At 50.0% G+C, this 57,427-nt stretch carries 52 protein-coding genes; 42 read left to right on the plus strand and 10 right to left on the minus strand.

Going from position 1 to position 57,427, the window contains the following annotated elements; translation table 11 throughout:
* The 21 genes from ACOQOZ_RS00275 to ACOQOZ_RS00375 form a co-directional block, all read left to right on the plus strand.
* Positions 1 to 1,037, plus strand: a 1,037-nt coding sequence (locus ACOQOZ_RS00275) for a hypothetical protein (protein ID WP_420588228.1), incomplete at its 5' end; no start/stop codon positions are given.
* Positions 988 to 3,078, plus strand: a complete 2,091-nt coding sequence (locus ACOQOZ_RS00280) for a portal protein (RefSeq protein WP_420588229.1) — start codon at positions 988 to 990, stop codon at positions 3,076 to 3,078. The genes ACOQOZ_RS00275 and ACOQOZ_RS00280, both read left to right, overlap by 50 nt.
* Entirely contained in the window at positions 3,053 to 3,274 is a 222-nt protein-coding gene (locus ACOQOZ_RS00285) for a hypothetical protein (protein WP_420588230.1), read from the plus strand. The genes ACOQOZ_RS00280 and ACOQOZ_RS00285 overlap by 26 nt, the downstream gene beginning before the upstream one ends.
* 109 nt (positions 3,275 to 3,383) lie before the next feature.
* The gene (locus ACOQOZ_RS00290; protein ID WP_420588231.1) at positions 3,384 to 4,190 is read left to right on the plus strand and encodes a hypothetical protein; all 807 of its coding nucleotides are present in this window, start codon (positions 3,384 to 3,386) and stop codon (positions 4,188 to 4,190) included.
* Positions 4,191 to 4,214: 24 nt separating this feature from the next.
* Entirely contained in the window at positions 4,215 to 5,225 is a 1,011-nt protein-coding gene (locus ACOQOZ_RS00295; RefSeq protein ID WP_420588232.1) for a N4-gp56 family major capsid protein, read from the plus strand.
* A 74-nt stretch (positions 5,226 to 5,299) separates the two neighbouring features.
* Entirely contained in the window at positions 5,300 to 5,863 is a 564-nt protein-coding gene (locus ACOQOZ_RS00300; protein WP_420588233.1) for a hypothetical protein, read from the plus strand.
* Positions 5,863 to 6,495, plus strand: a complete 633-nt coding sequence (locus ACOQOZ_RS00305; protein ID WP_420588234.1) for a DUF6682 family protein — start codon at positions 5,863 to 5,865, stop codon at positions 6,493 to 6,495. The genes ACOQOZ_RS00300 and ACOQOZ_RS00305 overlap by 1 nt, the downstream gene beginning before the upstream one ends.
* A gap of 12 nt (positions 6,496 to 6,507) precedes the next feature.
* Positions 6,508 to 7,158, plus strand: coding sequence for a hypothetical protein (locus ACOQOZ_RS00310; protein ID WP_420588235.1), 651 nt, complete (start codon positions 6,508 to 6,510; stop codon positions 7,156 to 7,158).
* Positions 7,149 to 7,538 (plus strand): hypothetical protein, encoded by a 390-nt coding sequence (locus ACOQOZ_RS00315; protein WP_420588236.1) that lies wholly within the window; start codon positions 7,149 to 7,151, stop codon positions 7,536 to 7,538. Before ACOQOZ_RS00310 ends, ACOQOZ_RS00315 begins: the two co-directional genes overlap by 10 nt.
* Positions 7,531 to 10,044: a hypothetical protein gene (locus ACOQOZ_RS00320; protein ID WP_420588237.1), complete on the plus strand. Its 2,514-nt coding sequence runs from the start codon at positions 7,531 to 7,533 to the stop codon at positions 10,042 to 10,044. Before ACOQOZ_RS00315 ends, ACOQOZ_RS00320 begins: the two co-directional genes overlap by 8 nt.
* On the plus strand, positions 10,041 to 10,505 hold the full coding sequence (locus ACOQOZ_RS00325; protein ID WP_420588238.1) for a hypothetical protein: 465 nt from the start codon (positions 10,041 to 10,043) through the stop codon (positions 10,503 to 10,505). The genes ACOQOZ_RS00320 and ACOQOZ_RS00325 overlap by 4 nt, the downstream gene beginning before the upstream one ends.
* 2 nt (positions 10,506 to 10,507) lie before the next feature.
* On the plus strand, positions 10,508 to 10,876 hold the full coding sequence (locus ACOQOZ_RS00330) for a hypothetical protein (protein ID WP_420588239.1): 369 nt from the start codon (positions 10,508 to 10,510) through the stop codon (positions 10,874 to 10,876).
* On the plus strand, positions 10,873 to 11,130 hold the full coding sequence (locus ACOQOZ_RS00335) for a hypothetical protein (RefSeq protein WP_420588240.1): 258 nt from the start codon (positions 10,873 to 10,875) through the stop codon (positions 11,128 to 11,130). The genes ACOQOZ_RS00330 and ACOQOZ_RS00335 overlap by 4 nt, the downstream gene beginning before the upstream one ends.
* Positions 11,131 to 11,157: 27 nt before the next feature.
* Positions 11,158 to 11,607 carry a hypothetical protein gene (locus tag ACOQOZ_RS00340; RefSeq protein ID WP_420588241.1) on the plus strand — a complete coding sequence of 150 codons (450 nt, stop codon included), beginning with the start codon at positions 11,158 to 11,160 and terminating at the stop codon, positions 11,605 to 11,607.
* The gene (locus ACOQOZ_RS00345) at positions 11,597 to 11,860 is read left to right on the plus strand and encodes a hypothetical protein (RefSeq protein ID WP_420588242.1); all 264 of its coding nucleotides are present in this window, start codon (positions 11,597 to 11,599) and stop codon (positions 11,858 to 11,860) included. Before ACOQOZ_RS00340 ends, ACOQOZ_RS00345 begins: the two co-directional genes overlap by 11 nt.
* Before the next feature lie 5 nt (positions 11,861 to 11,865).
* Complete coding sequence (locus tag ACOQOZ_RS00350; RefSeq protein ID WP_420588243.1) at positions 11,866 to 12,084, plus strand: DUF7681 family protein; 219 nt, start codon at positions 11,866 to 11,868, stop codon at positions 12,082 to 12,084.
* A complete protein-coding gene (locus tag ACOQOZ_RS00355; RefSeq protein ID WP_420588244.1) occupies positions 12,081 to 13,994 on the plus strand; it encodes a hypothetical protein in 1,914 nt (637 codons plus the stop codon). The genes ACOQOZ_RS00350 and ACOQOZ_RS00355 overlap by 4 nt, the downstream gene beginning before the upstream one ends.
* Positions 13,945 to 15,969, plus strand: coding sequence for a phage tail tip fiber protein (locus ACOQOZ_RS00360; protein ID WP_420588279.1), 2,025 nt, complete (start codon positions 13,945 to 13,947; stop codon positions 15,967 to 15,969). The genes ACOQOZ_RS00355 and ACOQOZ_RS00360 overlap by 50 nt, the downstream gene beginning before the upstream one ends.
* Positions 15,966 to 16,460: a hypothetical protein gene (locus ACOQOZ_RS00365; RefSeq protein ID WP_420588245.1), complete on the plus strand. Its 495-nt coding sequence runs from the start codon at positions 15,966 to 15,968 to the stop codon at positions 16,458 to 16,460. The genes ACOQOZ_RS00360 and ACOQOZ_RS00365 overlap by 4 nt, the downstream gene beginning before the upstream one ends.
* Positions 16,433 to 16,930 (plus strand): hypothetical protein, encoded by a 498-nt coding sequence (locus ACOQOZ_RS00370; protein WP_420588246.1) that lies wholly within the window; start codon positions 16,433 to 16,435, stop codon positions 16,928 to 16,930. Before ACOQOZ_RS00365 ends, ACOQOZ_RS00370 begins: the two co-directional genes overlap by 28 nt.
* Positions 16,920 to 17,510: a hypothetical protein gene (locus tag ACOQOZ_RS00375; protein WP_420588247.1), complete on the plus strand. Its 591-nt coding sequence runs from the start codon at positions 16,920 to 16,922 to the stop codon at positions 17,508 to 17,510. Before ACOQOZ_RS00370 ends, ACOQOZ_RS00375 begins: the two co-directional genes overlap by 11 nt.
* Positions 17,511 to 17,515: 5 nt before the next feature.
* On the opposite strand, the gene ACOQOZ_RS00380 is transcribed toward ACOQOZ_RS00375, so the two are convergent.
* A complete protein-coding gene (locus ACOQOZ_RS00380) occupies positions 17,516 to 17,878 on the minus strand; it encodes a CC0125/CC1285 family lipoprotein (RefSeq protein ID WP_420588248.1) in 363 nt (120 codons plus the stop codon).
* A gap of 142 nt (positions 17,879 to 18,020) precedes the next feature.
* Here ACOQOZ_RS00380 and ACOQOZ_RS00385 point away from each other — a divergent pair, with 142 nt between their 5' ends.
* The 4 genes from ACOQOZ_RS00385 to ACOQOZ_RS00400 all read left to right on the plus strand — a co-directional run bounded on the left by ACOQOZ_RS00385 (position 18,021) and on the right by ACOQOZ_RS00400 (position 36,892).
* Positions 18,021 to 18,881: a tail fiber domain-containing protein gene (locus ACOQOZ_RS00385; RefSeq protein WP_420588249.1), complete on the plus strand. Its 861-nt coding sequence runs from the start codon at positions 18,021 to 18,023 to the stop codon at positions 18,879 to 18,881.
* A 37-nt stretch (positions 18,882 to 18,918) separates the two neighbouring features.
* Positions 18,919 to 20,196, plus strand: coding sequence for a hypothetical protein (locus ACOQOZ_RS00390; RefSeq protein WP_420588250.1), 1,278 nt, complete (start codon positions 18,919 to 18,921; stop codon positions 20,194 to 20,196).
* Positions 20,193 to 36,257, plus strand: a complete 16,065-nt coding sequence (locus ACOQOZ_RS00395) for a PLxRFG domain-containing protein (RefSeq protein WP_420588251.1) — start codon at positions 20,193 to 20,195, stop codon at positions 36,255 to 36,257. Before ACOQOZ_RS00390 ends, ACOQOZ_RS00395 begins: the two co-directional genes overlap by 4 nt.
* A gap of 167 nt (positions 36,258 to 36,424) precedes the next feature.
* Positions 36,425 to 36,892 (plus strand): KilA-N domain-containing protein, encoded by a 468-nt coding sequence (locus ACOQOZ_RS00400; RefSeq protein ID WP_420588252.1) that lies wholly within the window; start codon positions 36,425 to 36,427, stop codon positions 36,890 to 36,892.
* 21 nt (positions 36,893 to 36,913) lie between these two features.
* Here ACOQOZ_RS00400 and ACOQOZ_RS00405 read toward each other — a convergent pair whose 3' ends face one another.
* The 3 genes from ACOQOZ_RS00405 to ACOQOZ_RS00415 form a co-directional block, all read right to left on the minus strand.
* Positions 36,914 to 38,191 (minus strand): ISL3 family transposase, encoded by a 1,278-nt coding sequence (locus ACOQOZ_RS00405; RefSeq protein WP_420588253.1) that lies wholly within the window; start codon positions 38,189 to 38,191, stop codon positions 36,914 to 36,916.
* Positions 38,192 to 38,247: 56 nt separating this feature from the next.
* Complete coding sequence (locus ACOQOZ_RS00410) at positions 38,248 to 39,234, minus strand: DNA adenine methylase (protein WP_420588254.1); 987 nt, start codon at positions 39,232 to 39,234, stop codon at positions 38,248 to 38,250.
* Between the two features lie 180 nt (positions 39,235 to 39,414).
* On the minus strand, positions 39,415 to 39,672 hold the full coding sequence (locus ACOQOZ_RS00415; protein WP_420588255.1) for a hypothetical protein: 258 nt from the start codon (positions 39,670 to 39,672) through the stop codon (positions 39,415 to 39,417).
* 82 nt (positions 39,673 to 39,754) lie between these two features.
* On the opposite strand from ACOQOZ_RS00415, the gene ACOQOZ_RS00420 reads away from it, so the two are divergent.
* The 7 genes from ACOQOZ_RS00420 (at position 39,755) to ACOQOZ_RS00450 (ending at position 47,064) form a co-directional block, all read left to right on the plus strand.
* On the plus strand, positions 39,755 to 39,922 hold the full coding sequence (locus ACOQOZ_RS00420) for a hypothetical protein (RefSeq protein WP_420588256.1): 168 nt from the start codon (positions 39,755 to 39,757) through the stop codon (positions 39,920 to 39,922).
* Between the two features lie 502 nt (positions 39,923 to 40,424).
* Entirely contained in the window at positions 40,425 to 40,940 is a 516-nt protein-coding gene (locus ACOQOZ_RS00425; protein WP_420588257.1) for a hypothetical protein, read from the plus strand.
* Between the two features lie 344 nt (positions 40,941 to 41,284).
* On the plus strand, positions 41,285 to 41,476 hold the full coding sequence (locus ACOQOZ_RS00430; RefSeq protein WP_420588258.1) for a hypothetical protein: 192 nt from the start codon (positions 41,285 to 41,287) through the stop codon (positions 41,474 to 41,476).
* 1,545 nt (positions 41,477 to 43,021) lie between these two features.
* Entirely contained in the window at positions 43,022 to 44,410 is a 1,389-nt protein-coding gene (locus tag ACOQOZ_RS00435) for a hypothetical protein (protein WP_420588259.1), read from the plus strand.
* Between the two features lie 444 nt (positions 44,411 to 44,854).
* On the plus strand, positions 44,855 to 45,229 hold the full coding sequence (locus tag ACOQOZ_RS00440; RefSeq protein ID WP_420588260.1) for a hypothetical protein: 375 nt from the start codon (positions 44,855 to 44,857) through the stop codon (positions 45,227 to 45,229).
* Positions 45,226 to 45,771 carry a hypothetical protein gene (locus tag ACOQOZ_RS00445; RefSeq protein WP_420588261.1) on the plus strand — a complete coding sequence of 182 codons (546 nt, stop codon included), beginning with the start codon at positions 45,226 to 45,228 and terminating at the stop codon, positions 45,769 to 45,771. The genes ACOQOZ_RS00440 and ACOQOZ_RS00445 overlap by 4 nt, the downstream gene beginning before the upstream one ends.
* 297 nt (positions 45,772 to 46,068) lie before the next feature.
* Positions 46,069 to 47,064: a hypothetical protein gene (locus ACOQOZ_RS00450; protein ID WP_420588262.1), complete on the plus strand. Its 996-nt coding sequence runs from the start codon at positions 46,069 to 46,071 to the stop codon at positions 47,062 to 47,064.
* A 340-nt stretch (positions 47,065 to 47,404) separates the two neighbouring features.
* Here ACOQOZ_RS00450 and ACOQOZ_RS00455 read toward each other — a convergent pair whose 3' ends face one another.
* The gene (locus ACOQOZ_RS00455; RefSeq protein WP_420588263.1) at positions 47,405 to 47,770 is read right to left on the minus strand and encodes a hypothetical protein; all 366 of its coding nucleotides are present in this window, start codon (positions 47,768 to 47,770) and stop codon (positions 47,405 to 47,407) included.
* Positions 47,771 to 48,370: 600 nt separating this feature from the next.
* Here ACOQOZ_RS00455 and parM point away from each other — a divergent pair.
* The 4 genes from parM (at position 48,371) to ACOQOZ_RS00475 (ending at position 50,760) form a co-directional block, all read left to right on the plus strand.
* Complete coding sequence (gene parM, locus ACOQOZ_RS00460) at positions 48,371 to 49,387, plus strand: plasmid segregation protein ParM domain-containing protein (RefSeq protein WP_420588264.1); 1,017 nt, start codon at positions 48,371 to 48,373, stop codon at positions 49,385 to 49,387.
* A gap of 1 nt (position 49,388) precedes the next feature.
* Positions 49,389 to 49,919: a hypothetical protein gene (locus ACOQOZ_RS00465; RefSeq protein ID WP_420588265.1), complete on the plus strand. Its 531-nt coding sequence runs from the start codon at positions 49,389 to 49,391 to the stop codon at positions 49,917 to 49,919.
* 89 nt (positions 49,920 to 50,008) lie between these two features.
* A complete protein-coding gene (locus ACOQOZ_RS00470) occupies positions 50,009 to 50,332 on the plus strand; it encodes a hypothetical protein (protein WP_420588266.1) in 324 nt (107 codons plus the stop codon).
* A gap of 89 nt (positions 50,333 to 50,421) precedes the next feature.
* The gene (locus tag ACOQOZ_RS00475) at positions 50,422 to 50,760 is read left to right on the plus strand and encodes a hypothetical protein (RefSeq protein ID WP_420588267.1); all 339 of its coding nucleotides are present in this window, start codon (positions 50,422 to 50,424) and stop codon (positions 50,758 to 50,760) included.
* 167 nt (positions 50,761 to 50,927) lie between these two features.
* Here the strand turns inward: ACOQOZ_RS00475 and ACOQOZ_RS00480 are convergent, their stop codons facing one another.
* Both ACOQOZ_RS00480 and ACOQOZ_RS00485 read right to left on the minus strand, forming a co-directional pair.
* On the minus strand, positions 50,928 to 51,947 hold the full coding sequence (locus tag ACOQOZ_RS00480; protein ID WP_420588268.1) for a recombinase RecT: 1,020 nt from the start codon (positions 51,945 to 51,947) through the stop codon (positions 50,928 to 50,930).
* 9 nt (positions 51,948 to 51,956) lie between these two features.
* Positions 51,957 to 52,691, minus strand: coding sequence for a helix-turn-helix domain-containing protein (locus tag ACOQOZ_RS00485; protein ID WP_420588269.1), 735 nt, complete (start codon positions 52,689 to 52,691; stop codon positions 51,957 to 51,959).
* 122 nt (positions 52,692 to 52,813) lie between these two features.
* On the opposite strand from ACOQOZ_RS00485, the gene ACOQOZ_RS00490 reads away from it, so the two are divergent.
* Together ACOQOZ_RS00490 and ACOQOZ_RS00495 are read left to right on the plus strand one after the other, a co-directional pair.
* A complete protein-coding gene (locus ACOQOZ_RS00490) occupies positions 52,814 to 53,272 on the plus strand; it encodes a putative PDDEXK endonuclease (RefSeq protein WP_420588270.1) in 459 nt (152 codons plus the stop codon).
* Positions 53,235 to 53,744, plus strand: coding sequence for a hypothetical protein (locus ACOQOZ_RS00495; protein WP_420588271.1), 510 nt, complete (start codon positions 53,235 to 53,237; stop codon positions 53,742 to 53,744). Before ACOQOZ_RS00490 ends, ACOQOZ_RS00495 begins: the two co-directional genes overlap by 38 nt.
* A 170-nt stretch (positions 53,745 to 53,914) precedes the next feature.
* Here ACOQOZ_RS00495 and ACOQOZ_RS00500 read toward each other — a convergent pair whose 3' ends face one another.
* The 3 genes from ACOQOZ_RS00500 to ACOQOZ_RS00510 form a co-directional block, all read right to left on the minus strand.
* Positions 53,915 to 54,181: a hypothetical protein gene (locus ACOQOZ_RS00500; protein WP_420588272.1), complete on the minus strand. Its 267-nt coding sequence runs from the start codon at positions 54,179 to 54,181 to the stop codon at positions 53,915 to 53,917.
* A 65-nt stretch (positions 54,182 to 54,246) separates the two neighbouring features.
* Complete coding sequence (locus tag ACOQOZ_RS00505; RefSeq protein WP_420588273.1) at positions 54,247 to 54,675, minus strand: hypothetical protein; 429 nt, start codon at positions 54,673 to 54,675, stop codon at positions 54,247 to 54,249.
* Between the two features lie 44 nt (positions 54,676 to 54,719).
* Positions 54,720 to 55,010 carry a hypothetical protein gene (locus ACOQOZ_RS00510; RefSeq protein WP_420588274.1) on the minus strand — a complete coding sequence of 97 codons (291 nt, stop codon included), beginning with the start codon at positions 55,008 to 55,010 and terminating at the stop codon, positions 54,720 to 54,722.
* Positions 55,011 to 55,195: 185 nt separating this feature from the next.
* Between ACOQOZ_RS00510 and ACOQOZ_RS00515 the strand changes: the two genes are divergently transcribed.
* The 4 genes from ACOQOZ_RS00515 to ACOQOZ_RS00530 form a co-directional block, all read left to right on the plus strand.
* Positions 55,196 to 55,657, plus strand: coding sequence for a terminase small subunit (locus tag ACOQOZ_RS00515; protein WP_420588275.1), 462 nt, complete (start codon positions 55,196 to 55,198; stop codon positions 55,655 to 55,657).
* Positions 55,658 to 56,127: 470 nt separating this feature from the next.
* On the plus strand, positions 56,128 to 56,352 hold the full coding sequence (locus tag ACOQOZ_RS00520) for a DUF7681 family protein (RefSeq protein WP_420588276.1): 225 nt from the start codon (positions 56,128 to 56,130) through the stop codon (positions 56,350 to 56,352).
* A gap of 241 nt (positions 56,353 to 56,593) precedes the next feature.
* Entirely contained in the window at positions 56,594 to 56,929 is a 336-nt protein-coding gene (locus tag ACOQOZ_RS00525; RefSeq protein ID WP_420588277.1) for a hypothetical protein, read from the plus strand.
* 77 nt (positions 56,930 to 57,006) lie between these two features.
* Positions 57,007 to 57,427: hypothetical protein (locus tag ACOQOZ_RS00530; protein WP_420588278.1), on the plus strand; the 421-nt coding region annotated here is incomplete at its 3' end.

Raw genomic sequence — 57,427 nt, forward strand, 5'->3', positions numbered from 1 at the left:
GAGAAATCCGTAAATCTATTGTTGATGCCGCAACTGGTCGTGTGGGCCGGTATCCGCCGAAGCGTCTTGGCGGTCCTACCAGATCCTGTATGATCATGGACACCAACCCGCCGGACGATGATCACTGGTGGTACAGGCTGGCAGAAATGGAAACCCCTGATAACTGGGAGTTCTTTCGGCAACCCCCTGCCTTAATCAGGAATGCAGACGGTGAATGGCTGAATAACCCGCTGGCGGAGAATGTACAGAATCTGGCGCAGGGTTATGACTACTGGCGTAATCAGGTGGGGGGGAAATCCGACCAGTGGATACAGGTATATATAGAAGGAAGATACGGCACCGTTATGGATGGTTTGCCGGTTTATCCTGAATACAGCGACACCATTCATATTTCTGAGAAGCCACTGGAACCGGAAGACCGGCCTCTCATTCTGGGCTGGGACTTTGGTTTAACACCGGCCTGTATCATCGGGCAGGTTACAGCCAGAGGCCAGCTGCTGCTGCTGGGCGAACTGGTGGCGGAACGCATGGGACTGCAGCAGTTTTCTGAAATTGTTGTCCGTCCCCACCTCGCTGAAAACTTCCCGGAATTACCGGTAGGCATCAGTGTCGGCGATCCGGCCGGCAGTGCCGAGTCCCAGACGGACCAGCAGAATTGTATTCAGGTGCTCAATGATGCCGGTATCCCTACGATCTCAGCTCCCACTAACAAGATTGAGCCAAGGCTGAATGCCGTTCGTCATTTTCTGACAAGGATGGTGGACGGTATGCCCGGCATTCTGATTGATAAACGCTGCCGTATGATCCGCAAGGGATTCAACGGTGGTTACAAGTACGAGCGTGTTCAGGTCTCCGGGGATGAACGGTTTCGTGATAAACCCTGCAAAAACCGCTATTCCCATCCTCACGACGGCCTGCAATATCTGTGCCTGATGGCCGGTCGGGAATACGACGATTCAGTTTTACCTTCCAGCACGGAGTACGGCTATGCAGCCGGTGACAGCGGATACCAGCCAGCCAGCTATGTCGGCTACTGATTTTCCGGAAACGGATAACGCGCAGACGCAGTATCCGCATCCTCCTGAAACTCAGTTCGAAATGGAAGCACTGGGTCTCTGGCTCAGGGCGCGGTTCGATGAAGTCAAAGGCCAGCGGCATGAAGTCGAAGATTGCTGGCTACAGGACCTGCGGCAGTACAAAGGCCTGTATGAGTCCGCTGAATGGCAGAAGCTGAAGGAAGAAAAACGCCGGTCAAAACTGTTTTCCCGGATGACCAGGCGCAAAGTCAAAGCCTACGACAGTCGTATGATGGAGATGCTGTTTCCTTCCGGAAAAGACCGTAACTGGTCACTGAAGAGTACCCCCGAGCCTGATGTTGTGATGACTCCTGTCACTCAGGAGATGATCACTCAGCGTCAGACAGCCATGTTTCAGGAGCAGGTACAACAGATTGCACAGGAGCGTAACCAGCCTCCGGAACAGGTGGCACAGATGTTGCAGCAGGGAGGTTATGTTCCGGAACTGGACAGCGAAGAGTTACGCCATATCGCCATAGCCGTAGCACGGTCAGCCTGCGACCGGATGAGCACTACCATTGCTGACCAGATGGCAGAGCTGAACTACAAAGCAAACTGTAAAAAGGTGCTGCACTCCGGTCACATCTTCGGTGCCGGCATCCTGAAAGCCCCGTTAGCCATAAAGCACATGCGGCCTAAATGGGCGTTTGATGGCAGACAGTGGTTTATGGAGATGACTGAAAAGCTCATGCCCTATATCGAGTGGGTGCCGGTATGGGCGTGGTATCCGGACCCTGCGGCCCGGTGTATAGAGGATATGGAATTTTGTTTTCAGCGGCATGTGATGACCCGGCATCAGGTCACAGACCTTACTATGCGCCCGAACTTCAATCAGGAACTGATCAGCTACTACCTGAGTGAGTATCCGGACGGGGATGCAGAACCCATGAATTACGAGGTGCAGCTGGATGCCCAGAACACCAGCTCAACCAGTATGGACAGCCGCACAGACCGACGTTACGAGGTACTTGAGTTCTGGGGAGTACTTAGCAATGAACAACTGCGCGACATCGGCATTGAGACGGACCCTATGGAGGCATTCTGGGTGCAGGCATGGGTCATCGGTCATCAGGTCATCCGTTTCGGTGCTGCCCCCATCGAGGGGATGGATCACCCGTACCATATCTACCATTTCGAAGAAGATGAATCCTCTATCTGGGGTGAAGGTGTGCCGGCCATCATACGTGATGACCAGTCCGCCCTGAATGCCACCATGAGGGCCATGATGGATAACATGGCCAGCACAGTAGGTGCCCAGTATGAGGTGAATACTGATCTGCTGCATCCTTCCGAGCGCGTCCGTGACATCTGGCCCAACCGTGTCTGGTTCCGTCGTGGTGATTCCCGCTATCCTGCGCTGCGGTCGGTAGAGGTGAACAGCCGCATTCAGGAGTTTCTGGCCCTGAAGGGAACCTTTGAAACACAGATACATGAAAATACATTGCCGGCGTTTATGCAAGGTCAGCAGAGTGGCGGCGCAGGCCGCACTGCGTCTGGCCTGAGCATGTTAATGGGCAGTGCTAACCTCGATGTTAAAGACCAGATCACCAATTTTGACCTGGGCATTACCCGTCCGGTGGTCTCCGGTTTTTACAAGTGGAACATGCAGTTTAATGACGACCCGTATATTAAAGGTGATTTTGAGATCATAGCAAAAGGCTCCAGCTCACTGGTAGCCAAAGAACTACGGGCCGGTCAGCTCGATCAGTTACTGCCGTTACTGTCTAACCCGCAGTACGGGCGTTATATCGACGCGCGGAAACTGCTGGAAGAAATATTCAAGGTGCGGGATTTGCTGGATACTGAAATCCTGTTATCTCCTCAGGAGTACGACGAGCGCGAAGCACTGCGGAACCAGATACAGCAGCAGCAACAACAGTTGCAGAAGCTCACTGAGTTGCTGGATAAGCTCTACAAACAAGCGCCTGCTTTGGTTCGCCAGGCAGCGGATCGTTTACCAAAAGAGGCATTTACCAATGCAGGAATGGCACAACAGGGCTGAAGATGCCCTCTATGCTCTGCGTGAAAACCATGAATCGGTCACATATATGGCTATGCTCGATTATTTTTCAGCAGTCTATGAGAGAGAAAAGGAAAACATGGTGTTGAGCAATGACGAAGAAACCCTGAGAACCCACTGGATTGCGGCAAATGGTGTGCGTTCACTTCTGGCTGACCTGATGGTAGAGAAGGAATAAAAGCAGCCGGCAGGGTGCCTGTTTCTCCGGCTGCAGTGGCGAGTTACCTTACGTCAGCAGTAAAAAGCCGGTTTTCATTATAGACCGGATACCTGAACAGGCCCGAACAATGTCTGAAAAACCTGAATACGATGAGGATGAGCAGGCCTGGAGTGAAGCCTGGTCGGATGATAAAGACGGCGACGGAGCCTCACCTGAAGCCACTCCGTCGGCTGAAGAGCCCGATCCGGAAGCTCCCCCTGCACCGGAAGATGATATCGCATCGCTGAAACACAAGCTGCGCAGTGCCGAAGGCCGTTTAACGAAATTCGAGGAACACGTCGAAGATCTGCGGAAAAAAATCTTATCCAGAGAGACCCCCAATGAGCCGGAAACGCCTGAAGAAGATACGTTTCTACCGGATGGATGGTCACAGGAGGACTGGGAAGATTTCTCGGCAGATTATCCGGTACAGGCAGAGTTACTGGAGCAGCAGAGCCGGCAGGTCAGACAACTGAATGACCGGATGCAAACCACCGAGACCCATATTTCTGTCAGCGAACAGAATAAGGAGTTCGAGGACACCATCTTAAAGGCTCATCCTGATTATGATGATTTGCTGGCTAACGAGAGACAGCAGATCGTTGACTTTATTGAAGGTCAGCCCAACCCGACCCTGAAATCAGCCTATCAGCAGGTCTATCAGAACGGGTCTGCTGAACAGATCATTGATCTGGTCACTGATTACAAAGAACACGGTCGTCAGCCGGCTGGAAAAAATGAACCTCCTGTCAGTTCGTCAACAGTGAATAATGCTCTGGCCGTTCCCGGCCGGAGCCGGTCGCCCTCAAATATTACCGGCAAATCCGGAATGCCTGATGCCAACGACTTTTCCGGCAGCTGGAACTATTTCAGTGATGACAGCATTGATGACTGACCGGATACCTGCAGGTAACACGTCATGGCAGAATCAACTGACTATGGTGACATCAGCCCCCGTACTGCGGCCTATGCCAGCAAACGGCTGCTGAAACGCGCTATTCCGTATCTGGTTATTGAAAAGTTCGGCCAGCCCAGGCCGCTGCCCAGAAAACACTCAGACACTATTACATTCCGGCGTTTTGAGCGTTTCCCTCATACACCAACCCCGTTGACAGAAGGCGTTACACCGTCTGCCCGTAAACTCCAGACCACTGACATTAAGGCGGTCCTGAAGCAATATGGTGATCGCATCCAGATCACCGATAAAATTCAGGATACCCATGAAGACCCGGTACTGTCGGAAGCCGTGGACATCCTCGGTGAGCAGAGTGCGCAGATGCTGGAAACCGTGCGTTTTCATGTGATCCGTGCCGGCACCAATGTGTTCTATGCCGGCAATGTTGCAAGCCGCGATAAGGTGGTGGGCACGGTTGACCTTGACCTGCAGCGCAGGATTATGCGCCAGCTCAAACGTCAGGATGCCCGTAAGATGACCCGGGTGATTAAGTCAACTCCGTCGTATGCTACCCAACCGGTCAATGCCTGTTATATCGCTATCTGTCATCCGGATTGCGAGAATGACATCCGTGATATTAAGGGTTTCACTCCGGTCGAGAACTACGGCACCATGCCGCCGTTTGAGTCTGAGGTGGGTAAGGTAGAGGATATGCGCTACGTCACCAGCACCATTCTGGAAGGCTGGGAAGGTGAGGGTGGTACCATCAGTGGTGAAGAAGCCGGCAAGGCCGCTGTACTGTCAACCGGTGGTGAAAAAGCCGATGTTTACCCCATCCTTTATGTCGCCAAAGATGCGTATGGCATTATCCCGCTGAAAGGCGAAGGGGCAGTCCGGCCTATGGTGGTCAACCCTAAACCTTCTGACTCAGATCCGCTGGCACAGCGTGGCCATGCCGGATGGAAAGCCTACCAGACTGCCTGCATCCTCAACGATGCCTGGATGGTCCGGGCCGAAGTCGCCGTTTCTTCTTAATCCCATCATTGACACAGGGACAGCCGGAGCAATCCGGCTGATGATCCGCTATGGCCGCAAGAAAACAGTACACTATGGATGAACTGGAGGCACTGTCCAGACCGAAACTGAATGTCATCTGTACCAACCGTGGTATTGAGGTGGTTGATGAAACCCCTGATGCTGATATACGCCGTATGATTATGGTGCAACAGTTTCAGGAAGCCGGTTCAGCAGATAAGGCAAACACACCGGAGACAGAACCGGAGACAGAACCGGAGACAGAACCGGAGACAGAACCGGAGACAGAACCGGAGCCGGCACCGGTATCATATCCGGGCGAAGGAAAACCTGAAACCTCTGCACCGTCTCCGGTGCAGGCCAAAAACGAACGGGTGTGGTTTAAGGTCATGGCCGGATCACAGGCCCATGAAAAACACGATGTCTTTGCCAGCCTTAACGGTGAGAGTGTCCTGATCAAGCGCGATCACTGGGTAAAGCTGCCCCGTAAATTCCTGAGTATTTTTGAGAACGCAGTGCAGACAGAAATGGAAACAACGGCAGATGATCGTGTCATTGAGAGGAATGTACCAAGGTTTAATGTGCAGGTACGCACTATTGAGGAAGGGATTTCTCCTGAAAAGAGCCGGCCTGAATAATGGTCAGAGATATTTTTAACACAGTGTCGTTTATCCTGAGCGACACATCGAATGTTACCTGGACCGAACCGGACCTGATTAATGCCCTGAACAACGCCTGTCGCATGGTGGTTATCTGCCGTCCTGATGCCTGCAGCACGATCGGTGATGTCACCCTGAAGGAAGGTGCGCAACAGCGTATTCCGGATGATGGCCTGCGCCTGATCGACACCTATTACAATGAATCCGGAATCCCGATCCGTATGGTCAGTCGCCGTGATGTTGACCGGATAAATCCGGACTGGATGCACATGAACCCGACCGACGATGTTCTTGAAGTCATGTATGACGGACGAATTCCGGATGTCTTTTATGTGTACCCGCCGGCAAAGGAGGGACGGGTGATCAGGCTGGGTTACTCGCTGATGCCGGATGTGGTCAACACCGCAGACGATCCGTTTCCCCTGCCGGAGAAATACAGTCCGGCTGTAATCGAGTGGATGCTGTACCAGTTGTTCTCTCTGGACTCACGTAATGCCCAGTCGCAGCAACAGGCCAGTGCTCACAGTCAGCAGTTCTACCAGATTCTGCAGGTAAAAACACAGGCTGATGTCATGGTGGCACCGGCTTCCAGCCAGAAAAGCGCAGGATAAGGAGTCGTTATCATGGCAAAACTCACCGACCTGTCTCCGGAAGTGGTGGCTGAAACGCCTGAATGCCCGATCGGACAGGTCAACAAGGCCCTGATTAACACCATCCGTGATTTCTGCTGGAACACGCACTACTGGCAACATGAAATGGAACCTATTACCCTGTTGCCGTTCAGTGAACAGGCTCCGGAAACCTGCATTTACACTCTGCCGGTGCCTGAGAATACTGAAATGCTGACGGTAATAACCCTGGTGTATAACGGCAGTCTGCTGTCGATGAAATCTCAGTCATGGCTGGACAGCAATGTTAACAACTGGCGACAGGCCAGTGGTGAGCCGTTGTATTACCTGATGATGAGCGACAAACGGGTCCGGTTTGTGCCGGCCAGTGATATTGTGCGTCCGGTGGCAGTCACCGGTACACTGATCCTGCAGCCGACAAAAGTTACTAATGAGTTTGATGACCGGCTGATGGAATTTGATCAGGCCATCATTAACGGCGCGTTAGCAAAGCTGCTGGTGATTCCTGATAAAAAATGGAGCAACAGTCGCCGGGCCACTGTCTCTGAGGCGGTGTATCAGGAGGGACTGAGCCGGGCCCGGTTCATGGTCATTAAAGGCTTTTCAACCGGGACTGAAACCGCCGGGAGGCGATCATGGCTTTGATACAGTTGCAGCCGTTTTATCGCGGTGATGACCATGCCCTGCAGGTGCTGGTGAAGGTGAAGGACTCGGAAGAGGCGCTTGACATCACCGGCTGGGAGTTTACATCTACCATGAAACTGTCGTCTGAGTTACCCGATCAGCCGGCACTCGATGATCAAGGGAACCGTCAGGTGCTGCAGGTCGTTAAGGTGGCAGACGCGAACGACGATTCCAGAGCCGGCCGGATTGACCTGCTTTACCCTGCCGCTGAAACCCGCCAGTTGCTACCGACCAGTTATGAAATGGACATTCAGTGTCAGCGCAATGGCATTACACAGACGCTGGTAAAAGCAACGATTACCGTGCTTGCCGACGTTTCCCATGGTGACAGCCATGACTGAACAGGCGTTACAGGTTGAGATTGTCCTGAGTCAACTGGTGGCTGAGATACTGCCGGATGAGATACTGCAGATCGAGGCTCAGGTCTCTGTAGTGTCACCGGACCAGATCGTGTTGCTGGAACATATCCGTCAGGACAGCACGGCAGCCCGTGATCTGTCGGAGCAGTACCGGGATGAGGCTCGCAGTGCCGCCAGTGATGCTGACAGCAGCCGGGCGCTGGCCGGGCAGTACCGCGATGAATCAGAGGTACTGAACGGGAGCACCGGGGAACTGTATCAGGCTACCGACAGCCTGCATTCTGACACCATGCTTCGCCATGAGGAGGTGAAAACACTGCAGGCCAGTACTCAGGCACTGAAACAGAACGCCTGTGAATGCGCTGACAGTGCTGAGTCGGCGCGTGACCGGGCGGTGGCGGCAGAAACAAAATCAGCGGAATCCGCAGCGGAATCACTGACCAGCCAGCAGGCGGCAAAAGCATCAGAAACCACTGCCTCTGAAGCGGAGCAGAACAGCCTGAAAGCGGCCACCGCCTCGGAAACGTCTGCCGTCCATTCTGCCGAATCCGAAGCTCAGGCCAAACGCTGGGCCACAGAAACAGAGAATACCCCGGTACAGGATAACGATTATTCCGCCCTGCACTGGGCCGCAGTCGCAGAACGTATTGCCGCCGGCATAACCAACGGCATGGTATTTGCCGGATCGTGGAATCTGGCCGATGATTTGCCACCGGAACCGGAAGGAACGACAGTACCGTGGTATCGGATCAGTAACGCCGACATATCTGCCATCCGTCCCACTACAATCGCTATAGAAGCACTGGCACAGGATGCCAATGCCGGTGATCAGTTGCTATGGGACCCGGAGAACAAAGAGTGGTTTGTACTTGATACTTCAGATCAGGTCTGGCTGGTCAATGGCCAGCAGGGCGAGGTCATCCTTACGGCGGCGGATGTAGGAGCACAGCCCACTGAGTATCCGCATTTCAGAAAAACGATAACACTGTCTAACAGTGCCGCCGCAGTACTCAGATTTCAGGATACCAGCAGTGAAGAAAATAAAGACTGGACAATAGTTACTCACGGCACCGGATTTTCTATCCGTAAAGACGGCACCTCAGGTGGCAGTAGTTCTTATCCTTTCAACCTGAGCATATTGTCAGAAAGTGTGCAGTTTTACGGGAATGAAGCCTACCACACCGGCAATAAGCCAACGGCGGCTGATGTAGGTGCTGTATCAACGACAGGCAATAACACCATAACCGGCAACCTGATTATCAGCAACGGCGAAAATTTTCAGTATTTCAAAGCCATGAGGGGCGACACTGATGCCATTTTCGGTAACGGACTGACTGCAGCGACGATGACCTGTCGGCAGGACGGTGAAGAAATCGGTGTGCTTACGTTAAAAGACAAGCTTCGGGTAAAAGAGAAAGGTGACAGTAGTTACCGAAGGGTTTATCACGAAGGCAATAAGCCGACACCTGAAGCACTGAGTGTCTTATCCGATACCGGTGGCGACGTAAAAGGTTATATCAATATCACCGGCCTTTCAGACCGGCAGTACCGGATCACGCATCCTTCATCAGAATACACAGGGGAATTTGCTGTAACCACCAGTGCAGTACTGATAAGACGACTGGACTCAGAAGGGAATAAACGATCAATCGGCATATTGAATGATGGCGACGCAGTGGTCTTCGATGGTGCCTGGCGCAAAATCTACCATGAGAACTTTAAACCCACTGCGGCGGATACAGGTGCGGTATCAACCATCGGTAATTCCCAAATATCCGATATTAACAGCATGATTCTTAATGGCGGCAGCACTTACAGCCGGATCAGGATTACAAATACCAACAGCAAATGTGGCGACGATGAAGGTATTGCTTATCTGCAGGCAGGATTCTCCGGTGGCGAAAATACCGGTGGGCAGCCTGGAGCATTGCGGCTGACCGGCTGGTATGGTGGATTCCTGAAAGACTGCTGCTTTTATATTACTGAACCGGACAAGCTGAAGGTAAGCGTTAGTGGCAGCTGGCATGTAGTCTATCACGAAGGCTATAAACCCAAACCATCCGACATCGGTGCCCTGGGTAACTCCGGCAACCAGAAAATAACAGATGGCTCACTGACTGCTACAGACCTTATCGGCCGGCTGAACCAGAAATCCGGATACCAGAAACTCTACCGTTACAGTGAGTCCACCCACGGCAGTCCGGATTTTGAAGGAGGGTATCTGCAGTCCTACCTAACCTTTACCGGCATTGAGGGCTGCTGTACCTGGATGTTCAGTGTCCGCTCTGATGAACTCGGAGCAGAGACCCCGCAGATACCGGTTGAGCTGTCTCTGGGAGGGAAACGGGTTTACCATCAGGGATTCAAACCCACTGCTGAGGATGTAGGTGCCGAACCGGTGCTGGACAGTGACCGCAAACGTAAAATCACCATCTCCACCTCCGACCCGTCCGGTGGCAGTGATGGCGATATATGGTTCAAAGTATGAATGTACAACATGAAGGGCAGTGGCAAGATGCCGCAGTATTTGTAAAGAATAGCGGCGACTGGGTATCTCCTGACGTATCGGTAAAACATGATGGCCAGTGGTACAACCTCGGAGTGTTGACACTGTTCCGTGACATGCTGGACGCTGAATTTTTGATTAGTAAATATTACGGATATGGATTTATACATGAACAATGCGGTTCAATTACACAAAACCAGTTTCACAATCAACCATCAGGATATATTTCAACCCTGTTATATAGCCGTGAAGGGGGAGGTACCACGATTATGATCATGTATCCTGAGCAAATCACAAAAGCCTGTATATCTGTGGACGGTAAGGAGCACACTTTCAGTTTATCCGATTATTATGGCGAATACCGTGGATCAACCAGTAAAGACAGTCTGCATCTGGAAGATAATAACGGCAGCACCGTAAAACTGATCGTTAAAGTGAAATAACCATGCACCTGATTATCATCCGTCCACATAACCTGGTCGTTGTTGATACCGATGCCCTGAATTTCGACTTGTCCGACCTTACCCCGGACAACCTGTACGCTCTGCAGTGGGATGACAGCAGCGGCCACACTGAATACACCGGCCAGGAGAATGAGACAATCAGCACGCTGCCGGACTGGGCGACAGACGTTGTGAATAAGCACCGGGAGCTGCTGCAGAAACAAAGAGCCAGCGAGCGTCTGCTCGCTGTCAGCCGGATCATCCTGAGCAACGGCCAGGCCAGAAAAGACCGGGTGACAAAACAAATCCGTGCAAGAGCAAAACAGGAACAGCAAACGATTAATCAATTCGTTCGGGAGCAAATGACATGAGCCGCATTACATACAATACCGCAACTCCGTTCGGACAGTTAATATCGGAGGCGATTGATCATATTCATCAGGCAACACTGAAAATACAACGCAGCGCCAGTGCTGTTACGGAAATGACCGCTGAGCAGTGCGAATCAGAAATCAGCGTGGCGCAGGACGATTTCACTAATTTCCGCAATCGACTGAACGACATTCAGTTACATCTTGAGTATGAAAAATTCTGCAACCTGATCGTCATATTTGACCAGGGATAACCATCTCCTCCCAGTGAAAGTGTAAAAATGACACCACAAGCCGATGTGTGCCGTTCCATGATTGAACAGGCACTGGATTTTTATGGCCTGCCGGACAGTGAATCCGCTGTCCGGCTGCTGTGCATGATTGCTGCCCATGAGTCCGGGAAATTCCTGTATACCCGACAGCATGGTGGCCCGGCCATCGGTGCTTTTCAGATGGAACCGGCCACCTATGAGGATGTCAGCCTGTATGCCAGGAAAAAGGGGTATATGACGGATGAATTCCCCAGTCCACCGGAGCGAATGATTTTTGATTTCTGGTTCGCAACCGGCATGGCCAGAATATTTTTTCTGCGACTGCCGGCACCACTGCCGGCACCGCACCAGCTGAAGGAGCTGGCGGTGTACGCGAAAAAATACTGGAATACAGAGCTGGGTAAAGCGACACCGGACATGTACCTGTCGGCCTACAGGGATTTATTTGATGAAAAGTAAGATGGATGTGGCGGCTATTGTGGCTGTTGTTGCAGTAATCGGCTCCGGTATCGGCTGGGTGATCAGTGTTGAACGGCGTATGGCTAACCGGTTGAAAAACGAAAGTTATTATGCTGATCAGCAGCTGACGAAAAGTACGTTACGGGGCGAATCTGAAAAACTGAAAACTGAGCTGGATGCTGATGTTCGCGGTCTCAGGGACCGCATAAACAATTTTCAGTGTCCTGCCTGTCCTCCCTGTCCGAAAGGATAAATTCCATGACTGAACAAAAACTCACCGAAGGCCAGTGGCGTGTCGGTATCCGGTTTAATCCGTCCGGAAATTTTGATGTTGAACGGATCAAAACCAAAGCCGCAGAGCTGATTGACCTGATTGACGAAACCGGTAAAGACGGTCGTTGTACGGCACTGGCCATGAATGCGTTCGAGGACGGTGCCATGTGGGCGGTAAAATCTGTGACTAAAGTGCCGAGATGAAACTGCTGTTTAACCGGTTCCTTGGCGAAATACCCCGGACTGACCCGTCACTGCTGGATCAGGGTAATGCGACCAGAGCGTGGAATGTGGTGCTGGAGCGTGGCACCCTGCAGCCGTTCCATGAACCCCGGCATTTCTGTGAGGCCTCTAAACCACATGACCAGCTGAGTATTTACCGGTTCGCACCGGAAGCCGGCGATCCGGCATCCGGCTGGATGTTCAGCTGGGACAAAGTGGTTGACTGTGTGCGCGGTCCGGTAGCAGGCAACAGCCAGCATCTGACGTACTGGACCGGAGAGGATTTTCCCCGATACACCGACAACTCCGTCGCCACCGGAGATGGCGTATTGCCCAACGTATCGTACAGACTCGGTGTTCCGGCCCCGGAGTTCGCTCCCTATGCTGAGAGAATGTATAAAGCACCGGAAGACGAAGAATCTGAAGACGAAGAATCTGAAGATGAAGAATCTGAAGATGAAGAATCTGAAGATGAAGAATCTGAAGATGAAGAATCTGAAGATGAAGAATCTGAAGATGAAGAATCTGAAGATGAAGAATCTGAAGACGAAGAACCGACCGGCCCTGAAGGTGAGGTCGGGCCGGAAGGCCCGGAGGGTCCGACCGGTCCTGAAGAGGAAGAACCGGAAGATGAGAGTGAAACCGGGCCTGAAGGAGAAGAGGGTCCTGAAATTGATGCCTCGACCGAAACTGACAGGGATTACGTGCTCACATTTATCCATCAGCTCGGTTCGCTGGAAATGGAAAGTGCTCCCAGTGCTCCCAGTGAAATCGTCACAGTGCCGGCAGAGACAGGATTCGGGGTACGACTGAGGAATATTGATGTACTGCCATCCGGACCGTATCCTGCCGGTTCGAAACGACTGTACCGTCGTATATACAGCGGCGGACTGACACAGTTTGCCATGGTGGCGGAACTGGGTGCCGATGATTCGGAGTATGAGGACACTATACCCGACGCGGAGATTCCCGGGGATTTGCTGGTCAGCGAGAGTTTTAATCCGCCGCTGGAGGATATGCACTCTCTGTGCGTATTGACCAACGGCATTATGTTTGGTGCCTGTGAAAACGAAGTGTGCCTGTCAGAACCGTACATTCCCCATGCCTGGTCGCCTTTTGCCCGGTATCCGTTGCCTGATCCGGTGGTGGGGCTGGGGCAGGCCGACAGCAATATTGTCGCTGTCACTCTGAAAAACCCGTATATCATTACCGGCCAGAGTCCGGAAAACATGAGCGTGGTTGAACTGAAAATGAATCAGGGATGCCTGAGTAAACGCTCTGTCGTATCCGGTCAGTTCGGCTGTATCTATGCTTCCCCGGACGGACTGGTGATTATTGCCAGTGGTGCATCCAGAACACTGACAGACGGACTGATCACCCGACGACAATGGCAGGAACTGAATCCGTCCAGCATGATCAGTGCCGTTAATGAAGACCTTCTGATTGTCAGCTTTACCGGCAGGGACGGCACCAAAGGCTCATTCATTCTCAACCCGCAACAGCTTGATGCCGGTATCCGGTTCACCGACCAGCACTTTACTGCGCACTACCATGACGGACTGCTGGACAGCCTGCTGGTTTATGATCCCGGGATTGAGGCCATCGCATTATGGGACAGTGGCGAGGCACTGACGTACACATGGCGCAGCAGAATCAACATCGTGCCGGAACCGATGTGTTTTCGATGTGCCCGAATTGAGGCCATCAGTTATAAGGACCTGATATTCCGGTTGTACGTAGATGGTCAGCTGAAATACCAGTGTCCGGTGCCGGATGACAAACCATTCCGGCTACCGTCAGGTTATCAGAGCCGGCAGTTTCAGGTGGAACTGAGTGGCACTGATGAAGTTCGCCAGCTCTGTATTGCTGAGTCCGTCAATGAGCTTGAATAGACGTTTCCCGGGCCTGGTGAATGCTCCGACTGATGCCTCAGCGCAACAGTCGCAGTGGATGGAACAGGTAACAACAACGCTGCGCTCCGGTCTGGGACAGTCGAAAAGCAATGAAGGGAAATGGCTGACCTGGCAGGACCTGGAACAGGCCGAAGTGGTGGTAAAATCGGCGCAGGGTGATGGCAGTTACCAGCCGGCTGTACCACCGGATGAACCGCTGGATATGTCGCCACCGCCGGGGCTGACGGATGTTGAGGCCTCCGGAGGCATGACGGCCATCTATATCACATGGGCCGATCCGGCCCTGGCGTATTACTATCATATTGAGATTCACCGGGCGCAGAAAGATGATGTCGGTATGGCTGTTATGGTGGGCACCACCATGGGCAATATCTTTCAGGATGTGCTGGGCAGTGACGACACCACAAAATACTACTGGGTGCGGATCGTTAAACAGTCCGGCGGTGAGAACATTATCGGACCGTGGCACGCTACAAAGGGGGTATCCGCTGCCGCCGCTACTGATCCGGACTGGGTGCTGAAAGACCTTGAAGGCAGGATTAACGAATCTCACCTTAATGATCTTCTCAGCAGTGAGATCGGCAAAATCCCCCGGATCGCCGAGAACACGGCGGCCATCATTGCCGAGTCGGAAGCCAGGGTAACAGAAGATGAAGCCCTTGCCAGTCAGATCACTACGCTGGCAGCAGATATGGACGGCGGGTTTGCCGGTGTCCGTGATGAAATGCAGGTGATTGTCAGTGATCAGCAAAAGCTGGCATCCAGAGTAAGCACCGTTGAACTGGATCTGGAAGACACCAGAGGTGCTATCGAACAACAGTTTCAGGTATTTGAAGATGAGTTCGAACAAATCCGGGCTGAGTACACGGTCAAACTGGATGTGGACGGCTATGTCGGTGGTTTCGGACTGGTCAACGACGGTGACGTTATTACTGCACTCTGGCGCGTGGATGTGTTTGGTGTCGGTTCCCCTGGCTCTGAAGAACTCACCTTCGCTGTAGATGCAGAAGAAAACCGGGTAGTGATGGACGGGGCCTTTATAAAAAATGCGTCCATCACTGATGCCCAGATCGGCAACATGACCGTTGATAAGCTGACCGGCGGAACGGCGGACTGGGTGGAAGCCAATATCCGTGATGCGTCCATTACCAATGCCAAGATCGGGAATGTTATCCGCAGTGATGATTATGAAGCCGGGACTGCAGGATGGATTATAAATAAAATAGGTGTTATTGAGTGTTTTGATTTGTATGCCAGAGGAACTATAGAAGGGTCAATAATCAGAGGGTCTGTTGTTGAAGGCGGATTAATTATTGACAGCGGAGTTAGTATTACTAAACCAACAGAAGCAGATAAAGGGGTAGGAACCATCCGGTTTTTATGTTTAGCTGATTACTCTTACCATTATGAAAAAGAAGAAGATGTAACCGAGGTTGAGTTTTTTATTCCGTCCGCCGGATATATGGGAGAAGGATATGATATGTGGGGAGACGGTAATACAGAAGAGCCTGTTTATAACAACTTTGAAAGGAATATTAAGCATACAATTTCTCCGAAGATAAGTTTTAACGGAGCAATAGACTTTTACTGGAACTCCAGTTGTCCATCCCCGGGGGCAAGCACTGAAGATGATTTTGACTTTACTCTGAAAATATATGGAGTAAATCCAAACAATCATGAGACTTTATTAAAAACGATTAATGCCAGGATTGAGCCTAGCCCTTTTGATTCTGTTATTCCTGAAGGTGTAATAGAGTATTCATATAATAGCTCAACAATAAGATGTTATACGTCAGCAGGTATACCATACGATACAGTAATTGGTGCATACACTTCTTTTATCGTTAATCTGGATATTAATATTGATTACGAAGGGGATTATAAAAATATAAAGTTTGTTTCAAACAGACTGGGAACTTTTACGATTATAGATTCAAACAGGAATTATATATGAATAAAACCATCAGAAGATCACCATATTTTATTGATAAATTATATGGATCTAATATTTATATCTATGGAAAGAACGATATTTCTAACTATATGTCATTAAGAATATTAGATGGTATAGAACTTACCGGTGAAAACGTATCTGATTATAAAATAGAGTATGGTGAGAAACAACCTTATAAGGATTATGACCAAATTATTATTATTTCTGATAATGAAAATAGTAGCCATTTTTATGAAAAATTCAAAAATTCTCATGTTTCTGTAATAAGCACTGAGAGTGCTGAAGGTCTTTCAGAGTCTCAAAAACAACTAAATAATACAGACTGGTTATTTGTCCGTGATGTAGAGAGAGAGCTATTGTCTATGCACTCTAAAGGGATATGCACTTTGTCAGACACTACGCTAAAACGGTTTAATGAAAGACTCAGGATGAGAATGAATGTTGATAATGAGATAACTAAAAAATGCTCCCAGATAAAGAACGCCAGTTAATCCGCTACTGGCTGAAAGAAAACCAGAGCGCGATTGATCTGGTGAACGCCTACAGTGCCGTATCGCAAATCTGGGATGACTTACACGACGGTGATAAAGCCGTGACAAAAAGCCGGGTCAACCAGATGATGACGCTGGCCCTGATTGACATCCCCACCAGTCCCTTTTTCCGGGAACACTACCTCGAATTAATGCCGGTGGTGCAGCACTGCCTGATGACCTGGCTGGATGCCAACACCCTGGAAGCGGTGGGTGATGACCGTGACCTGCAGGTCAGCTACATCATTCGCTCTGTCACTACTGATCTTATTATCCATGTAGCCGGCATTGTCGGTGGTCCTGTCTGGCGACGGCAGGCAGCACTGGCGATCCGTCAGGCCATCTACCATGATAACGAACCCTTTGAAGCGTACTATGCCGAAGTGATGAAGCTCCGGCAGGACACAGAGGAGGAATCCGATGTGCAGTGATCCTGATTATGCGGAACAGAACGAGTATGAGAAAGCACTCATTGAGCAGTCAGAAAGTATGTGGGCGGATTACCAGGAAAATTATGTCCCGCTCGAAAACCAGGTTATTAAGGAGGTTGAGGGAAAACGGAGTGCTGGCTACCAACAGTACTCCAAAGATCAGGCGGTAAATGCTGCCCGGATGCAAACGCCGGGCACTGTCACAGTGGGAGCCGGGATGCAGCCGGGGTCCGGCAGTTTTGCCAGAGCCAGCCAGAGTGCCCAGCAACAAAGCGGTGCCGCCGGAGCCATGGGAGCCATGGCCGGACTACAGTCTGCTGAAGACCAGTATATGTCCGGCATGATGGGACTGGCGCAGACCGGACGTGGCCAGCAGGCCAGTGCCATGTCCGGTTACAGCTCACTGGCAGCAAACCAGGCCGGAACGGATATGGCCGAGCTGATGGCCAAACAGCAGGTGAGTTCTGCCAGATGGGGAGCTGTCGGCAGCATGGCGGGGATGGGAGCTTCAGCTTACATGAAACAATCTGGTTTGACAGGAAATAACAATACCAGCTCAGGCACTGCTACAGGAACCTGATGATATTAGAATTTGCACCGGATTTTTGCCTCAAGCTGTCTGCTGAGTGAGTCAAGCAGGAACCTGGCATCGTATTCGCTGACCATTGGGGTGACATCAACAGTGATTGTGGCGTGAGTGATAGACCCTTCGTACAGTGCTGTTTTTTCTGTCACTTTAAATCCTTCATAGCCTCTTACGCAGGCGATTTCAGCGGCCCTCAACAGGGCGATACCCTCAGCTCTGGTCCTGGCAGAAAAACCATTGACAACACTATGGATGCGATAAGTGTCAGGACCCAGTTGTGAATCACCGTAGCCTCTGTGATAAGGCGTGGCACCGCATCCCGCCAGCACCGCAGCCAGCGACAGAATAATCCATTTTTTCATGGGGAAAGTCCTGCAAAAGGGATGATTCTACTCATTTCCCGGTCAAAAAAAAGGCTGCTTATCAGGCAGCCCTGCAGAACTTTCATTGTCGTAATGACTTCCCGGGTCATTACCTCCGAATTATAGACGGCAGGTGATAACTATGTGTGCTTCAGCCCCGGAGATCAGCACCGAAGCTCAGGATAAACAGGCAGCGATGGTTAACTGGATGGGGGAGGATTTTGAGCAACGGTTCCAGCCGCTGGAACAGAGTCTGCTGGATGAGGTGACCAACAAAAATGCCAATATCCGCCAGAGCGTAGATGAAGCCGGTATCGCTGCCAATAAATCCTATGAGGCGACCCTGGGCATGAGTGAGCGCAATATGGCCCGTTACGGAACAGAGCTGTCAGAGGATCAGCAGGCTGCGATGGATGCCAGCTCTGCCCTGTCGGCTCAGGGAACGCAGATTGGTGCTCAGGGTATGGCGCGGGATGCCACTACGGCCCGTTATGACCAGCTGCAGCAGGGCCTGATGACCCTGGGCTCCGGCATTAAGTCCGGGGCCATTTCCGGTATGACCAGTGCCGCGAATCTGGAGGCCAACAGGAACAGCCAGAACCAGCAGCTCTACGCACAGAGCCAGAGTGACATGATGAGCGCCATCGGCACCGTTGCTGCTCTTGCGGCGGCACCTTATACCGGCGGTGCATCACTGGCGGCAATACCCGCCGCTGCATCGGACAAAAATGCCAAAAAAAATATCCGTAAGGCCAGCACGAAAAAAAACCTGAAAGACATCGAATCCTTTGATGTTAAGCATTTTGATTACAAATCCGGTATGTCCGAAGGCCGTCCGGAGCAGGGGCATATCGGCGGTATGGTACAGGATATGCCGGAGTCCATGATTACAGCGGACAAAAAACACGTTGATCTGCCCGATTCGATTATGACCCTCGTCGGTGCCACTCAGGAGCTGTCGAAGAAAGTGAAAAAACTGGAGAAACGCCATGTCCGCAGCTAACGCCTTCCTGAGTGGTTTTACCGGCGGCATGACCGCCATGAACAACGCTTTTGACTCCAAAGCCAGGCGCGATGCCCTGAAAAGACAACAGAAGCAGCAGGAGGACCTGCGTAATTTCGCTGCGGTGTCACACATGTATAAGGGCATGAATGCAGAACAGAAACAGATGATGCAACAGGCGGTGGTGGACAAAATGAACGCCAGTCCTGATGTACAGAAAATCCTGTCCCGCAATGTTGGTTACAACGAGCAGAAGCGCATCAGCTCGAAGTTAGGTGAAATGACCAGTGGTGGTTTTGTGCCATACGTGGATGTGGTGGATGGCCGCACAGGGCAGGTCCTGCGCACAGCACCTTTAACCGAGTTCGGCAGCAGTGATAAAGACGATCCGCCACTGGTCATGAGCAATCAGGACTTTATGACCACCATGGGCAGTGTCCTGGGAGAAGATGATTTTGGTCTGAAACTCGGGGCGCAGATATTGCAGGCCGGTGGGCAGTTACCGGAAACCCCTGAAACCCAGGAAACCTTCAGGCTGCTGGAAAAGAACGGAATGTTGATTCAGGAAGGCAGTAAGTCCGGTTACAGAAATATTGGATACATCAACAAATCCGGTGCCGGTTCAGGTTCAGGTTCAGGTTCAGGTTCAGGTTCAGGTTCAGGTTCAGGTGCCGGGACCCGTAAGGACTCGATGAAGCTGGAAGATGGCAGCGAAATTTCCTGGTGGGACGTGAATGGCAGAATTATTGAGCGGTACATAAACCCTGATGGCTCCAGAAGGCAACCCATGGATGTTACTGAAGCATGGAATAACGTGAAAACCCGTACCGGCAGTCTTAATGATGAATACGCCAGAAAATACTATGGAGAACCGCAACCGGACCAGGCGACCGGTTCACAAAAAACACCCATACAGGGACAGGGTGTGCTGCAACCTGAGCATCTGAAGGAGGGCATGGAAGAGACATCTGATGCGGAAGAAACGACTGATCCAACACCGAAAGAAACTCCAAATCCGAAGGCCTCACCAAAACCAAAGCCTGAAGAAACGCACAATTCAGAAGACAATCAAAAGCCTAAAGGAATTCGTTTTACCAGCCACAGAGGCTCAAATTCCGGTGATAACCCTTATCTCCATGACGAAGAGGTCAGGAAAAGGTATATGGATCAGCGTAACCGGATAGCCAGGGAAGCCCCTGAACTTCAGAAGAAGATTGATCAAGCCAGGGAACAAGCCAGGAAAGAAGAAGAGGAACGACAAAAACGTATAGCTGAATATCGGTCACAATTACGGTCAGGAGTAAGTGCGCAATGAGCTGGCAACAGGAATGGCAGGGCATCACCGAAGGTGCTCAGTACCAGGGCAGCGACGATTCTCAGCGTGAGGCGATGCGCAATGATTTCTTTGCCCGGCGCATTGCGCCGAATTTTGCGCCTTACGAGCAGCAGGAAGTTAAAAACCTGTTTGATCAGGATACTGCGCCACAGGGTAATCCGGATGCCACCTTCGCCGGGGAATCCCTTAACCTCCTGAAAGCCGGTCTGCTCAGTTCCATTGCCGATACCGCACAGGGATTCACCCTTGGCCACAGTAACCGTCTGGCTGACTGGATGCGGACAGGCGCTGAAGAATCTATGCAGCAGGTGTCGCCTACCACTCTGGAGGAGATGGAGAACACCGGTTTTGATTACGACCGGGAAAACGGTCTTTCCATCAAAGACGACTCAAGTTTCCGTGGTCTGTTGGGTCTGACTATGCAGGGCCTTGGTTCCGTGGGAACCAGCGTGGTGGGCGGTGGTTTGCTGGGCAAGGCAGTGGGCCTGGCCGGCAGGGCCGGTGCCGGCAGTGCTGTTGCAGGTCGTCTGATCTCCGGCAGCGATAAAAGCATCAGGGCTCTGACCGCCAGAAAAAATTACGACCGTGCGCAAAGTATTATCAATGCCGCAGAAGCAGGAACCCGCGTGGGCACCCATGCCGGATTCAGTGGCATGAGCAGTGCCATGATGGTCGGCAGTGTCGCATCCCAGAGCTATGGCGAAGTAATGAATATGCCGGATCAGGAAATCCGGAAGCTGGCTCCCTTTCAGAAACTGGTGCAGGAGGAAACAACGCGATACCCGGATAATCCGGCCATGGCTGAAGCTGAAGCCAGAAAACGGCTGGCGAAAGAGGTCAGCCTGAGTGGCAGGGGCCTGTCTGCACTTATCGGAGCGGTTACCGGCAATATTGCCAACCCCATGGAAGCAAAAATGTTGTTGGGCAAGGGAGCAACCAGCCGGATCAGTAATGCCATTCGCGGCGGCATGGCTGAGTCCGTGGAAGAATTTACTCAGACTGCCGGACAGGAATATCTGTCGAACAAAGCTCAGGCCGAAGTGGCAGAACGGGATATTGATGTCATGGATGGTGTTATCGGTGAGGCTGTCAGCAGCATGGTGATCGGCGGTCTGACCGGCGGCTCTTTGGGCCTTGCTTCCCGTCCGGGCAGGATTGCCACAAAAGAAGATGTGCAGGTCAAAATCAACGATGCCGACATCGAGATCGACAAACTGAAACAGCAGTTGTCGGATGAATCCCTGAAGGACACTGAACGTGACCAGGTGGCTCTGGAACTGACCCGGCAGATGCGTGAAAGACACCGGAACCTGAAGGAGTTTGCAAAAGCCCCTACTGCGGAACAGGTCGCCAGGAGGAAGAAAGGCAGGCCTGATCCGGAAAGTGATACCGGCCAGAGCCAGCCCTCCTCAAATGCCCGGAACTGGGTTTATCCTGATATAGAAAAACGCCTTTCCACTGCCCGAAATGAATACCGTAAGGCTCAGACAGACTACAGCAGGTCCATGGCGAAAGGCGGCAATGATGTTCTGGCCGGATATTACGAGAGCCAGCTGAGGAAGAAACAGGATCAGGTTAATCACTACCAGCTGTTTTACGACCACCGCAAAAACCAGCAGTATTTCCAGAGCAAAGAGCAGTTTGATGACTGGATCAACCGTGTCTCCCTGGGCGGCACCGAGACCAGCATTGCCATGAATGAGCTGCAGCTCAGGAAAACCGCACAGCCCGTTAAGGACGGGATGCTGAACATCCGTCGTCAGATTGAGGCCAAACGGGAAGAAAGAGCAGCCCGCAGGCCTTTGCCTCAGCCCACCCTGCAGGAGCGGTATCAGGCGCGTAAGAAGGAACAGCACATTGACCAGCAGGAACAGGCATGGGAACAGCTTCAGCAGGAAATGGAAGTCGGGAAAATGTTCGGAAAGCATTTACGGGGAATGGCTTCTCTGAAAGAGCGTGGAAAATTGATGGCTGGCAGTAGTAAAGCATTAGCGATTTATCGTGAGAGTCTGGCTCAGAAAAAGAAGCAGGAAGAAGCGTTGATCCGTAAGCAGGAAGAAGATCGTCGTTACAAAGAAAATCAGATACGGGCGGAGGAAGCAGCAAGAGAGCGTAAGTACCATAAACTGAAATCAGAACAGGAACGTCGTGATAAAAAAGAGCGTGAAGCCAGAACCTATGAACGGGAACGTCGTCGTGTTCAGACGTTACTGACAGAGAAAATCCACTTTAAGCAGCAAAATATTGGCCGGTATCAGGTTTGGCCGGTCGGTAAGGATAAATTTGCTGTAGGTGGTATCGACCCGGATGAATCCGGAGCGATGCATAATCTGGGTGGCTACCGGGATGAATCAGGCACCTGGTCATTCCCCAGAAATCGCCGTGTTGATGTGCTGTCCTCTCTGGAATCAATGGCGAAAAAGCCAAAAGCCAGGCAGAAGAAAAAATCTGAAGCTAAAACCAGGTATCCGAAAACTGAGCGCAAACAACAGCGTCGTCGTCAGACTGAGCAGGAACGACAGCTCAGAAAAGAACTGGCCGCTTCTAAAGCGCAACGGCAGAGCGATCAACAGTTCAGTCGGGAGCTGGCAGCAGAATGGGTAAGACCGACAGCCAGGAAAATCCTGGCAGCACGTCGTAAGGCCAGGCAGGATGCGGTCACTAAACGTATTTCTGATCTTCAGGCTCACCTGGATGTATCTGTGGAGCCTGCATTTGAGAGGGTGTCTGAGCAGTCCAGAGAATACATAGCCAAAGCGCAGGAAGCGGAAACTGCTAAAAGAGGCATGGCTGATAAGCTGGAACAGGAGCAGCGTAAGAGCAGGCAGCAGGAGAAGCAGGAGCAGGTGCTCCATCAGCGTCGTTTGAATGAACGGCACTGGCAGCAGGTAGAGATAGGCCCGTATCAGGTATGGGCTGCTTCTGATGACCATTTCATGGTCAGTGGTGCCATGAAATCAGAGTCTGCCAGAATGCGCGATCTTGGCGGATTTTTTAATAAGACTCTGGCCAGTTGGCAGTTCCCGAAAGACAGCAGGTTTGAAATTGAGTCGGCATTGCAGCAGATGGCGAAAGATTCCATACCTGTTAAGGTGGAAACCTTTACACCTTCTGAGAAAGAGCGAAGAAAGCAGGCCTCCCGTCTTGAGCAGGGCCGAAGGGAGTATCGACCGGAACCCAAAGCTACTGAGAAAAGATCTCGCCGTGAAGTGGCAAAACGTGAAATCAAGCGTCGTTTAGAAGCTGGCTGGCTACCGGGAAGCCTGAAACGGTTAGCGAACACAGAGCATCGCCTGAAAAATCCTACCGTGAAACAGCAGCGTCGGCAGGCAGCACAGGCTGTGGCAGAAGGCAGAAAGTACGGTAGCCTGGTCGATTTGTTTAAGGCCGAGCGAAAGTTAGTTCGTAAGCGTGTGATCAAAGCGATCGAACATATCACCGGAGAGAAAGGCAGGACAGCCCTGAATGAGCTTATGCTGCGTAGTTACCGACAGCGTGAAGCCAATAAAGAAGCATCTGAGCCGCAGATTCCCGAGCGTACAGAGGATACCGGCCAGGAACATAAAAAACCAGAGGCCGAAAAGAAAAACCAGTTCGACCGGATCATTGATGACTGGCTGGATCAGCCGGTCAGCCATAGCTATCAGAATCAGTCACGCACGGAATTTGCCGCTCTGGAAGCTACCCATATCCGCACTGACTCCAGTGGCAACAAAGAGCCGGTTCGGTTTGTTGAGCTGAAAGACGGTGAACCCCTGTATATCACTGTCCGCCGGAATGAGATTACTGACAGGGCCGGAAAGTTTCAGCCTATCCCGGGTCGTGATTTCCTGTATAAGGATGACTGGCCAGGCTACGAACCCACCAATAAGCCGGAACCTCCAGGACTGAAGAAACTGCGTGAAGACGTTGAAGCCGAAAAAGACCGTCGCATAAAAGAGAAGGAAAAAGAATTTCGCCGGCCAAAACCTTATCCGAAATCTGAAGCGACCCACCTGTACAGTCCGAAGGGCGGTGAAAAACAGCTGGTTAAGAAAGTTCCTGATGCCGGCATGGATGGATGGTGGCGGACACCGGATGGCCATTTAATGTTTCTGGCCGGAGAGAAGAAACGGCTTAAATCACTGGAGGAGATCAGGAAGGATAAAGAACGCCAGCGTAAGGCGGCTGAAGCGGAAGAACGCAAAGCCGCTCTGGAAAAGGCCAGGGAGTTGCAGGATATAGCCAGACAGGAGGCTAAGAAAAAGGAACGGTTTAAGAACAGCTTCCTGAGCAGGCATCTGATTAATCATTTCATCGGGGATAATGGCCTGCACCATGATCCGGCAGAATCCGGACTCACCATTAAAGAGGGCAAAGGCGATTTCCACTTTGTTGATGACAGCGGCAACCGGTTGTCTGCCAGAGCACTGACCGGCTATGTGGATGCTATCAGGGATGGTTTCTTTAAATACCAGCCATCGAAAAGAGCGAAACCGACCAAACTGCCCACCATTCGCCAGAAGAACCTGCAGGATAAAGAAGTGATCGGGAACGGAAAAGGGGAGGCCTGGAACAAAGCACGCAATGCAAAAGCGCAACTGAAAAAACTGGGACTGGAAAAGACCCATTATGTGTCCGGTGATTCCGGCTATTTCGTTATCCGGAAAATACCCGATCTGTCCGGCATCAACTGGGAATACCTGTCCTATGAAAATCGGGGAGCCATTGAAACCATCATGGTGCCTGCTAATCTGGAACCCGGGCAGGCGGCACAGATAACAGATTACACAGGCCAGCGGGTGATTCAGTACCGCAAGCCTGAACAAATGATCATTGAAGGCGGTGCTGAGCCAAAAAAAGGCGATCCGGTAATCAGGCTGACAGGTGCCAGGGAAGAATTTTTAGAACGCCTTGCTGAAACTGCACCGTCTCAGTCAGCAGGAGAAGGTCATGGCGTATCAAAAGGAAGCAGCAAGCCGCAAAAAACAGCGGCGAGTGAAACGCCGGCAGGAAAAACAGTTAATAAAACTGCTGAATCAGGCCGTGTGGAACCGGGAACCGGAAAAACAGAGGTTGCCAGAGGAATAACAGAGCAGCCGGGAGAGATGGATGATGGTCCCGGTGTACCGGATATTTCCGGCATTAAGAAGCTGAATCCGGAGACTGCCAAAACGGTGGAAGCAGAAGTGAAGGCGCAGGCCGGTAAAGAACCTTTAGAGCTTGCTTCTCTGAAAGGCGACTGGGACAGTATTGAACAACAACTCCGTGATGCTCTGCTGGCTGGCCAGCACGTCACGGAAGGTTGGTATACCTACCAAACTGAAGACCTTAGTCATACAAAAGGCGGCGGTTGGGTAATGATCGTTACGGAAAATGATACCGGCGATGCTTACCAGAAAGGAGGTGCCGGTCAGTCAGTCTGGTCTCAGACCGATGCCGTGGATGCTGTTATTAAAAAACTGGCTCCCCAATCCACTGAAGAAACAGAGAAAACAACGTCTGTTGCTGAGGAATATTCTCATGTTAAGGATTTAGATAAGGCGATCAGTCAGTTTACAAATACCGGACAGGTACTGGATTACCTGATAAAAAATACATCGGGTGTCAGAAAAACAGTGGCGCAGAAACTAAAGGATTCCGGTATCAACGTTCCCTTCAGATATGCCGATAAGGCATTTTTGAAACAGGCTGTGTCAGGACTGGACGAAGCAACCCGTTATGCCATTCTCAGACTTAGAGGAAAATCTGGTTTTGGTCTGTATACGTTCGATAACAAAACGGTCAATATAAAGGCTCTTGACCAGCTGGGCGGGCTTGTCTCGTTCGATACATATGCCGGTGCTCTGCTGCACGAAATCACCCATGCCGCTATTGATGGCAGACTGTCAGACCGGTATCACGCACGGGATCTGGATTTATCCAATCCGATAGACCGCATACATGACATATACGATGTTGTGTTCCGTGCCTCTTTAAGAAACGGTCATCTCAACGATTATGGCATGAAAGATTCTGAGGAATTTATTGCTGAAGCGATGGGAAATGCTGATTTTCAGGCATACCTTAAAACCATTAAATACGGGAAATATCAGAGCGTCTGGAGTGCATTTGTTCATGCCGTTCGGGATATACTCGGCTTGCCGAAAGAGTCAAAGACTGCCCTGGAAGCGGTGCTTCAGGCATTTGATGAACTTTCTGCACCAGAGACAACAGGAGCAAAACATGAGACCGGACGCAAGAGCAGCGATGAATCACTGGCAGGAACACCTGCCGGCAAAGTACAGGATGCTGAAACAACAGGGCAGGCTGAAGCAGGAAGCGGAAAAGGTAGCAGGCCAGGCAGCGGAAATGATGGTAACACTGACCGGACAGGGGCTGAACCATCTGGAAGCCAGGGAGATCGTGGAAAGGGAGCTGATTTATCCGGAGCCTCCACAACCAGCGAATCCGACCTCAGGCAGCGAACCGGAGGTGTAGCGTCCGGAGCGACTGACTTCACTATCGACAGCAAAATCGCTGAAGATATAGCCGGCGGTGGTCGTAAATCCTTCAGTGAAACTCAGCGGTTTGATGACAATATTGCTGCCATCAGGTTGCTGCAGGAACTGGGAGATCGTCCGGCCACTGCTGAACAGATGGAAGTGCTGGCGAAATATGTAGGCTGGGGAGGCCTGCAGGCTGCATTCCCTGATGAGGCCGGTAAGACCCGCAAAGGCTGGGGAAAGAAGGCGAAGCTGCTGAAGGAGCTGCTGACAGAAGATGAGTACCAGGCTGCAATGGCCTCCACTCCCAACGCTCACTACACCACACCGGAAATCGTTAATGCCATTTACACCGCTACCAACCAGTTTGGTGCCCATTATGGCCGTGTGCTGGAACCCTCAGTAGGCACCGGCAATTTCATTGGCCTGATGCCACCGGATATGCGTGGTAACTCCAATATCTCTGCCGTTGAGCTGGACGTGATCAGCGGCAGGATCGCCGGCAAGCTGTATCCCTCCGCAAAGATCAATACCCCTGTGGCCTTTCAGGATTTTGATCTGGCCAACAACTCCTACGATATAGTGGTCGCTAATCCGCCATTCGGATCAACCACCATTACAGATGCCAAACGGAAGGATATTTCCGGCTGGCGCATTCACAATTACTTCCTCGCTAAATCCATGGATGCGTTGCGCCCTGGTGGGGTAATGAGTGTGGTTGTATCCAAAGGCTGGATGGACAGCAATTACAACCAGAAAGGCCGTGACCGGATGTTCCGGGATGCGAAGCTGACAGGTGCCTTCCGGATGCCCGGCAACGCCTTCAAATCGAATGCCAATACCGATGTCACTACTGATCTGCTGTTTTTCCAGAAGCGGGAGATTCCCCTGAGTGAGGAACAACTGAAGGCACCACCTGCCACAGAGATTGATTTCCGCAATAAGGCTGCATTTACCGGGGCTGACGGATCAACCATGAACATTAACCAGTATTTTTCCGACAACCCGGACCGGATACTGGGCGATGCCATCACCAGTGAGACCGGCATGTACGGCCCCGGTGCCAGGGATGTGGTTATAGTCAGAGAAGGTCATGACTGGCAAAAGGCCCTGAACGACGGCATTGGTCAACTGCCGAAACGTATCTTTAACCCGGAGCACAACGTCAGCATTGATCTGGCACCGGATACCAGCATGGACATCAATCATGCTGATGTCGGTGGTATCTATCTGTCCGATGACGGCAAACTGATGCGTCGTGATCCGGACGTGGAAGGCAAACAGTATGGTGTGCCGGTGACCGGCTACACCAATAGCAACGGCGAGTTTATTGCTTATAAGAAAGGTGATATTACTAAACTGAACCAGTTGTTACCCATGGCCAGAACCGCCAGGGAGCTGATTCAGAAGCAGATCACTGAAGTGGCAGACCATGAGCTGAAGCTGTTAAGAGATAAGCTGAATCAGCAGTACGATGAATTTGTTAAGAAGAACAAAGCATTAAACCGGGATGCTAACAAACGACTGCTGTATAACAGCGATCCCACCATTGCGCCGATGCTGCTGGCTCTGGAGAGCAAATACGAGAAAGAGATCAGCAAGCAGGTAGCCGCTAAGACCGGCCAGACCGCACGCAAAGAGCAGGCCACCAAAGCCGATATTTTCACCCGCCGAACTCAATCCCCCTACTCTTCTCCAAAAACCGCCGACAGCGGCCAGTCCGGCCTGATCATCAGCCTGTCTGAGACCGGAAAGGTCGATATGGCGATGATGGAAAATCTGACCGGAAAGGACAGGGCAGAACTGTATCAGGAGCTGAAAGGCCAGATTTTCCATGATCCGCAGGCCGGATGGCAGACCAAAGATGCCTACCTGTCCGGCAATGTGAAGGAGAAACTGCGCCAGGCTCAGGAAATGGTGGCGCAAGGTCATTTTGATGATCTGGGCAAACAACTTGGCACCGACTTCAGGGAGAATATTAAAGCCCTTGAGGCCGTCATTCCGAAGGATGTGCAGGCCACTGACATCAATGTCAGGATGGGCGGTGCCTGGCAACCCCCTTCTGTCATCATGGATTTCTGGAAGCATCTGACCGGTGGTGATGCCAAAGTTTCTTTTGTGCCGCAAACCAATAAATGGTTTTTCAATGGCCATGGCACCAGATCCGACCTGATCCGGAAATGGAGCAGTGAAGGAGCCAGCCCGGCCTGGCTGATCGAACGGGTCCTGAATAACCGCCAGATCGTGGTCAAAAAGAAAGGCCCGGACGATACCCTGATCACCGATAAAAAGGCGACAGAAGCCGCCAACGTGAAAGCCGAGGAAATTCAGGGCGAGTTTGAAAGCTGGCTCTGGAAAGACCCGAAGCGGCGTGACCAGCTAGTCCGAACCTACAACGACACCATGAACACCACCGTCAACCGCACGTTTGACGGCAGTCATCTGGCGTTTCCCGGCAAGGTGTCTGACGACATCATTAAATTCCGCACCACACAGAGCAATGCGATCTGGCGCATGGTGCAGAACCAGGCCACCTTGCTGGATCATGTGGTGGGTGCCGGCAAGACATTCACCATGATCGGCGGTGCCATGGAGATGCGGCGCATGGGGCTGGCTAAAAAGCCGGTGATAGTGGTGCCCAACCATCTGGTAGAGCAGTGGGCTGCGGATTTTGCCCTGCTGTATCCCAACGCCAAAGTGCTGGCCGCAACAGCCAACGACTTCTCCGCCAGGAAGCGGAAACAGTTGTTTGCCATGGTTGCGACCGGTGACTGGGATGCAGTGATTGTTTCACACAGCAGTTTCGGCAAGTTGCCCGGTGATCCTGCCGCAGAGGAAGCCTTCCTTCGACAGCAACTGAAAGACCTTACTGAATCTGAAATCGCTGCCCGTGAGGCAGAGGGTAAGGATTCCCGGAGCACCAAAGAGCTGGCTAACGCCAGGGGCCGGTTGAAGGAGAAGCTGAAAAAGCTGCTGGAAAACACTGATAAAGATACCGGACTGACCTTTCAGGAGCTGGGCATTGATGCCGTGTTCCTTGATGAAGCACACGAATTTAAGAACCTGGAGTTCCAGACTTCCATGAACCGTGTGAAGAACATCAACCCGACCGGCAGCAACAAGGCATCTGATATGTTCATCAAGACTCAGGCCATCAGCAGCAGGGGCGGAAAACTGGTCTATGCCACCGGTACACCGATCAGCAATTCCATGGCGGAAATGTATACCATGCAGCGGTATCTCGGCTACGAGGCTCTGAAAAAGCAGGGGCTGGCGCACTTCGATGCCTGGGCAAAGCAGTTTGGCAGGATTGAGACCAAACTGGAACGCAAACCGTCCGGCAAATATGAGCCTGAGTCCCGCTTCGCCACCTTCATCAATATCCCTGAACTCATGCAGCAGAGCAGAGAGTTCAGTGATGTTATCAATAATGACGACATCATTGCTGCACTGGCGGCAGAAGGGAAAGGCAAGCACGTCCCGAATATCAAAGGTGACAGGCCTGCGAACATAGTGGCGGAGAGGTCTCTGTATCAGGAAGGATACATGGCAGACATCGAGCGACGGTTCGGTGACATGCCCGATGATCCCAGAGAGGATAATCCCCTGAAGGCCACCAATGATGCCCGTAAAGCCGCTCTGGATATGCGGATGATTTATCCGGAGCTTCCGGACTTTGCCGGCAGCAAGATCAATAAGGCCGTTGACTCCATGATGGAGAATTACCACCAGTGGGCGGATGACAAGGGCACACAACTGGTGTTCTGCGACCTGTCCACACCGAAAGGCAGGTCTGCGGATAAATCCATAAAGGATTTCCGGGAAAAACTCACTGAGCTGACAGATAACGCCTTCCTGAAAAACCGCATCAAAAACACCGATCCGGAGGAGTTGTATGACCTGCTGCTGGAAATGTCGGGTGATGACCGGGTGAATGCGGATAAGGCCATGAAGCTGATTGACCGGACTAATCCGGATGACATCAACTCGCTCGGGGCAAAATTTGATGTTTATAACGACGTGAAGAAGAAGCTGATCAGCAAAGGGGTGCCGGCATCAGAGATCGCCTTTATCCATGATGCCAGTACCGACAAGCAAAAGGCTGAGTTGTTTGCTGCCGTCAACAGTGGCAAGGTGCGGTTCCTGATGGGTTCCACTGCAAAAATGGGGGCCGGCACCAATGTTCAGGAGCGTCTGGTCGCACTGCATCACCTGGATGCACCATGGCGACCCTCTGATCTTGAGCAGAGAGAAGGCCGGATTATCCGCCAGGGCAACCGCTTGTATATTCGTGATCCGCAGAATTTCGAAGTGGCCATCAACCGCTATAGCACCGAAATGACCTACGACGTGAATATGTGGCAGACCCTGGAGATTAAGGCGAAGTTTATCGGGCAGATCAGAAATGGTGATTCCAGCGTCCGTGAGGCTCAGGACGTAGCCGGTGAAGCGGCCAGTGCCGCAGAAATGAAGGCGGCCAGCTCCGGCGATCCCCGCATTCTGGAGCAGGTGGAAATCCAGCGTCGTCTGGGCACCTTGCAGAACCTGCGCCGCAGTCATCAGCAGGAACAGCTTAATGCCGGCATGATGATGGAGTTTAAGCAGCGGGAGCAGAACCGGCTGACTGAATCTGTCGAAAAAATGAGGCAGGATTTCGGTGCAGTCGAACCGGTCAGAAAGGATAAAAAAGGAACGGTTATCCCTTCGTACATCAACACTGATGGCACCAGATACACCAAAACTGCCGATGCGGTTAAAGCGGTGACAGAGACAGTGAATGATGCCATCGGCATGAACCGGGATGAGGCACCACTGGGCACCTACCGTGGTATGGAGGTGTCTTACATGGTCAGCGAATACAAAGGCCAGCCGGCACTGGACGTCTATCTGTCCGGTAAAAGTGGCACGAAATATGCCGCTATAACCAACCGGCTGACCGATGATGACGGCACTTTCCGGATTTCCGGTGTGTTCACCAGCCTGAACAGTGCGATCAGTAAGATTGATAAAATCCGTGAAAACGATGAGCGCAACCTGAAGCAGATTCCGGATGAGATTCAGGGGCTGAAAGAGCAGAAGGACAAACCGTTTAGATACGCTCAGGAATATGAGCAGAAGAAAGTCCGTAATCAGCAGTTGCTGGAAGAGTTGGGTTCTGCCAACCAGACCAATGAAGCAGCAAAAGAGCTGCCTCAGTACAGTCAGCTACAGCAGGAGAAGCAGTACTATGATTCTGCTGTGCAGACTGCTACTGACGATGCCAGCCGCCTTATCCATCAGGTACAGCTATCCAGAGTCAACCGTCTGCTGGAAAGGTTGCAGTATGCCCCGGAAGGGAAGGAACAGGACATTGCTAAAACCGTTGATGCCGGGCTGGAAAAAATAAAATCAGAGACTCAGGACTTGAGTCAGTACGCTCAGGTAGCCAGCCGCTATAGCCTGTCAGACAGCAGGACAGCGAAGAAAAACTATCAGGCTAAGGCCGTTGCCGGAAAACTTGAGAAGGCCATCAGCCATATTGCGACCGTTGTCAGAACTGAGGCCGGACTGCCGGAACACCTGCGACGGCAGATCGAACAGGATGGTGTCTCCGGACGAGTGAAAGGCGTTTACGATCCGGTAACAGATCAGGTTTATGTGGTTGCCGGTAATGCCAGCAGTGTGGCTGATGGTATCCGGACAGCCCTGCATGAAGCCGTTGGCCACAAGGGGCTGCGCAGTCTGCTGGGTGACAGCCTGGATACGGTACTGGATCAGGTTTACCGGTCCCTGTCGCCGGACCAGATCAGCTCCATGCGTGATCAGTACACCAACCAGATTGCCGGCAAACCATCTGCAGAGCAGCGACGGATTCTTGCAGAGGAACACCTGGCACACCTGGCTGAGTCCGATCCGAAAAATAACCTGCTGAAAAAGGCTGTTGCCAGAATACGACAGTGGCTTCGTAAACATTTCCCTAACCTGAAATTCTCCGATAACGACCTGCGCCAGATGGTCATTGATGCCAAACGCCGGGCCGGATTAACAGAGTCTGCCACCGGTCGGACAACACCGGCTCAGTCTGAGGCGACTATTCGTTATCAGATGGATCTGGATAAGGTTGATGAGAATGTCCGTAAAGGCATCCGTGCTGCCAGACAAGTCCTGAAATCACATAAAGATATTCGCTCTGCCATGCACCGGCCTGATATTGGTGATATAGACCTGATCTGGGGGAAAGAAGGGCAGTGGCCACCGAAGAAAAAGGCTCAGGTCAGGAAAGGTCAGAAAGGCCTGGCTCACATTATTGAAGCACGTATCCGGAAAAATAAACTGACGGAGGCCGAGGCCAAAGAGGTTTTGTTTAAAGTCATAGAGACAATGGCCAAAGGTGACATCGTTGACAGGAGCAGGAAAATAGTGGATGGAGTACCGGAGGAACGGCTAAAGATTGAGATGGGACCTTACAGAGCTTTTCTGGTAAATGAAGATACGAACATCAGCAATCATTATTTGCTGTCAGGGTTTGAAGTGTCTGCTTCAGGTGATACCAGGCAGGCTCAAGACAGACCTGGCTCTACGCACAACAGACCTACACGCAGCCGTTCTGAAGTGGGAGCTGAAGCAAAACTCAGTCTAAAGGATAACACAGACAGAAATCAAGGTATTCCTGATAAACCGGAAGCTGCAAGATACAAACTGGATAAGGCCAACCGCATGGATAAGGAGGCCTTTAAGGAAGCGGCGGCGGAGAATCTGACATCCCTGAAAGACAAGATTCTGGACTCTGGGGCACTGGGAACTCTCGGAGGTCGCCAGATCAGACGGGTATTCAGCAGAACCTTTGATGCCATGGGTAAGGGCAACAAAAATCCGCTGACCAAAATTGACTTGCTGACTCAGGCCATGGGCAACCTGCGTGGCCAGTGGGCACATAAGGCCGAAGCCGTTGAGAAAATCTGGAGCAAGCTGACAAAAGATAAGTGGGCGTATCAGAAAACCAACGACATCATGTATGCCTCAACCCTGGCCGGCGTTGATCCCCGATGGGAGGCGTACCGGCCTAAATACGGCACTCAGGACGAGCTGAAATCTAAGATAAAGTCTGCGAATGGCCGCAATAAAACCCGGCTGGAACGCCAGCTCAAAGAAGAACAGCAGCGGCTTAACGATTATAACCAGCTGAGACAGCAATACCTGCTGCTGGGTAAGAAAAACAAGCTGGGCCATCAGGTGTTTGAGCAGGTCTCTGATTTTTACGAAAAGCAGTTTCAGGCCACTCTGGAGGCCATGAATAAACGGGTGGAAGGCATGAAGCTCGATCCCCATGCGACCGGACAGTTGAAAGCAGAAATACAGGCCATGTTCACCCGCAGCATTGCCGATGGCCCGTACTTCCCTCTGATGCGTTTTGGCCGGTATGCCATTGTCGCCAAAACCAAAGATGGTGAGCACTACAGAGAACATTTTGAGTCGCTGAAGGCGATGAAGATGGGTCGTGTTGAGCTTGAGCGGCAGGGTTATGAGATTGTCAGTACCGGTAAAACCGCAGAGATACAGACCAGCCAGCTGAGTGGTGTGTCAGAGTTTACCGGAAAGATTTATCAGGCCCTGGAATCTGACAGGCTGAAAAACATAGACGACAAGGCAAAGCTGGAATTTATGGATGAGATCAACCAGCTCAGTCTGGCCATGCTGCCGGAACTGTCTGCCGCCAAACGCTCTATGCACCGCCGGAAAGTGCCCGGTTTTGATACCAATGCCCGACGCGCCTTTAACAGTGTTGCATTACACGGCAGTAACCGTCTGAGCCGGATTGAATATGGCTGGCAGATCGAGTCAGAGCTGAACCGGATGGACGATGCAGTCTCTGAAACCAACGCAGACAGCCCGCTGTCAGATGAGGACAAGATCACCGGCCGGGCTGTCGCTACCGAAATGCGTAAGCGGCACCAGGAAAATATGAATCCTAAGGGCAATGCCCTGTCAGCAGTCATTGTCAACGGTTCGTTCCTGATGACCATGGGCGGCTCCCTCGGTGCCGGACTGGTCAATATGACGCAGAATGTGCTGGTCGGGTTGCCAGTGCTGGCGGGTCAGTATGGTTTCCGGAAATCTGCCGGCATAATGATGTCGTCCATGATGGATTATGTGCGTAACGGCAACCAGTTAAGCAAGGATATGGATGCCGATGATTTCCTGAATAATCCCTGGCTGTCCCTGCACAACAAAGACCCTGATGGCAAAATCACTGCCGACGAAATTGCCATTATCAGGGCACTGACTGAAGACGGCACCATCGAAACCTCGCCGGCACACAATATTGCTGCCAGAGCGGGAACCGATATTCAGCCGGAAAGTCAGGTATCCAGAGAGTGGATGAACAAGGCCATGAAAGCCAGCGGCATGTTCTTCCACAATGCCGAAGTGTTCAACCGACAGCTGATCGCTCTGACTGCACTGCGGCTTTACAAAGAAAAGCATCCACTGAAAACCAGAGAGGATATGGAGAAAGCACAGCAGTACGTCAGAGACCAGGTGCTGGATGCCCATTTCGATTACAGCACCTACAACCGGCCCCGGCACTTTAAGGGCAACATGGCCAAGGTCATGCTGATCTTCAAACAATACAGCCAGAACATGACTTTCCATCTGGGCAATGCCTTCCGTGAGGGTTTCCTGGATAAAGCCGCTACACCAGAGGAAAAAGCAGCGGCTAAGAAAGTGCTGTATACAACACTGGGTATGCACTTTGCCTTTGCCGGTGCATTAGGTTTGCCGGGGATGTCCATGGTGCTGGGCGGACTACAGGCCGCATTCGGGGATGAAGACGATCCGGAAGATTTCAAAACAAAAATGCGTAACAATCTGGCAGATGCCGTTGGCCCGACCATGGGACACATTCTGTCGAAAGGCCTGTTTGATGGTGCCTTTAATATCGGTATGCACACCAGAACCAGCCTGAATAATCTCTGGATCAGCGATCCGGGCTATGAAATGACAGCCCGGCAGAAGGGCATGTATTACTTCACCAATGTGTTCGGCGGACCGGCTGCAAACCTGGCCATCAATGCCAGTGTCGGCCTGTCAGAAATGGCGCAGGGCGACACCATGAAAGGGATACAGAGGATTCTGCCGAAATTTATCCGGGATGGAGTCCGGGCCTTTGATTACACCCGTAATGGTATCGTCGATAAGAATGGCCGGGTGATGCAAGACGACTACCGCTACTCAGAGGCCGCTATGCAGGTGTTTGGTATTGCTCCTGCCCGACAATCGGAAATGTGGGATGCCAGTGGTGCCATGACCGGTTACGAGACGGCGCTCAGTAAGCGGCGCAATGACCTGATGCGCAAGCTGGACAAAGCGGTCAGGACCGGAAACAGGCGCATGGAGGCCAGAATCCGCAAAAACATTCAGGTGTTCAACCGCCGGCATGAGGGTGATCCGGTCAGCGGCTGGGCAGTTATCGAAGATAAGCAGATAAAGCGCAGCCTGAAATCAAAACGGCAGGCCAGGGAGAATGCCGTGTTGGGCCGGGACCTGCCTTCGACCCGCAGCGGTATGGTGGAAACGCTCAGGGGATACCAGTATTAATTAACCGGATTTTTCCTTTCCGGCGTGACTCCGTGCCTTTTGAAGGCGATCCTGTGTGAATGAAACGGGTGATCCCCCACGAAACCAGCTCAGATTTCACGTAGCGTCGCGTGTTTTTTCCGAAAACCGGACCTGGCCGGTTTTTTTTCGTTAATAAAGGTAGCACCATGAAATCGTTGATGCTTTGCGGACATTCGGTCAGGGTAGACGATCAGGGCCTGATTAATCTGAACGATATGCATGAAGCCAGTGGTTCCCGCAGAGCTAAGGAACCGAGTAAATTTATGCGTATGAAAGACACCGTAGAATACGTTTCCGAGTTAAACACCCACAATCTTGGGCATTTTCGCAGCCAGCGTGGCCGTAGGGGCGGAACATGGGTATGCAAATACATAGCCTATAAATACGGCTCATGGATTGATAAAAAATTTGAAGTGGGCGTGATGAAAGTGCTGGATGCCTACTTTTCCGGAGACCTGAATACCGACAGCCAGTGGCAGATGCAGCAGGAATTACAGGAGCATATTCTGGAAATCCGGATCTCGGAACAGATCGGCAGCTTCCACGGCAGGGGGCTGCATCAGCGGAAAAAAGAAAAAAGGGGTATTCGAAATAGTGTGTTGATCGAGGGATAAAATAATCTCCCGATCAAAATTTCAGTTCGTGTAGATTCTGGCTCCGTAGTTCTTCTGCTCAACTTGTAAATCATTCATGGTTGCCATGCCTATAAAGCCCTCCGGTATTCGTGATTTAAAAGATGGTTTGGTGGTCTTATGCTTGGCTTCCACAAACAGTGCCCTAGCTCTGAGAACATCGAAACTGTAACCCCGTCCCTGCCGGTAGATGGACTTGATCTGGTTGTTGATGGATTCGGTGAGAGCGTTCGTAACTGGATGATCAAAGTAGTTGAAGATTTCCTTATGCCAGTTGTCCATTGCTCGAACAAGATCACCGAAATAGCATTTTACTCCAGTAGGAATGCCTGATTTCCAGTCATCATAGGCAAGCTCCGCTTCTTGCCGTGTCTGGTAGTCATAAATTTCATAGAAGGTTTCTTTTGCCTCGTACACAGTACCCAACATCGGGTAGTTGAGAGTCCACCCCTCCAAGATAAACTTCTGCTGATCTGTAAGAGCACTCCTGCGTCTCAGGAGAAGAAAGCGATCATTCATCAATCCCTTACGCTGCTTTGGCGACAGGGACTCCCTGAGCGATTTGCGAGCCTTCTCAACGGCTTCATTTGCCATCTTAACAACGTGAAACTTGTCTATGACTGGTATCGCATGAGGAAGTACCAGAGCCGCCGCATCAAGGTAAGGCCGCCACATATCAATAGTGACCAGTTGCACTTTCTCGGGATTCTTCAGTTTGGTTAGTGCTGTGATAACAGTCTCTTTCTTTCGATCTTTAACCAGGTCGATCAGAGTTCTCTGCTCAATGTTCGTCATCACCAGGCGCATTCGGCGGTTAAGGTGTACCTCATCCAGTCCCAGTACCCTTGGGGTTTCAAACTGATACTTCTTTTCGAGACAGTCAATATAGGATTTGAGGATATTCCTAACTGTGGCCTCAGTGACTCCCACATCTTCAGCAACACTGGTGTTGGTTGAGCGAATAGCTCGATCCTGAATGTATTTCACCAACCGGACAGTTGCTCTGTGAGCGTCACTCAGGTCACGACTTTGCTCGAACTGGGTTTTACGGCAGTCACCACAACGGAAGCGGCGACGGTTTAACAGTATGCCAACCCGCTTGCCATGTATGGGCGTATCCATAAACAATTGGGTTTTCCCACCGTGTCCAAACAAGTTGTTTGAAAAGCAATGAGTACAGTAACGACTCACCGGTTCGTTGATGCTGGCCTTGATACGGTAATCAAGATCGTCTTCTTCAATACTGTCCACAGAGATTGAAGGCAGGTTCAAAAGTCCCATAGTGTGATATATGCCTTGTCAGAAATGCGGTTAAATCAGATGCCCATACATCACACTTAGAAGAGGTGAGAATATCGTCTACTGATCTGCTCTCTTGAAATGCCAGTCATTCTGGCGACAGATGACTTGTTTGGCTTTTTCCCTGAATTGGTCAAAAACTGGATAGCGGTCTGTATAGATTGCTCTGTTTTGCCAGTTCTGGCTCTATGGGTTTTGAACGCTCCCTGTCTCATGCGCTCATTAGCATGAGGAGTCTTTATCCAGACAACTTCAACCCTACGGCCTCGTCCATCAGCAACCGTGGACTTGTACTCTTTCTGCCAGCCAGTAAGACAGTCGTTATATAGGTCATTGTCGTAGCCACTGAGGACAACCATACCATCCAGTCGTTTAATGACTGACAACATCATTTCATGGTCAGGGGTGTTCATTTCATGACTGTAGCAACGCTCAGAGCCATTGTGTCTGGTGTCATGAAGATAGGGAGGATCGATATAAAACAAGGTTTCATGGGAATCTTGGTAACGCATCAGGTCAATAGCATTGCGCCGTTCTATGATAACACCATGCAGACGTTCACCAACGGCTCTTAACGATTCGGGGTAGTTCTTCCAGTCGCTCCCAGCTGTAGAAGCCCGTCTATGGCACTTGCTACGGAAACCCGTCTTGTGGTTCTTATTGGTTGCAGCTGAGCCAAAGCCCATGAATGAGCGTACAATGGTTCTACGCGCTTGCTCTACAGTACTTTCAGAGTCTTGAACAGACAGTTCAAACTCCTCTCTGGAGAACGGGGTTAACTTCAGCTGCTCGATCAACTCTTCCATTTGATTTGTGTCTCGGATGACAGAGAGAAGGTTGACTAAACCACCATCAAGGTCGTTGTAGACTTCATGAAAAGATCGAGACTTACGCAGCAATACGCTGGCCGCACCGCCATAAGGTTCCACATAGAAACGATGCTCTGGAAAGTGAGAAATTATCCAAGGAGCCAGTCTCCATTTTCCACCATGATAACGGAGTACCGGCCTTCTGATCTTTGACATGCTCCCCTCCCTGCAATCAACACTGTTTTTCGATTTATACACTGTTAGATTGTAGCTTCAGGAGATCATCAAATCTACATAGTTTTTCGAATACCCGAAAAAAGAAAGCTGGAAAGTAAATCTGCGTTGCTGCTGGAAAAATATCAGGGCCAGCTTAACTTTGACCGACCGCAAATATTGCTATCGCGGGTCTAACGGAAGAACCCCGAGAAGTCCAGTTGAGTTGTGGGCAAAAAATGAAGTCATAAAACGTAAAGTTGAATGAGCATGATCAGAATCGGCGACAAAAAGACGGTTGTAAAAATGACCGGCAACAGAAAGAAAGATGTTCTGTCCTGCTTTGACAAACTGGAAGAAGAACAGGAAGAAAAACGCCTGATTGATCTTCACCAGAAGAAGCGGAAAATCAACAAGCGCGCAAAGACTCGATTTTGACACATAACCCTGTGGGTTCAAGCGCCGCCGTAGGCGGTCGTCTTGGAACCCCTTGTTATGTTGCGTTTTGCACAGGACTTGAATAATGGAAATTGAAAAACACGAATTTATCCACGTAAGAATGCACTCGACGGAAGTCGGTAAATTCATTCTTCTCCTTGAAGAAATAAATAGCGGTAGTAGCAACTTGCCTGACTGGGCAAAGAAACAAGCGGAAGAAATAATCAAGAAGATAGAACATGCTCGAAAATGACAGAAGAAGATCAGAGAGAATTGGTGATACTTGGCAAATTCCAAGCAATACACTCATCAATGAATACAGAATTGCCGATGGATGAAAAAACCAGATCCAAATTTCTGGAAGCTAAAAGGATGATGTTCCGGGCTTTGGATCGGCACTGGGATAAATGTAATTCAATGCTGAACAAGGACGATATAAAAGAGCCATATTCAGCGACATAACCCCGGTTATCCTGCTGGAAAAGAGCGTTTTCAATGGCGAGTAATGAAGGTGCAGTAGATTTTCATTAAGGGGTCACGCCATAGAAGTGATATATCACCATAGGCATCCAGACGAGAAGAAAATGCGGACCCGAACGCTACGTGGCGTGGGGGCTGGAGGTTAGAGACCTCCGGCTACCCGATTTATGCGGCAGGTTCCATTTTGGAACATACCACTGAACAGTTTCTATTTTGGAACCATTTGTTATACACCGGTATGATAAGAACCCAAGATCAAAACTTATGGAGTAGTCATGGGACAGCAATTCAACGAAGCAGAGATTAAGCATTTTGTAACTGTGGACATACCAAATAGTTACAGGGATGGCACTAGCTTTACCTGCAAGCTATTCCGGCTGATCCGCACAGCCGACCCTGCCAACAAACACAAACTGAAAAACAGCTTCCCGAATGAGCTAGAAGCATGGGATCGCTTTGAGCGTATAAGCCTTTGCCAAGATTGGGAGCAGTTACCTGAAGTGGGTAGCATCGTTCGCACAGGCAAAAAAGTAATGAGTGCGGAAGCTGGAAGTCTTGGTGTTGTTTATGAGCGTTACTGCCTTGGTGCAGAGGAACCAACAGGAGTAGGCATTATTTTTGCCAATGGAGACTACGACGGTTTCAGTCGTGAAGACTTGAGGCTCTGTGGTGTGACGCACACCGGCAAGCTGGATAAGTATGCCAAATATTATCAATTCAAGAATGTCATAGAACTTAGCAAAGACTTTGAACGTGGGATTTTTTGCCAAGCGTTTGAGGAAGGCGTATAAGCTGGAAGGTCTAGGTGTCCGGCCTGCAAAAGCAATGAATATAGAGCAAATAGTGTGTAATTTCGCTAGTTTCTGGCTGTATGGCACGAGTATCAAGGCTTTCGGAAGTACACGCCAATTTACATAGCGGATTTGAATGGTGTAATTTTAGTTGCTCACCTGAAGCCTTTGGTAATCAAGGTATTCATCGGAAGATGCCTTAAAGCACTCGGCTTTCCGACCATGAAGTACATAGAATATGGTGCTTTATATTTAGCAATTTTGCAGGCCGAGCCCCAAATAAAGTTCTAAAACGTAAAAAAGAGTTCTGAAACGCACTACTGTATACTTGGAGGAAAGACCCAATGCCAATGGAGACCAAGGTGGGAAATCACGACTACCCAGATTATGCAGACGATCCTGTGAAGCAAGAAGCTGATAAATTACTGTCTAGCGGTGAGGCCGAGTCCGAAGAAGAAGCCTTAACGATTGCTGAGTATATGGACTGCATTATGACTGACGAAGAAGCGGAATTGGTCGAGAAAAAAACGGAATAATCCATCGTTTTACAACTTTATTTGTAGATTGCCGGATGATAGGGGCAAAACACGCATGGTTGCGTTGCCCTATTTTAGAACTTTATTTTTGCCCACACCTTTCCCGATCTCTTTCTTGGGGTCTTTCAGAATGGTTCGCCGGCCTCCGTAGTAGAGCGTTCCGTGTGACCCCTTCCCCCTAGCCTTGAGCACCTTGAGTTGTTCATCCCGTAACCTTGCCAGTTTTTTCAGTTTCTTAAGAAGTTCTTTCCCGTTCATATGGTTTATTTTTCGGATATTTTTATCCGGTATTAAGAGTATTAATTCTGGTATTGGCCGGTCATCCAGCGGCCTTGCTGCCGGTAAACCAGCTTACCGGATGCGTGAAACATCATCGAAAACGAATAGGGGCTCGGCCTGCAAAATTGCTAAATATAAAGCACCATATTCTATGTACTTCATGGTCGGAAAGCCGAGTGCTTTAAGGCATCTTCCGATGAATAGGGGCTTGGCCTGCAAAACCGCTTTTAGAACAGAAAGTAGAGCTAATGGCCTGAAATATAAAGAAAAACAGACATTGGCGACTGTCGTCTAAAAAACACCAATCTCGCCTCTGTTTTTTCTCACTAACCACCCTTTAAGATAGCGATTTCTATTTCGATAAAAGCCCCGAAAATAAAGGGCTGTAGCTTCTCGAAAACCTATCTCAGAACCGCTTTCTCAATTCACCTAGACTGGATGAGTTTTGAGAAAAACTTGTAGCTCTCGTAATTTTGCACGGGTCTGGTGGAAAAGTTCACGAAAATGACGACCCTTTTATTTTTCAAGAAGTTATCAGATTGTGTACTTTTCGATAGGTTGGAAAATTATCTATCAAAAGTGCTCTCATAACTCGATTATCAAAACTCTAACAGGGTTTTAATAGGTTACTCGTCAAAACCGAGGGTTCTTCCACCAGACCCGTTGCAGGCCGGACACCTATGCGGCAAGGTTCAGTAGGGTTCATGTTTCATAGTTCCTGATATTGCTCACCGGAATTGGTGAGTGACAGGAATTATTGTACAAAAAGTCAGTTTTGTATTTTTGCCGCGTATCGGCTGTTGTAATTGCAAAGGAAAACTGCATTTTTCCTCAACGATAACAGTCAATTGGAAGCATTGTGGCTGCATCAGATGTCAGTTGCCGGCCATCCCTCATTTGGAAGGGCTACAAAAGGACACAAAAAAACAGCTTGTATCAGCCGGTTTCGCCTGTAGCATAAACAGATCATATAGCAAACAACTGCCGTTCATATGGAAATCTGCCTGAAATAGTTGCGGCAGTTTGTTGACCGTTTTGTGATGGCAGGGAATCTGTGGTAGTTTGATGTGAATAGTGTTTCCGGAGTGATTGTCGTTATCAGCATTTTCTGTAAACACCGTAAAAACGAAAGGCCCGGGGATGTCAATCGCCAAACAGTCATCTCCGGGCCCCCTCAAAACAATCCAGAGGATTGCTTTCACTCTGTGAGTAATGATAGCACATTTCCACAGAGCCATCGCAAGCCTTTTTTTGGAGAGATTGCAGATGGCAGCTCTTGTTAAACAGTTAGACATTAATTTTCCCGCAGAGTTTGAGGTTGCCGGGTATCTTGATGACTCCAGATGGGGCACTTTTTCCGTACTGTATAAACCGAAAGGTTCTTCCCGGGCGTATCAACGATCGTATAAGTTGTGCGATCTCCCTTCTGTTTTGAAAATGATCCAGCAGGATAAAACCAAGGATTATTGGATCAGCCAGGCTACTTTCCGGAAATTCAACCGTCTTAAAACCAGTCTGGCCAGCATTGGCACGGCCTTTGTCGATATTGACTATTACAACACCAGAGACTACATCCACCTGGATTCGCATGACATCCTGAACAAACTATTGCGCCATTGTGATGAGACCGGTCTCCCTGAGCCGTCCATTGTTATAGATTCAGGCCGTGGCATTCAGGCCAAATGGTTCCACGAACCTCTGCCAAGGGCTGCGTTAGCCAGATGGGATACTATGCAGCGTCACCTGGTTAATAAGTTCGGGCATCTGGGGGGCGATCAGCATGCCAGGGATGTATCCCGGGTATTGCGAATCGTGAACACAGTGAACCAGAAGAACCAGGCACCGGTCAAAGTCATGTACGTGAATAACCGGTTCGATATTGATGAGCCGGTTAGTTATGCGTTCAACGATCTGGCCGCTGCAATCATTCCTGAGCGTATGCCGGCGAATGACGAGATCATTCTGGAGATCGACCCCGGGAAAAAGAAAAAGAAAAGGCCCGGATCGGTTTCACAACTGTCGGCATGGCAGCGTGGATTCTGCCTGAACACTCTGAACTGGACGCGCCTGTGTGACCTGCAGACACTGATTAAGCTGCGTAACGGGGATGTCGGTGAGGGTATGCGTGAGCCGCTGGCGTTTTACCTCTGTAATTTCTATGCGCTCCGGTACTACAAAGAATTAAGTATCAGACCGCTGGATGACTGGAACGAGTTCCGGAATCTGTGTCTGGAAGCTGCGCCGCATTGGGGCCTTCAGAAAATACGGAACAAGACCAGCAATATCTATGAATTAACCCGAAAAATGGCTCGTGGTGAGACGGTCGAGTTTAACGGGAAGAAATATCCGCCGCTGTATACGCCGACGAATACTCTCCTGATAGACCTTTTCCGGATCACTGATATAGAGCTGTTACAGATGAAAAGCATTATCAGTCCGGCAGAAAAACAGCGACGTAATACCAATCGGAAAAGGGAGGCCCGTCGTGAGACCGGCGTGAAGGAGCGTTCGGTGTATGATGCAGAACGTAAGGCTAAGTCCCAAAGCAAGCAGGAGAAGGCCAGAGAAATGCGTTTAAACGGGTCTAAAAACAAGGAGATAGCCGAGGCTCTAGGCGTACACGTTAAGTCAGTGTCTCGCTTGATAAGGGGGTAACATGGTGTGTCCGCTTAACTGGTTACTGCGAAGCTATGGGCTATTGCCCATTGGTTCCTGCCGGAGAATCCGGGGGGTAACATGGTGTGTCCGCTTAACTGGTTACTGCGAAGCTATGGGCTATTGCCCATTGGTTTCTGCCGGAGAATCCGGGGGGTAACATGGTGTGTCCGCTTAACTGGTACTGCGAAGCTGTGGGCTTTTGATTGTCCGGTTCCTAAAGTTATTTCAGGCTCTCAGGATAACTAACCCGGTGCGCTGACAGCCCGAGACCGACCGCAGGGAGCGAACGGGTGGCAGCGTATCGGAACACAGGGCACTTCAGCTTCAGGCTACTCCGTCCCTGTTGTTCTTCCCTTCCGTGTCTGTCTGCTGTGCGTCCTGTGACAAATACCCTGTCCGTATCTACGCTGATTCTGTCTTTTACCTGCGGAGAGTCATGCTTTGTCATCCCGTTATCCCGAGATACTGCGTAAACGGCATGTAGCTGATTACCAGAAACAGTTCAGACAAACCGGTATCACCATTGAGAACTTCAGCACGCAGATCGGAGTGCATCACACAACTGTCCGCCAGTGGCTGAAACGCTACGCACCTGATTTTTATTCTTCCCGACGGCAAACCAAAACGATCACGCAATCCGTACAGGTTGAAACCGAGTGGTACCCGGATAACCAGCCTGAAATGACCGAACCGGAACTTTCTGTCATGCCGGACGGGCCGGATGACAGTGACCGGATTTCGCTGCTTCTGAAAGAAATAGAGTTCCTGAAAAGGCAGGTAATATACTGGATGCGACAGGACCGGATACAGATATGAATACCATGACGATAGGCAACCATGTGTTGCCGCTGCGGGAAGTGGCTACGCCGGACGGTGTGATGATGGTGCCAAGACATGTTTACCGGCGCAGTAACAGGCCGGCCTGGCACATAGAGATCAGCAGGCAGGGCGAACCGCAGTTACGCAAATATTTCAGCGACAATGATTACTGCGGTGGTGCCATCGGTTCATTGTCCGGGGCCATTGAAACCCTGTACGCCGAGCTGCCAAATTATAAAACGTTCGAACAGCTCAACCCAGGCAGCAGCCACTGGTACGGCATCCGTGAGCGTCTGAATAAATCCGGCCGTGTTACTTGCCAGGTGGTACAGACATACATCTGTGGCTACCGGAACAAACTGAGGACTGTGCAGTTCTACGTCGGGACCACAAATACCCGGTCTGACAAAAAACTGCGGCTGGCAATAGACCGGGCCATCGGGACTCGCTGCTGGTCGATTGACACAATCAGGTCTGAAGGACGAGCCGTGCTCTACACGCTGCCAGTTCCCGTCAATGTTGAGAGATTCGCCTGCTGAAGAGTTGTTCGAGGGGGATAGTTACGAGACGCATTTTAAGGTGTGTTCACGATGAGATTGAGAATGCAGGCTTGTGATTCCACACCTAAAAAAAAGGCTCTCAGATCGCCTTAAAATGAGTCTCAGGACTACTACACTCATTAACCACAAACCCCTCTAACCTGGTGGTAGCCGCAGGAAACAAAACGCGGTTTTTTCTTGACTTCCGGGAGTCATAGAGGTACAAATTAGGTACGCAATTAATTACATACATGTATGTAACTAATTAAGGTAATTAATATCTTGCCAAGGATTCCCATGACAGAGACAGAGAAAGCAGCTCCAGGTCGGCCACATGCGATACCGGATGAACGATTCTTCCAGAAAATACAGGATCGTCTGGACAGCAATCCGCATGAGACCATTGACGACATAGCCTATACGTGGCTGTTTCAGGAAGTTGGCGGCACCCGCAAACGTGCCAAAGAATTGCTGTCAAAATTCCGGGCCGGTTATCTCGCCAAACTCGCGGAGGACCAGCCGGAGGTGCCGGGGGATATACTGGCCATGGCAGCTGATATGGCAAACCGTATGGCGACAGAGACATACCTCATGTCACGTAAAGAATGTGCTGAAGAACTGAAAGCGAAGGATGAAACCCACAACATTCAGGTCAACAGGCTGCAAAAGCAGAACAGTGAGCTGGAGCGACAGGGATTCGCAGATGAAGAACGGTTGCAGGAAAAAGATAGCCGGATAGCGGAGCTGGAAGGGAATAACGTACAGCTCTGTGATGATCTGGAGGAATGCAGGACAACGCTCACCAGGGTTATTGAGCAGAATGCAGAACTGAACAGAGGTATCCATGGCCTTCAGGAAACCGCGACTCAGCAGAAAATACGCCTCGATGATCAGGCCGAAGAGCTGAAATCCCGAAAAGGCGAAATTGAAACTCTGAGTCATAAGCTGGATGACGCCCGTGGCACATGTAACGACCTGTCACAGCAGCTGCAGGCATCAAAATCCAGCGAGGCTCTTACCCGTCAGGCTGAAACCATGATCCGCAGTCAGTTGGGAGACGCTAATCAGAAAGTGGTTGTGCTGGAAAAAGAGAACAGGGCATTGTCTGCCAGGCTGCACCAGATGGAACTGGATAAGGCGGTTGCGGAATCGCAGGTGGCTGCTGCTAACGCTGCCGCCAGTGCTGCTGAAGCGATGATCGAGGAAACCAGGAATTTGTATCTGGATCAGATCGCCAGCCTGAAAAAACAGGTCGAAGGCAAAAAGACGGGAAAAGGGGAGACAACAGAGTAACCGGCTAAATAAAGTGGCACTGTCCCGGGATGGTGCAGTGCCACCATGGCTGAGAGTTGCAGAATGGAGTCTCAGTCAGGCTGTTATTGTAGTCACAATTTGAAAGGCTGCCATTGCATCTGAACCGTTGCAGCAGCCACCACACGGAATAAAATCCGATGACAGTTATTAGATAAACGGCGGATGTTGTGCCAGAATGCCGACTCACAGAGAGGCTCATATATGGCAACTGTCGTAATTACTATTAATGATAATGATAATAAACTGACTACGGACGTTGAGTTCAACCCACCATTAGCTGATGAGTGTTCAGACGCTCAGACCATGGCGTTAAGACTGGTTAATTATCTCGGGGGTAGTCGGGTCCATGCTGACCGCCGTCGTTTGAGCCTGGTTCATTACCAAACGCCAGATCGACTGCTGCGTGAATCAGTTGTTGATACTGCCGGACGTTCAAATCTATGATAAACCGTTGACCTGAACGGTAAAGAATCACCGAGTTACCGGTGAGTTCACTGATGCCAGGATTTTTCCGGATCAGCAGGGATTCCGTAAACGTGTTTTCCGGAAGTCCGGAGTGCGCCAGTATTTTCAATGCACAGTCCGTTGGGATCAGATTCGTTCCGTCCAGCCATTTACTGACAGCAGATTCACTGCGACTGGTGATACCCGCCACATCGGATCGTCCGAGACTGCATTCTTCCATCACGAGTCTCAGCACAGCCCCTGTTCGTAGTCCCGGTTTATTCTTAGGCATCCATTAAAATCCATTATTAATCCAGTACGGACCGCTGTCGTTTATGCCATGCTGCTGATGTACCCATCTATGGCGGAGTGCAGCCATGAACACAATACACAGAGCCCTTGCTGATGTAGTCAGGGCGACCGACATGATCAGCGAGTGTCGCCAGAGTAACGATCACAGCAACAGAACGGTGGTCGTACTGAATGAGGCGATGGCCAGTCTGCTTCACGCACAGCGGGCCCTGAACACTATTATCGACGCGCCGCAAAAACAGAGACCGAATGTGATGGTCATCGGGTACAGGACAGACAAATCTGCACAAACCTCTTAGAACCTAAAAAAACCTTATAGTTCAATTTGGATTTTTGAAGGTGTGTTAAGGTCTACGGTCAACCTGTCGAAATCTGTTATATAACATTTTAAACCTGTAAGGTTTTTATAGGTTTAAAATGTTGCATTACAAATAATAAATTGATATAAATAACCCCGTCGTTATCACAAAGGGATAGCGGCGTATTTGTTATTCAATATTGCGTGTATTACTGAACAAGGATTTCAGATATGTCTGAACAAATTATTGTCGTCGATGAGGGTTCTGCCCAGGGCATCGGTGCGTACTACTGCGAGACAGAAAAAAAGATTAAGTTCTGTATGGTGCCTGCTATGATCGGCCTCACAGTTGACACCGATCCGGTGGGCAACCCGCTCGACAACAGTTATGAGGTCGACGGTGACGAGTTCTGTGTCAGCACGAATCTGACCTCTCCGGTGACTACCAAACGTGCCAGCTACCAGACATCCGTAGAGAATCGTGTACTGATCCACGAGGTGTTGCGCAAGGCCGGTTTCGGTGGGCAGGAGATTACCGTTATGTGTACCCTGCCGATCACTCAGTATTTCATGGGCGACAGCTACCGGGTAAATAAAGAACTGGTGCTGGCCAAAAAGCGCAACATTATGGGGGATATTACCAGTATTAACGATGTGCCACTTGCCAGGATCAAAAACAGCATTATCGCACCTGAATCTATTTCCGGTTTCCTCGATCACGTTATTGACGAGACCGGTGAATGGCTGATCCAGATGGACGAGGGTCAGACCGCACTGGTCATCGACATCGGCGGCACCACCACCGACATGAGCGTGGTTGATTCCATCGGTTCACCGCAGGCCCGACACAGCGAGCCAAAAGGGGTTTTTGATATAGCGGATTCGCTGAGAACGGAAATGATTGCGGAGGGTCTTGCCAAATCTCTTCCAAGAGCGCATCTTGATGCCGTTTTAAGATCAGGTACGTATCGTGGCCGATCTTGCAGGGACCTGATCAAAAAGGCTTCCCATACGGTGATGCGTGAGATTCTGAGCCGGATGCAAACATTCGGTGACGATGAAAACGCCTTCGAATATGTAATTTTTGTCGGAGGCGGAGCAGCAATCATCGGCGAAGAACTGGGTAAGCGTTACGGCAACCCGAACTATATCATCCCGAAAGACCCGGACCTGGCTGTGGCCAGAGGCCTGGTAAAAATGCAGCTGGCCAACAGACTGGCTGCTGAAGAAGAAGCTATGGACGAGTGACATGAACAGATTTGCCAGATCGTTCAGCATTAATTACAGAGAAGGTGCCCGGCAGGTTGAGGACCGGCTGGTCAGCGATCTGAAAGATGCAGAGAATGACGGGCGCGGATACCCGTTGAAAATGATGCGTAAACGAATGTGTGTCGGAACCATCATTGATGAAATCTCTGAAGGCCTGTCTGATGCGATTCTGAAGCTGGACGGTAAAGGAATCCTCAGCAAAATGGATTCCATTCATAAAGCCGAGATGATGATTGAGCTGATTAAGCACGAGATCGCGCAGCAGAGAATTGTTGATGCTATGTTCGATAAGGCAAAATCTGCTAACAGGCCGGTTGATCCAGTTCTGACTGATCCGACAGTCAATAGTTATGCTGAATCACCGGAGGGAGAGGCCAGACAGGAGCCTGAGCCGCCGGTTACAACAGGTATTATACCCCGGCAGGCCCCTGTGGCTGAGTACAACGGGTCCGAACCTGAACCGGTTAAGAAAAAACCGAAGGTCAGACGGACTGCAAACATATTTGCTTAAATAGTTATATCAACGGTGAGGGAAACAGAGAAACAAAATCACCGTTAACCAACGAGCCGACCAACCGGAACGGCTCCAGGAGAAAGAAAATGACTACCACTAAAACTAAATTTTTCATCGTAATGGACCAAATGACAGTTTGGGGCGCTGGCCAAACCCGGGAATCCGCAATTAAAGACGCTGCCCAGTGGCTGACAGACCCTGAAACCGGCGATCAGGGGTGTTCTGAAAAATATGTTGAATCTATAGAGTGCTCTGAGCAGGAATCTCGAAATGGTGGCGAAGGCGTATTTATCTATGAAGTTACTGATTTCGACTGGCCTGAAAATGCTGAGAGTCTGGACGGTGATCAATGGTGTGAGTACTACTATAAACAGGAAAAATTCAACGGGGATTGGGTAGCTAACAAATAAGAAGGGAGCGGCGAAAGCCGCTCTTTTTTTGATTGCAGTTATGAGTAAATCCAGCTCGTCTGCGACGTGGAAGACGATAGGAGAGATCAATGGCAGATAAACGACTAAAACTATTTCCTGCTCCCGCAGTCATTCGGGTTAAACAATCATACACCGACAAATTCAGTCAGCGTATCGCAACCATGCTGGATCGCTATCACGGTCTGATGGAATACCATCATTTATCTCTGGAGCTGTCAGACTCCGAACGGCAACAGGTGTATGAATGTTTATCGGGTAGCGTGGTGGATGCGCTGTTTATTGACTGTCTCGACAAGGAGCTAACTGATGCAGGCTTTGAGGCTACAGCTAAAAAAATACAGCAGGCCAGTTTTGCTGACCGGCTGGTGTTAATTGAATCGCTGGGCTGTGATCTGGCACTGGGGTGATTAGCGATGGCAGAACGGCACTGCTCTACTCGGACAGCAGTAGGGGCTGAGCTATCGGATGGTTGGAATAATAGTGCAAAAAAGCCGCTGGATATGGATAATCCAGCGGCTTTCCCGTTTGTCATTCAGAGATTGCGGACTCTGACAACATTATGTTAGCAATCTTTTCAGGCGATGTCGCCCGGTATTTCCCCTGTATCAGGCATGGCTACGTGATGTTCATCCAGGCCGCTTTCTGCGACAGGCCTGGTTTTCGATTTCTGATTCTGCTGCTTGTCCTCAACCGCTTCAATGACTGCTGCCCGTTCGTTCCATTCAATCACCAGTTCCTCCTGGCAGGCAACGGGCAGTTCCGTGATTTTCTTCTGCAGGCCGGACAGCTGCTTTCTTGATGTAGACTGGCTGATGGAATCCCTTATTTTATCCATCATTTTCCCGATCTCTGCATCAGACAGCGGTTCCGGAGTGACATCCTTTTCTTCATCAATGGCATCTGACACCACTTCGAATGTGGACGTGGTGTCAGATGCCATAGCTGATTCCAGATAACTCGATTTCGGAGCGTATTTGAGAACGTTTTTAATGGCTGTCTTACGCCACCATTCCTCAAAATTGACACCGGTATCCGGATTAAACTGATCTGCATTACGACCGGTACTGGCAATGGTCATAATCCGTTTTTTCGGTAACACCCGGACAATCTTTTCTTCATTGGTCGTAATGACTACTGCATAGGCTCCGATTGCGTCACCACGCTGGCCAAACCAATCCGGGTCGAAAACAGGCTGGTCATCAATGCCGGGCCTGTACTGAAATGAGTCATTACTGAAAACTACTTCGGAGATGATGTTGGCAATTTCGCCGGAATTTCTGGCAAGTTTTACCAGTCCCTGAACCATCGGGATATAATTGACAGTTTCCGTGTTTTTTTTCTTGTCTTTGAAAACGATCAGTGTGGACTCCCGTCCATCAATAAGGAGTCCGTCGCCAGCCGCTTTCTGACACGCCGAGAACAGAGAAGTCCGGTTCGCTTTCAGGAGCCTGTCAGACTGGGGATGTGTGGAAATTGTGTTAACGACAGTCCGCATGAACCTGCGTGGGTCCAGGCCGGCTGGCAGCATAGACTGAATAGCCTTACTCTGGCCGTTCAGGTCTCTGGTGAATTTAGCGATTTCGGTAGAGGCCATGAGACACCTTCAGTAGAGTGTCTGCCTGATGTGTGCGGGGAATGATAAACACTCATCAAACGCCCGTAAACCGGAAATGATCTTTCCAATGACGATAACATCCTCTATCAGCAGTGACGGGTAATTGCCGGACGGTGGCAGGCACCAGATTTCATCAGCGATGGTTTCCATCCTGCAAACCATTATTCCACCGGTTTTTTTTAACAGTAATAACGCTAGGGGAGTGCCTATCGTTTTCAACGGCGATCTGCCGGATTCCCGGCGCGTTAATTTCTTTTGCGGATCAACAAATACCCAGGAGCCAAAAGGCAGGCCAATGCTCGATAATTCACTTGATTCAACCTGGTAAACAAAAGACTGGTCGCTGAGTTCAAGGTCGGTGGGCGTTGAAAACCATCCGTTAATGTATTTGGCATCAATGTTCTGCCGCTCGTTTTTCAAAATTTCCATCCACTGTCTTATTCCAACTCTCGATAGCCATGGATGCTGATCTGAATTTCCATCAACCAGCTCTCCAAACAGGGTCCAGTCCAAACGATAGCCAGTGGCAGCGCAGACTCTCTTTATAAATGTGAGTGATTCCTGTTTGGCTTTACCGGTCAAATGTTTCGTGATCAGAGCATCGGTTGTTTTCATTCGGAACGCCAGTTCCCTGTAACTGATTTTATCCTCTTTTAATTGCTGCCTCAGTCTGAGTTGCCAGGTAACCGTTTTGTCACTGGGATGATTGGGTTTGGTAATCATGGTGGCTCTGTCGCTGTTGTACGATTCAAATAGTATTAACGCCAACTTCAGCCGTCACCGATAGCAATCGGCTGGCAGTTTTTGTGAAATACAGTTTTGGAGTGAATATTAGGCGGTTTTCCATGAGCAGACATTCTGTGTTGAAAGGAAAGGCTGGAGAAAGGGAGTTTTGTGCTGAGCTGGCAAAATTTACTGGAGCCAATGTTCTGGTCAGAAATCTGGAGCAGTCGAGATCCGGAGGACATGATCTGTATATGCCCGATGATGTACATGTTGACAAAGCACTGGCAGAAAGACTGGACGATTTCTGCATAGAGATAAAACGCTACAAGCGATGTAAACCCTCAGACATATCAAAATGGTGGAAGCAGGCCTGCGAACAGGCCGACAGGCGCAGGAAAAATCCCATGCTGGCCTACCGGCTGGATCACCAGGCATGGAAATGTCTGGTGCATGTGGGAAAATTTCCGGACCATGATGTTCGTGGATGTATTGCGATGGAGTTAGAATTGTTTGCTGAAATACTGAGACACGGATTTAAAGATGCGTTATCTCCTGAGAGGACTGCACATAGCTTTTAATCCGGCGGTTGAGCTGAGGTCGCCTGCCTGGTTATTTAACAGTGGCGGCGGAGAGGCAGGGCTGACAAGAGAAGAGAAAATTATCAGTGGCTGCATGATACGCCAGAAGTTACAGAGGCAGCTGAGTGATCTGAACTACAGGATACTGAAACTGAGTTTTACAAAACCCGGAAATGTGGAACAGGCACTGTGCGACGTAATTTATATCAGGCCGACAGTGATTGAGAATGCAAAAATATATTCCATGAATGATCCCCGTTTTGTAGACCTGTGCTGCCTGAATGCATGTTGGTGTGTTGATTTGTTTCAGGACCGAAGATACGGGCCAGTGCAAAAATACGGACGGGCGGAGTTATTGAGCAGCAGACGCAGGCGTATCAGTGAAACCATAGAGATGATGAAAAATTTAGCGGTCAGTACGGCGGCGGTTATACTGACACAATCGTATGAATCAGAGCGTCTGGTATCATAGTTGTGTTGTTTTTATGTAACAAAATTGTCTAAACAATTCAGTTAGACTATTCTTGACATCAGTTTTGACAGGTGGCTCTATCAAAACGTATCACGAAACATGTCTGACTTGATGTGCAGCACTATACCGGGTAAAGAAACCGGCCACATGATGGCCGGTTTCTTTACCCGTTAGCTGAATCGTTGATCCCGGGCCGAGTCCGGTATCAGGTCGCTGAACAACTCAGGCTGCAGATCTTTAATCATCAGATACAGACCCAGTAGCTGGCAGTAAGCTGGTTTCATCTTCGTGCGGCCATCTATAAATCGCTCGAAAGTTGGCAGCGGGACCTTCATGGACTCAGCCAGGCCCCGGTTAGTGATGCCCAGCTGGTCTCTGATTTCGCACAGTCGTTGAGACTGGTGTTCCAGAGATTCAAAATTTAACAGTGTATCCACGAAGTTCCTGCCTCGTCAGTGGTGTACATAGTATTTGCATCGCCTGATAAGTTATGCATAGAGTTCTATGTGACAAATCGTTTACCGTAAATGCTGGCAACATGTCCGTCGTTGAAATGCCAGGGCTTTTCACGGTACGCGGTGAGTCTGCCGAAAATGACAGGTATGTTACGACTGAGCAGATCGGCAACTCTGCTGGCATCAACGCCATGGCCGGAGTAGAAATGTTCAAGATCGGACGGTGTTTCAAAGTAACGTGTGCGGCCTTCATACGTAGCCACCAGGAGAGGGACTGGTTTCATCTGTAGCTCTGGATTACGACGGAGCTCCATTTCAAAGTGGTCCAGAATCAGCCAGGCTTTCATTTTCCGGTAAGGGTGGAGTTTCCGGAAGTGACCTTTATATGAAAGGGTCATAAAGAACTGACCTGCATCATTACGGTGCAGGGCCAGGTGGTTGTCGTTGATACCTCTGTACAATTTCAGGAGTTCCATAAAAAATCCTTTGGGTAAGGCCAGTGCGGCCTTACCCTTATTGGTTACCGGGATATTGCCAGCCTATCCAGTCGAGCCTGAGCAGCACCAGTGGTGGTGTTGATTAGCCACCGGAAAAGCATGGTGTGAAAAAACTCAACGCCGGTGTGATACAGATCGTGGAGGGCACGTTCAGCTATCTCTGCAGCTCTTTCAGGCTGGCGCTTATCATCGGCTGGCAAAAAGAACCTGGCCTGTGATAAGATGAGAGCGTCTGTCTCTGACAGGCCTGGAATGTGTGCCTGCATAGATTTGATGCGATCGGCACGGATTTCTGATTCAGTTCTGATAGCCATAAAATACCTCTTGTAGATCAATGGCTTGTTACATGTAAGACGGCGTTTCGACTGGTACTCGAAACGCCGTTTTCGTATGCCTTGTCTCCCAAGGCACAGCTATACAATACCGTTAAAATGATGGAAGTGCAACTCCATTTGAATAAATATCTACTGCCAGAGTAATCAGGTAGGTCTCGTAGTGTATGACTCCAAGGCAACTCAGATTTATTGATAACTACATAAAAACGGGAAATGCGTCCCAATCTTATGTCGATGCTGGCTATACGGCCAGCACTGAAACGACGAAAAGAGCATCATCGTGCCAGATGCTAGCGAAAACTAATGTTCGTATGGAAGTACTAAGAAGGATGAAGGAAATCGCTGATGCCGGAATGGTCAGGATCGAATCAAAACGAGTTTTGCTTTGGGAGATCGCGCAGAAAGCCAGCGGAAAGATAAAACCGGATGATGATTCACAATTTCAGCCAGACTATAAAGCGGCAATCGCGGCAATCAACGAACTGAATCGAATGGACGGTCATCACTCAGATAGTAAAATCAGGATTAAAGACGATCGTTTCACATTTGACGCTGAAATCCTGCCGCCAGAGTCAGAAAACGCAGCGTTTACTCAGCTGGATGACTCAAAACAAAACGAAAATTAACGCTTACTGCCGGTAACTGAACTTACCGGTAGTAATTGAAGCTGATTAATTATGCAAAATGAATGCATAACAACCCGATTTTCATTGATTCATGTCAGATTCAGCCATATTTGGGTATTTTATGGCAATTCTCTGCGCATGAAGCAGGGCAACCACCCGCAAAACGCCTCAGATTTCACGTAGAAGCGCGATTTTGACACCAAAATCGGCGTAAAAGGGCGAAATCCGGCTCAAATCGGCTTATACAGGATGTATTGGGTTCCCATCCGGGCTATCTGGGGGGTGGATTGGACAGGGGGGGGACGAGCGGACAGTTTGCTATTTCGAATAAAAGCCTGGTCTTTTGAGGTTTCCGGGACTCCTGCTGTATTTCCTGCTCCTGAAGACAGATCAGTAGATCAGGTGTACCAATACCTCTCTGAAAAATTTTTTAATGGATAAATTGACCTAGTACTGAAGTGCGGAGAAAAATGTTGTCAGAAAAACTCGATCCGTTCAGGGCAAGATACATCCCCCAGGACGGGACGCAACAGTCCCTGGTGAAGAATATTCAGGACGCATCAGAAGAACTCTATGAGCTGTTTCTGGATGCTGAGAAATACGACGCACGATCGGCACACATAGCGAGAACCAAACTCGAAGAAGCATTCATGTGGGCGGTAAAAGGTATCACCAGTGTCCGACCAAAAGCGTGATGAACAACAGATGCGGATTTGTTCTCAGTGCGGCAATGCCTTTATGGGTCTACTGTCAGATAACTACTGCCGTGTCTGTTACAAAAAAGCCTGTGATCAGTCTGATTCTATACGTAGATTCTATAAGAAGGGCCGACGTGTTGATTAAAGAGATATTAATCGGAATCCTGAATTCCTTATATGTTATTTCCGCCATATTAGCTGGTTGTTATATACTTTGTATTCTGACGGATTACTTATAATGAGCGATACTCTTATAATTTCCTGTGATACCTGTTTTGTATCCGATGGGCATCACACCTTTCAGGAACTTTACGATCACAAACATCTGTTATGGATTCTGATCTTAAAACTTCTTAAAGACTCTGCTTTTAAAACATATTGTGATGCAGGTGGTGTCCGAATGGACAACTGGTTTATTGCCGGACTGAATACTGAGTTTGGACAACTAACTTACCACCTTCCGGAAATCTACTGGAACCATATAAAAGCCCCTGCACTACCCAGGAATGAAGGCTATGACAACCACACCTCTGAAGATGTGTTAACACGACTGTCATCTCTTATAGAACAATGAGAGTCCTTGATCTGTTTTCCGGAATTGGTGGCTTCAGGTGCATTATCAGGCGTGTTTTCTTAAGAAAATAATTAAACATGGCGAATTACCGGGCCTCCCGTACGGGTTATAAATTCCATCAGTCTGCTGCTTTTGTCCGTGGTTTAATGGGGCCGATCGGTTCCGGAAAATCCGTGACCTGTGTTCAGGAGTTAATGAATATCGCCCTGCGTGTTCAGAAACCTCATACGGACGGAATAAGAAGGACCAGATTTGCCATTGTCAGAAACACATACCCTGAATTAAAAAGTACCACAATAAAAACATTTCAGGACTGGTTCCCTGTCGAGATTTGCCCGATTAAATTCGATACTCCGATTAATTGTCACATGCAGCATCAGTTACCGGATAAAACCATGGTTGATATGGAAGTTTTTTTTCTGGCACTGGATAAAGAACCGGATGTTAAAAAGTTGCTGTCGATGGAACTAACGGCAATCTGGCTAAACGAAGCCAGAG

The sequence above is a fragment of the Bacterioplanoides sp. genome (assembly GCF_965219715.1).
GTDB lineage: Bacteria > Pseudomonadota > Gammaproteobacteria > Pseudomonadales > Oceanobacteraceae > Bacterioplanoides.

What these genes read in the sequence shown, in the direction of transcription:
- ACOQOZ_RS00425 (WP_420588257.1), top strand. Translation starts at nt 40,425, where the DNA reads ATGGGACAGCAATTCAACGAAGCAGAGATTAAGCATTTTGTAACTGTG.
- ACOQOZ_RS00380 (WP_420588248.1), bottom strand. Translation starts at nt 17,878, where the DNA reads ATGAAAAAATGGATTATTCTGTCGCTGGCTGCGGTGCTGGCGGGATGC.
- ACOQOZ_RS00325 (WP_420588238.1), top strand. Translation starts at nt 10,041, where the DNA reads ATGAATGTACAACATGAAGGGCAGTGGCAAGATGCCGCAGTATTTGTA.
- ACOQOZ_RS00450 (WP_420588262.1), top strand. Translation starts at nt 46,069, where the DNA reads ATGACAGAGACAGAGAAAGCAGCTCCAGGTCGGCCACATGCGATACCG.
- ACOQOZ_RS00300 (WP_420588233.1), top strand. Translation starts at nt 5,300, where the DNA reads ATGGATGAACTGGAGGCACTGTCCAGACCGAAACTGAATGTCATCTGT.
- parM (WP_420588264.1), top strand. Translation starts at nt 48,371, where the DNA reads ATGTCTGAACAAATTATTGTCGTCGATGAGGGTTCTGCCCAGGGCATC.
- ACOQOZ_RS00395 (WP_420588251.1), top strand. Translation starts at nt 20,193, where the DNA reads ATGAGCTGGCAACAGGAATGGCAGGGCATCACCGAAGGTGCTCAGTAC.
- ACOQOZ_RS00430 (WP_420588258.1), top strand. Translation starts at nt 41,285, where the DNA reads ATGCCAATGGAGACCAAGGTGGGAAATCACGACTACCCAGATTATGCA.
- ACOQOZ_RS00455 (WP_420588263.1), bottom strand. Translation starts at nt 47,770, where the DNA reads ATGGAAGAATGCAGTCTCGGACGATCCGATGTGGCGGGTATCACCAGT.
- ACOQOZ_RS00310 (WP_420588235.1), top strand. Translation starts at nt 6,508, where the DNA reads ATGGCAAAACTCACCGACCTGTCTCCGGAAGTGGTGGCTGAAACGCCT.
- ACOQOZ_RS00445 (WP_420588261.1), top strand. Translation starts at nt 45,226, where the DNA reads ATGAATACCATGACGATAGGCAACCATGTGTTGCCGCTGCGGGAAGTG.
- ACOQOZ_RS00345 (WP_420588242.1), top strand. Translation starts at nt 11,597, where the DNA reads ATGAAAAGTAAGATGGATGTGGCGGCTATTGTGGCTGTTGTTGCAGTA.
- ACOQOZ_RS00295 (WP_420588232.1), top strand. Translation starts at nt 4,215, where the DNA reads ATGGCAGAATCAACTGACTATGGTGACATCAGCCCCCGTACTGCGGCC.
- ACOQOZ_RS00370 (WP_420588246.1), top strand. Translation starts at nt 16,433, where the DNA reads ATGCTCCCAGATAAAGAACGCCAGTTAATCCGCTACTGGCTGAAAGAA.
- ACOQOZ_RS00490 (WP_420588270.1), top strand. Translation starts at nt 52,814, where the DNA reads ATGAGCAGACATTCTGTGTTGAAAGGAAAGGCTGGAGAAAGGGAGTTT.
- ACOQOZ_RS00505 (WP_420588273.1), bottom strand. Translation starts at nt 54,675, where the DNA reads ATGGAACTCCTGAAATTGTACAGAGGTATCAACGACAACCACCTGGCC.
- ACOQOZ_RS00405 (WP_420588253.1), bottom strand. Translation starts at nt 38,191, where the DNA reads ATGGGACTTTTGAACCTGCCTTCAATCTCTGTGGACAGTATTGAAGAA.
- ACOQOZ_RS00385 (WP_420588249.1), top strand. Translation starts at nt 18,021, where the DNA reads ATGTGTGCTTCAGCCCCGGAGATCAGCACCGAAGCTCAGGATAAACAG.
- ACOQOZ_RS00330 (WP_420588239.1), top strand. Translation starts at nt 10,508, where the DNA reads ATGCACCTGATTATCATCCGTCCACATAACCTGGTCGTTGTTGATACC.
- ACOQOZ_RS00305 (WP_420588234.1), top strand. Translation starts at nt 5,863, where the DNA reads ATGGTCAGAGATATTTTTAACACAGTGTCGTTTATCCTGAGCGACACA.
- ACOQOZ_RS00525 (WP_420588277.1), top strand. Translation starts at nt 56,594, where the DNA reads ATGAGCGATACTCTTATAATTTCCTGTGATACCTGTTTTGTATCCGAT.
- ACOQOZ_RS00320 (WP_420588237.1), top strand. Translation starts at nt 7,531, where the DNA reads ATGACTGAACAGGCGTTACAGGTTGAGATTGTCCTGAGTCAACTGGTG.
- ACOQOZ_RS00480 (WP_420588268.1), bottom strand. Translation starts at nt 51,947, where the DNA reads ATGGCCTCTACCGAAATCGCTAAATTCACCAGAGACCTGAACGGCCAG.
- ACOQOZ_RS00400 (WP_420588252.1), top strand. Translation starts at nt 36,425, where the DNA reads ATGAAATCGTTGATGCTTTGCGGACATTCGGTCAGGGTAGACGATCAG.
- ACOQOZ_RS00285 (WP_420588230.1), top strand. Translation starts at nt 3,053, where the DNA reads ATGCAGGAATGGCACAACAGGGCTGAAGATGCCCTCTATGCTCTGCGT.
- ACOQOZ_RS00510 (WP_420588274.1), bottom strand. Translation starts at nt 55,010, where the DNA reads ATGGCTATCAGAACTGAATCAGAAATCCGTGCCGATCGCATCAAATCT.
- ACOQOZ_RS00360 (WP_420588279.1), top strand. Translation starts at nt 13,945, where the DNA reads ATGAAGTTCGCCAGCTCTGTATTGCTGAGTCCGTCAATGAGCTTGAAT.
- ACOQOZ_RS00365 (WP_420588245.1), top strand. Translation starts at nt 15,966, where the DNA reads ATGAATAAAACCATCAGAAGATCACCATATTTTATTGATAAATTATAT.
- ACOQOZ_RS00495 (WP_420588271.1), top strand. Translation starts at nt 53,235, where the DNA reads ATGCGTTATCTCCTGAGAGGACTGCACATAGCTTTTAATCCGGCGGTT.
- ACOQOZ_RS00520 (WP_420588276.1), top strand. Translation starts at nt 56,128, where the DNA reads ATGTTGTCAGAAAAACTCGATCCGTTCAGGGCAAGATACATCCCCCAG.
- ACOQOZ_RS00355 (WP_420588244.1), top strand. Translation starts at nt 12,081, where the DNA reads ATGAAACTGCTGTTTAACCGGTTCCTTGGCGAAATACCCCGGACTGAC.
- ACOQOZ_RS00315 (WP_420588236.1), top strand. Translation starts at nt 7,149, where the DNA reads ATGGCTTTGATACAGTTGCAGCCGTTTTATCGCGGTGATGACCATGCC.
- ACOQOZ_RS00435 (WP_420588259.1), top strand. Translation starts at nt 43,022, where the DNA reads ATGGCAGCTCTTGTTAAACAGTTAGACATTAATTTTCCCGCAGAGTTT.
- ACOQOZ_RS00475 (WP_420588267.1), top strand. Translation starts at nt 50,422, where the DNA reads ATGGCAGATAAACGACTAAAACTATTTCCTGCTCCCGCAGTCATTCGG.
- ACOQOZ_RS00420 (WP_420588256.1), top strand. Translation starts at nt 39,755, where the DNA reads ATGGAAATTGAAAAACACGAATTTATCCACGTAAGAATGCACTCGACG.
- ACOQOZ_RS00465 (WP_420588265.1), top strand. Translation starts at nt 49,389, where the DNA reads ATGAACAGATTTGCCAGATCGTTCAGCATTAATTACAGAGAAGGTGCC.
- ACOQOZ_RS00410 (WP_420588254.1), bottom strand. Translation starts at nt 39,234, where the DNA reads ATGTCAAAGATCAGAAGGCCGGTACTCCGTTATCATGGTGGAAAATGG.
- ACOQOZ_RS00470 (WP_420588266.1), top strand. Translation starts at nt 50,009, where the DNA reads ATGACTACCACTAAAACTAAATTTTTCATCGTAATGGACCAAATGACA.
- ACOQOZ_RS00290 (WP_420588231.1), top strand. Translation starts at nt 3,384, where the DNA reads ATGTCTGAAAAACCTGAATACGATGAGGATGAGCAGGCCTGGAGTGAA.
- ACOQOZ_RS00485 (WP_420588269.1), bottom strand. Translation starts at nt 52,691, where the DNA reads ATGATTACCAAACCCAATCATCCCAGTGACAAAACGGTTACCTGGCAA.
- ACOQOZ_RS00350 (WP_420588243.1), top strand. Translation starts at nt 11,866, where the DNA reads ATGACTGAACAAAAACTCACCGAAGGCCAGTGGCGTGTCGGTATCCGG.
- ACOQOZ_RS00335 (WP_420588240.1), top strand. Translation starts at nt 10,873, where the DNA reads ATGAGCCGCATTACATACAATACCGCAACTCCGTTCGGACAGTTAATA.
- ACOQOZ_RS00340 (WP_420588241.1), top strand. Translation starts at nt 11,158, where the DNA reads ATGACACCACAAGCCGATGTGTGCCGTTCCATGATTGAACAGGCACTG.
- ACOQOZ_RS00375 (WP_420588247.1), top strand. Translation starts at nt 16,920, where the DNA reads ATGTGCAGTGATCCTGATTATGCGGAACAGAACGAGTATGAGAAAGCA.
- ACOQOZ_RS00515 (WP_420588275.1), top strand. Translation starts at nt 55,196, where the DNA reads ATGACTCCAAGGCAACTCAGATTTATTGATAACTACATAAAAACGGGA.
- ACOQOZ_RS00390 (WP_420588250.1), top strand. Translation starts at nt 18,919, where the DNA reads ATGAACAACGCTTTTGACTCCAAAGCCAGGCGCGATGCCCTGAAAAGA.
- ACOQOZ_RS00280 (WP_420588229.1), top strand. Translation starts at nt 988, where the DNA reads ATGCAGCCGGTGACAGCGGATACCAGCCAGCCAGCTATGTCGGCTACT.